We start from the raw sequence: 57671 nt of genomic DNA, 5'->3' as shown, positions 1-57671 counted from the left end.
ACGGAAGCCATTCGCGCGGTATTAGAGCCTCTACCGGCCAATGCGCCAGCCATTCTGATTACCCAGCATATGCCCGGCGGGTTTACGCGTTCTTTTGCTGAACGTTTGGATCGGCTGTGCCGAATGACAGTAAAAGAAGCGACCGACGGTGAGCGTGTGCTTCCAGGTCACGCCTATATCGCCCCAGGCGACCAGCATTTAAAACTCGTGCGTAGCGGGGCGAACTATGTTGCCCGCCTGGATAGTGGACCGCCGGTTAACCGTCACCGCCCTTCGGTGGATGTACTGTTTCGCTCAGCAGCTGAACATGCTGGGCGTAATGCTATCGGCGTGATCTTAACGGGGATGGGAAAAGACGGTGCCGCTGGGCTTTTGGAAATGCGTCAGGCCGGTGCACCTACCATTGCGCAAAATGAGGCGACCTGCGTGGTTTTTGGGATGCCGCGTGAAGCCATTGCCGTAGGTGGCGCGGTGGAGGTTGCTGCACTCGATGACATTCCCGCCCGGCTGATGGCGATAGTGGCCGCCTCTGGGCGAGCCCAGCGGGTATAAAATTTCTTACATAACAATGCTGGCTTAAGGGAATGAACTAATGACACGTTTACTTCGCAATATGAGTATCCATATGGCCGTTGTGGCGGCCCTGGTCTGTTTTGCAACGCTTATTATAGTGACGGCAGGTATCGGCTTTGTATCGGATCGCAATGCACAAGAGAATCTCGCTATCTATAGCCGGATTAGTGGTGACCAGCTTAACGAGATTAATCGGGCGGACTCGCTGCTTAACCAAGCCATGCTGTCCATGGAAGTCGCATCGAATTACATAATGGTCGGCCAAATGCGCCAGGCCAACGAACAACTAGCGATCGCGGAGAATCGAATCGGGCGGGCCGAAGTGCGTTTTGAAAAATTTGTTTCAACGCCGCGTACATCACAAGGTGAGGTCTTGGGCGCTGAACTGATTGACAGTTTTCGGGAGGTGGTAGCGCTGGTTAAACAGCAGCACGAAAGTTTTGAACAGTTGGATATCAATACCTATAACGATTTGCGCGACGCCCTTGTCGATCCTCTCGCGAGCTTGGCGGCAAGCACCACCGCGTTCACCGATTATGGCTTTGCGCGCACCGATACCATTCGTCTTAACGCCCAAGAGCAAGGTCGCCTCTTTACGCTGATCAGCGCCACTGCGGTAGGCATTGCATTGTTTATTACGTTACTGATTTATATCGGTCTGCGAAAAACGGTAACCGCACCGCTCAATGACGCGGTCAGACGCCTGGATAAAATTGCCGAGGCAGATTTGACCCAGCCGGTACCTGACGCAGGCAATAATGAGATCGGCCGGCTGTTTGCCGCCATGGCCACCATGCAGCAAAACCTGACCGCGATCGTGACGCGGGTTCGCGAGGGCAGCTCTGAAATTCACTACGGCACGCGAGAAATCGCCAGCGGCAACGCGGACCTTTCCTCGCGCACTGAACAGCAAGCGGCCGCCATTGAAGAAACCGCGGCCAGCATGGAAGAAATGACCGCCACCGTGAAGCAAAACGCGGATAATTCTCGCCAGGCCAGCACGCTGGCTGCGGACGCTTCGTCAACGGCTGAACACGGTGGTGAGGTGGTGAATCAGGTGGTTCAAACGATGCACGGCATATCGAGCAGCTCGCAAAAAGTGGCTGATATTACCAGCGTGATTGACTCGATTGCTTTTCAAACCAACATCCTTGCTCTCAACGCCTCGGTAGAAGCGGCGCGCGCTGGTGAGCAGGGCCGAGGATTTGCGGTAGTTGCCGGTGAGGTCCGTAACCTCGCCAGCCGCAGTGCTGATGCAGCCAAGGAAATCAGAACGTTGATTGACGCCTCGGTGAGCCAGATCAAGCAAGGCTCGACATTAGTCGAGCAGGCAGGTTCTACCATGGCCGATGTCGTGACGGCCGTGCGCCGGGTTACCGATATCATGGATGAGATATCGGCTGCCTCGCAGGAACAAAGCGATGGCATTGAGCAGGTAAGCCATGCGGTCGGCCAGATGGATCAGGTAACGCAGCAAAACGCTGCGCTGGTACAAGAGGCTTCAGCCGCCGCTGCATCGCTTGAAGAACAGGCCAATCATCTGGAAGAGGCCGTTGCCGTCTTCAAGCTATTGGGGTCGCACGCCCCTCAGCGTACTTCGTTACCGGCGCAAGCCACCTCAACCCTTTCTCACCCTGCGAAAAAAGTCGTACCGGCTGTCCCCGCGACACGTCCAGCACCAAGCCATAGCGATCATGCAGAGTGGGAAGCTTTTTAACCCTGACTAAGTAACCCGTCATCAGATGACGTGTATTGATAAGAGGATGAACAATGGCCGATAAAAACATGAGCTTTCTGGTTATCGACGACTTTCCTACGATGCGTCGGATTGTGCGTAGCCTGCTTAAAGAGCTGGGTTTTACCAACGTTGATGAAGCCGAAGATGGCCAGGATGCGCTAAATAAACTGCGTGCAGGCAATTTTGAATTTGTCGTTTCCGACTGGAATATGCCTAACCTGGATGGCCTGGAAATGCTCAAGGAGATCCGTCAGGATGAGGCCTTGAAACATTTGCCGGTGTTGATGGTGACGGCAGAAGCCAAGAAAGAAAACATTATCGCGGCCGCACAGGCGGGTGCCAACGGCTATGTCGTCAAGCCGTTTACCGCCGCTACCCTCGAAGAAAAGCTGAATAAAATCTTCGACAAAATGGGTAAATAAAGCGATTGGGCCGAAGGGCCTGGTTCGCGAGGAGAAATGTAATGAGTCAGAATGAGCAGATCGACTCTGCCCAGCTGTCCGAGGAAGGCGCTGAAGAATTAATTCATCGCATCGGTAAGCTGACCCGCATGTTGCGCGATAATATGCGCGAGCTGGGTTTGGATAAAGAGATCGAGAAAGCGGCTGAAGCTATCCCTGATGCACGCGACCGGTTGCACTATGTTGCCACCATGACCGAGCAGGCCGCTGATCGTGCGTTAAACGCCATTGATCGTGCGCAGCCGCTTCAGGATGAGCTGGCTGAACGAGCTGAAGGGCTTGATAAGCAGTGGGCCGACTGGTTTGAGGCACCCAAAGAGCTAGAGGATGCCAAGACGCTCGTTAAGGAAACACGCACCTACCTAAGCGATGTGCCGGCGATTACGGCCGCCACGAACAAAGAGCTTCTCGAAATCATGATGGCCCAGGACTTTCAGGATCTGACCGGCCAGGTGATCAAGAAGATGATGGACGTGATCCGTGAGATCGAGCATCAGCTGGTGCAAGTGTTGATCGATAACGTTCCCGGCGCGCAGGCCCGTGAATCGATGCAGCGTAAAGCCGAAGATCAATGGAAGAGCGAGTCTGCACGGCGTAAAGAAGAGCTGTTGAACGGCCCGCAAATAAAGGAAAATGCGCCTGATATCGTAACCGGCCAGGATCAAGTTGACGATTTATTGGACGAATTGGGCTTTTAATGCGGTGTTATTAGGGCATTGTAAAAAGCCTCATCTGGCAAAATAGGCGTTTTGTTCAGCCGTCCCCTGGGGCGGCTGAATTTATGGTGAGCCGCGCACGACGAGCCGGATGGCAGCATGGCAGATAACGATAGCGATCAGGAAAAGACCGAAGAGGCCACGCCCAGGCGCATGGAGAAGGCGCGCGAAGAAGGGCAGGTGCCGCGTTCTCGCGAACTAACCACGTTTCTACTTTTGCTGGGTGGCGTCATTGGCTTATGGAGCATGGGGATGATGCTCTATGACCAATTAGGCATGGTCATGGAGCAGGCGCTGCTCTTTGACCGCAGGCAAGCCATGGAAGAGATGCCGATGCTGGTCAATGCGCTGGATCTGGGGCAGAGGACGCTGTTTGCCATGATACCGCTTTTTTTACTGCTTACCGTGATTGCACTGGTTGCGCCTGCGCTGCTTGGCGGCTGGCTTGTCTCAGCGAAGTCCATGCAGCCCAAGCTTTCCAAGCTGAATCCTGTTGCCGGTGTTAAGCGCATCTTTTCTACACAAGCGCTTATTGAACTTGCCAAGGCCATTGCCAAGTCGGTACTGATCGGAAGCGTGGTTTCGGCTTTTTTATACTTCAATATCGGCAAGTTTTTAGCGTTGATGGACCAGCCTGTGCAGCAGGCGCTGGCCAGCGCGCTTAACATGGCGGCCCAAGCCGCCGGGCTGATGGTGTTTTCGCTGATCGTGGTGATTCTGATGGATGTACCCTTTCAGCTGTGGAGCAACGCCAAAAAACTCCGTATGAGTAAGGAAGAGGTGAAGCGCGAGCATAAGGAGTCAGAAGGCGATCCTCTTGTCAAAGGGCGTATTCGTCAGCAGCAGCAGGCAATGGCACGGGGCCGGATGATGAGCAAGGTGCCTGAAGCCGACGTGATTATTACCAACCCCACTCACTATGCCGTCGCCTTGAGTTACCAGGAGGGCAGCATGGGCGCGCCGCGCCTAGTTGCCAAAGGGGCGGATGCTGTTGCCGCAAGAATACGTGAGTTGGGTGCCGAGGCTGGCGTTCCTCGCCTTGAGGCCGCACCGCTGGCGCGGGCTCTCTACCACCACGTGGATTTAGAGGCCGAAGTGCCGGCTGAACTTTATACCGCAGTGGCCGAAGTGATGGCCTGGGCTTACCGCCTGAAGCATGTTGCACAACAAGGAGGCGAGGTGCCCCCAACTCCCGATAACCTGCCGGTACCCCCGGAAATGCAAACCCCCGGTGGTCGTGCCGGTGACAATGAGGCGCAGTCATGAAAGGTTTGAACCAGCTGGTCACCCACCGCGATTGGATGGGCGATGTGCGCATGAAGCTGCTCGCCGGGCCGCTGCTGATTCTAATGATTTTGGGCATGATGATCCTGCCCCTGCCGCCGTTTGCGCTGGATCTACTGTTCACCTTTAACATTGCCCTGGCCATCATGGTGCTGCTGGTCAGCATGTTTGCAGAAAAACCGCTGGATTTTGCCGCCTTCCCGGCGGTTCTGCTGTTCACCACGCTATTGCGTCTATCGCTTAACGTTGCCTCGACCCGCGTCGTTTTGATGGAAGGCCATGCGGGTGGTGCGTCTGCCGGTAAGGTTATTGAAGCGTTTGGTACCTTCCTGGTAGGCGGTAATTTTGCCGTGGGTCTGGTGGTCTTCTTAATCTTGGTCATTATCAACTTCATGGTTATCACCAAGGGCGCCGGGCGGATCGCCGAAGTGGGCGCACGTTTCATGCTTGATGCCATGCCCGGTAAGCAGATGGCCATCGACGCTGATTTAAATGCAGGGCTGATTGGCGAAGAAGATGCCAAAAAGCGGCGTGCCGAAGTCGCTCAGGAAGCCGATTTTTATGGTTCGATGGACGGCGCCAGTAAATTCGTGCGCGGCGATGCCATGGCTGGCCTTGTGATCATGGTGGTAAATATTATCGGTGGCCTGCTGATCGGCATGCTGCAGCATGATATGAGCTTTGCAGACGCCGGACGCACTTACACGCTGTTGACCATTGGCGATGGCCTTGTGGCACAGATCCCGGCGTTGGTTATTTCCACGGCCGCCGGTGTGACGGTATCCCGGGTTAATACCGACCAGGACGTTGGTCAGCAGATGATCAGCCAGCTGTTTGTGAACCCCCAGGTCATGATTCTGGCGGCGATGGTCATGGGGTTATTAGGCCTGGTGCCGGGTATGCCCAATCTGGTCTTTTTGATTTTTACGGCACTCCTAAGCGGGTTAGCCTGGTTCTTGATTCGTAACAAGCAGAAAGCCCAGGTGCAGGAAGAAATTACCGCGGAGCCGCCCGCCTTGCAGGAAACACCGGAAGCCAGCTGGGAAGATGTCCAACTGGTCGATACCTTGGGCCTGGAGGTAGGGCACCGCTTGATCCCGCTGGTGGATGCCCGCCAGAAAGGCGAGCTGTTAGGGCGTATTAAAAGCGTGCGTAAAAAGTTTGCCCAGGAAGTCGGCTTCCTGCCCCCGGTTGTGCATATTCGCGATAACCTGGAGCTTCCGCCCAATACCTACGTGCTTTCCATGAAAGGCGCTGAAATTGGCCGCGCTGAAGCGCAGCCAGGTAAATGGCTGGCAATCGACCCAGGCCAAGTGTCTGGAGAACTACAGGGAACGGCTACCCAAGATCCAGCCTTTGGCCTGCCGGCGGTATGGATTGACACCAATCAGCGTGAGCACGCTCAGGTCTATGGTTACACCGTGGTAGATGCAAGCACCGTGATTGCCACCCATTTGAACCATCTTCTGCATCGCCACTCGCCTGAAATGCTGGGCCGCCAAGAGGTTCAGAAACTGCTCGATAAACTGGGCGATGATCAGAAATCACTAGTAGAAGAAGTCGTGCCTAAGGCGATTTCACTCACTATCCTGCAGCGTATTTTGCAAAACCTGCTGGAAGAGGATGTTTCTATTCGTGATATGCGCACTATTTTAGACACCCTGGCGGAGTACGCCGGTCAGCAAAAAGATCCTACTGAGCTTACCGCGCTGGTGCGTATTGGGTTAGGTCGCGCTATCACCCAGCAATGGTTCGCCGGGCAGGAGATGCTCAATGTAATGGGGCTTGATGCCCAGCTTGAGCAGGTGCTGATACAGGCAATGAACGGCAATGGTGCGATGGAGCCGGGTCTGGCTGAAACCCTGATGAATCAGGCGCAGCAGGCGCTGGAACAGCATGAGGGCAGTGGTGAAGCGCCGGTGCTGGTGGTACAGCATTCGCTGCGCGGCGTGCTGTCGCGTTTCTTGCGCCGCCGCTTGCGTCACCTTGTCGTTATGTCCCAGGCTGAGATACCCGATGACCGCACGCTGCGCGTGACCACGACAGTGGGTGGCCGCTAAGCATGGTAGTCGGCAATCAACGCATCGGTTTCTTGTACACATATAAGGTAAGGCATGAGCGTTAGGCGTTTTATTGGAGCAAACAGTCGTGATGTCATGCGCCAGGTACGTGAAACACTTGGCGATGATGCCCTTATTCTGGCCAACCGACGCACCGACGATGGCATTGAAATTCTAGCGATGGCTGACGATGCCGTCGAGTCTGTCGAGGCTGCTCCAGAGCCGGTTGCGAGCCCGCTAGCGCCGCCTGTCGAGGCGCAGGATCCTCTTCAGACCATGAGTGAACGGCTGCTGCGCGAAATGCAGGATATGCGCGCTCTGATTACCCGCCAACAGGCGTCCCGCCCTATTGAACCTCCCCAGACAGTGGGTACACGAGAGCGGCTATATCAGCTGCTGGGCCGCGTGGGGTTTAGCGCCGAGCTTAGCGATGAGTTGCTTGAGGGGTTGCCTGAATCACTGCAAGCGCTTGATGCACATAGTGATCAGCCGCTAGTTTGGCTGCGTCACCAGCTGGCCAGCAGGCTCAATGTGCTGGACGAAGAAGCCAGCTTTTTCGATCAAACCGGTATTGTTGCTCTGGTCGGGCCTACCGGGGTGGGCAAGACCACGACCACGGCGAAGCTTGCCGCCCGCTTTGTGATGCGTCATGGCACGCGCCCCGTGGCCTTGGTAACCACGGATAGCTTTCGTATTGGCGCCCATGAGCAGTTAAGAATCTACGCTCGCCTGTTGGATACGCCCATGTATGCGTTAGACGCTGAGCAGCCGGTTGATGATCTGCTGGGGCGTCTGCAGGGCAAGCAGTGGGTCATGATCGATACTGTCGGCATGAGCCAGCGTGATCAGCGGGTAATAGAGCAGATTGCGCATCTGCAGGGAGGCCAGTCTACCGTTCGTCTGGTGCTTCTGCTGAACGCGGCCAGCCAGCCAGAAACCCTTGAGGAAGTCGTGCTGCGCTATCGTCAGGCCGCGCGTGCGGCGGGCGCTCAGCTTGATGACTGTATTATCACTAAGCAGGACGAAGCCGGTCGGCTAGCACCGGTATTGGATATCGTCATACGCCATGGAATGCGCGTGCTGTTCAGCTCGCATGGCCAGCAGGTGCCTGAGGATATGAGCGTGGCACTGCCTGAGTCGCTGATTGATCAGGCGCTGGAAACGCAGGTAGCTATGAATACGCGCGCCATACTGCCAGCACCTGTCAGCATGCCCCGCTGGTCGCGGGATGTGCTGGGCCAAGGTCGGCGGTTGTCATCGCTACTTACCCGCTTGCGTCAACGCATGGCAGGCTTCAGCGCTCTTGAAGCCGTATGGGATATTGGTGCGTTACCGGGCGGGTTACAAGATGCCCAGCTTGACCGGCAGCTTGCCCATTCTTCACCTGCTCAAGGGATAGTCTGGGCTGCGCGGCGCAATGAACGTGGCTGTGACTGGGCCATGCCGGATATCGGCTTTAATGAGCAGAACGCCTGGCTTGCCTTGCCCAGGCTTCAGCATCGCCAGCCGGCGGGCTGGCAGGCGCGTCTGGAAAATCTAAAAGAAACGGCTGGAACGTGTACGCATGTATTGCCCGTCTTACCCGTGCCGGAAACCGTGCGCTGGTTAAATGAGCAGCAACTGACCTGGATCAGCCTGGTTACCTCGGCACAGCGAGTATACTTTCACGGCGAGCGTTATGCGCTGCGCTTACTGTTTAATGAAAGCACGCTCAGCCATCATGTTGGCGTGCGCTTTCGCGGCCAGTACATGCAGCTATGGACCGCCTATGCTGAAGTAAACGATGAGGCTGGCAACGCATTGCTGGCATGGTATGGCGAGATTCGTGACCCCGAAAGCGCCAAGGTGGTTACCCGGCGTTACTGGCTCACGCCAGCCCACTTAGGTAGCGAGATCCTATCGCTGCTACTGATACAGCTACAGGGGGAAGGGCTCGCGGCGCTCACGAAGCGGGCTTGGCAGCAGTTGAAAGAGGCAGATAGCGGAGACCTGAGCTCCGAAGTGCGTTTATTGATGGCCAGCGGCATGGCCGCTGTGGTTGGTCACCTGGATAGCGCCGAGGATGACGCGGCCTCGACCCTGCGCACTGACCTTTTGAGCTTGCTGGGCGCGCGCCGCAAACGGCGCGATACGGCCATGTTGGACGCGCTGGTGTATGCCTTTATGGCACGTGACGCTATTCGCCAACTGGGCAGTATTAGTCAGGAGGTGAATGTATGAGCCAGGATCAGGCGGCGGGTCTGCGCCAATGGGCAGATACCCAACGCTTGAAACAGACGCAAGCTACTCCTAATGCGTCTTTAGAGGAAGAGGCGGATGCGGAAACTCAAGTAACGGAAACTGAAGCTGAAAAGGCCAGTGAGGCGCTTGAACAAAGTGTCTTCACACCCCCGCTCAGCATGCCCGAGTTACCCGAACGCCCGCTGATAAGGCCTAAAAAAACGCTATTTATCGTTGGTTTACCTGGCCATGGCGTGTCGTCAATCAATCAGGTGAAACGCCGGCTGGCGCAGTGGGCTGAATTGGGACGCCACTGGGCGGGTGATCCTGATGATTGGGCTATTCATGTGGTCAAGGCAGATGCGTCTGAACTGTCTCAGCTAAGCGCTGAAAATACCCGCTGGGCGCTGTGGGTTAACAGCGAGGCTGATGCGTTTGCGCAAATGTACCGCGTCTTACGCCAGGCACGTGAAAACGGCGGGCCACGCCAGCTTTTGGCGCTGCACGAGCCGCATTTGCCGCGCCAAGGACTGCTGAGTAATTTGCGTGAAGCCGCTGCGCATTATCTAGCCACTGATTTGTTGTTACTGGCGCGCTGAAAGCGACATATAGGCGCTTCTATGTAAGGCTTATGCCAAGTACCGTTGAGTTGGGGAAATGCCAAGTATGCTAAGCGGATGGTTAAAGGTAGTCGGCGTTGTGGGCGGGTTTCTGAGCATTATCGGTGCTGCTCAGGCAGCGGGTAGCTGGAGTGCGTCGGTACCCAGCGTGATGGTGGCAATGAGTGATCGTGAAAGTCGCAGTCAGCCGATAGCGCCACCCAATGGCGCACCGGTGCCTGACGGTATGCTTGACCGTATACACTGGCGGCTTGAAGCGCCTCCAGGGGCGGCCATCAACGCTTGGCTATGTCATCCAGAGCAGTGCGTTGCACTGAGTGGCGGGCGCGGTACCATTACCCAGCTAGCGGGCAGGCAAGCGGATGCGCCACTGCAGTTTCGCTTTGCATTGAGGCCAGGCCAGCGCCCGGTACGCGTGCAGGGGCTAAATGTAATCGTGAACTACCAGTAAAAGTTGTATAGCCGCGAGGCAATAAGATGTACACAGCAAAAGGCAGAATCAAACAAGGTGAGCTGTTAGCGCAGTACATGCCACTAGTAAGACGTCACGCCTTAACGCTGCAGGTCAGATTACCGGCAAGCATTGAACTTGATGATCTTATCCAGGCAGGCACCGTAGGGCTTTTAGAGGCACTAGGCCGTTTTGACGCCGCTCAAGGGGCTAGTTTTGCGACCTTTGCAAGCCAGCGTATCCGTGGGGCGATGGTGGATGAGCTGCGCACACGCGACTGGATGCCACGCAGCGTACGGCGGGCTGCTCGCGCCATGGATGACACGGTTCGCCGGTTGGAGCAGCAGCTGGGGCGCCCACCGGAAGAGAAGGAAATTGCGCTTGAGCTTGATATGCCGCTTGATGAATATCAGCAGCTGCTTAACGACACCAATAGTGGCCAGTTACTGCCGTTTGAAGAGCTTGTCGCCGATGGCGGCGAGCCAGCAAGCTTTGATGTCAGCAATCTACCGTTTGAAAAGCTGCTGGATGAGCAGCAGCGGCAAACGTTAATTGCCGCCATTGAGGCGCTGCCCGATCGGGAAAAGCTGCTGATGGCGCTTTATTACCAGGAAGAGCTGAACCTCAAAGAAGTGGGAGCTGTGCTCGGAGTAACGGAGTCACGTGTGTCGCAGCTGCATAGCCAGGCGATAAGCCGCCTGCGGGCCCGCTTACACGATTCTGCTTGAACCGCTTCTATCTACACAATAACCGGCAAGGAACCGTTGATGAACCCGTCTACGCTGATAGGTATATTCGCCAGTATGCTACTGCTGGTGAGCGTTCTGTTTTTTACTGCAGAGTCTCCGGAAAGCTTTATCAACCTGCCCGGTTTAGCGATCGTGGTGACCGGCACGTTGGCAGCCACGTTTATCAGCTACCCGCTAAAGGAAGTGTTGCGTGTGGTGCGTCTGGTGGGCCTCGTCTTTCGGCGTGAAAACACCTATGCACGTGACGATATCAATGAACTGGTTGCTATGTCCCGGCTATGGTTTAAAGGCGATGTGCGGGCGGTGGAAAAAGAGCTCGTGCATACACGTAACCCGTTTTTACGTACCGGCATTCAGCTGGTAATCGCCAATACCAAAGAAGACGAAATTTTCGATATGCTGCGCTGGCGCATCGCCCGTTTAAAAGCCCGTGAACATGCAGAAGCGCAAATTTTTCGCACCATGGCCACCTATGCGCCAGCGTTTGGCATGATCGGTATGCTCGTCGGGCTGGTGAATATGCTTGAAGTAATGGATGCAGGCGACCTGGATGTGATCGGTCCACGCATGGCGGTAGCGCTATTGACGACGTTTTACGGTATTTTGCTGGCCAACTTGGTATTCAAACCGATTGCCGTCAAGCTTGAGCGGCGCACGGAGGAACGCCTTATCACCATGAATATGGTGCTGGAGGGCATTTCCCTGATTACCAAACGGCGTCTGCCTTCATTTATTGAAGAGACGCTGAATTCGTTTATCGCCAATTATAATGACGAAATTCGTGATGCCAGCATAAAACCGCGACCTGATCCATCAAGTGCGGCGGCAAAAGGCTGACAAGATGCTGGATCGTGATACTCGCCATGCGCTGGAAATGCCCGCAGGGCAGAGCGAAAGCGATGAGAGCTGGCTAACCAGCTACTTGGACGTACTCACCCTGCTGATTACGCTATTTGTACTGCTGCTTGCTCTGTCGCCTCCAGGTGGCAGTGAGGTGGATGAGGGCGGTGGCGTGAGCACCAGCATGGAAGAATCGCTACCGTCCGCCACACTTGCTAGCGGAATGTACCCGCAGCACAGTGGATTGCAGCCGAAAATGGCAGCCTTGAATATTCCGGGTGTTAGCGTATCGCAAGGCCAGGGGGGCGTTACGCTGCGCATTGATGACAACCTTTTGTTTCCCAGCGGTGAGGCAGTGCTAACCGCTCAGGGGCAAGGTGTGATAGAAAGCCTTATAGAAGCGTTGGCAATCTTTGACGGGCAAATTTCAGTTGAAGGGCACACTGACAACCTTCCTATCGCGACTCCCCGATTCCCCTCCAATTGGGAGCTGTCTGCTGGACGCGCGATTGCTGTAATGCGCCATCTAGAGCGTCAAGGGGTGGCTATTTCTCGTATGCGGGCCGTTGGCTATGCCGACACCCAACCCATGGAGAGTAACGCAACGCCTGCTGGACGAGCCGCTAACCGGCGCGTTGAGCTATTGTTGCGTCAACCGTCAGAGGGGTGAATCAATTTACTGAAGGCCGGGTTTGTGTCTAAGCATCACCCTTTACTGCAGTCATTTGGTGCCTTGCTGGTGCTTGATGCCGATAGTCGGCATATCCAGGCCACCAGCACTAACCTTGAAGCGCTGGTCGGTGTTAGCGCCTCTCCAGCGCAGAAGGTAACGTTAAATCAGCTGCTGGGTAAGCGCATGGCCCAGCGTGTTCGGCGTGAACTGCAGGGCCAGCAGCGGCTGGCGGCACCGCTGGTATTCAGCCATGGCTTAGATAAGCAGGCCCGCCTTCAGCTGCGTGCTTACCGAAGCGGTGAGCACGTCATCATGGAGATTGAGCCGCTTGTCATTGTGGGCCAGCGGCGTCTATTAGGGGCGATCAACGAGCAATTGATCAAGCTCACAGAGGCGGCCAACCAGGAAGAACTGCTTACCTATCTGGTCAACGAGGTCCGCCAGTTAACGGGCTTCGAGCGTGTGACCATCTGTCATTTTGATCCCGATTGGCATAGCCACATTGTGGCCGAGGCTAAAGATGCCCAGCTGCCCGCTTATGTGGGGCAGCGGATGGCGGCCAGCGACACTCCACTCGCGCTTCGGCGTGCCTATGCGCGCCATCCGGTACGCTTTATTGAAGATGCCAAAGCGTCATTCGAACCCCTCATGCCTAACGACTTTCCGGTTAATCTAGGCGCGAGCGTACTGCGCGCGCCAGCCCCGGAGCGGCAATGCTATATGCAGCGCCTGGGTGTGCGCGCCATGCTATGCGTGGCGATGCAGCGTGACACTGGCCTTTGGGGGCTGCTTTCGTGCTTCTCGGCGACGCCGCACCCGGTACCAGCCTCGGTTCGGGATGCAGTACATATCCTGGTACAAATGGCTACCGAGCGGTTGGCCCTGCTGCGCGCTCGTCAGGAGGCACGTTATCTAAAGCGTGTTCAGGATAGCCTGATGCCTGCCACCAGTGCGCATCAAGAACCTCAAAGCCCGCAACAACTGCTGTTTAATCATGCCAATACGTGGATGACGCTGTTCCGTGCTCACGGTATTGCACTGTGGGTTGCAGGCGGCATCTATCAGGTTGGAAAGACGCCCACGCCTGAGGTGATAAGCCAGTTTGTGATTCGCTTGGGCACCGCCCATACGCATAGCGGCCCATGGTGCACGCGCCATATAGCCAAAGAGCCCTTGACCAGCTCGCTTGCCATGCCAGAGCAGTCGGGTGTGCTGGCCGTACCGCTGCCCATGAATCCGGCGCAGCGTGCGTGGCTATGCTTTTTTCGACCCGAGCAGGTGGAAGCGCTTTACTGGTCCATGCAGCCGACCAGCCAAGTCACGCCGTCAGTATGCAATTCGCCGCCAGCTGCCTGGTATGAGGACATTATCGCCAGCAGCGAAGCGTGGCAGCGTGTTGAGCGTCTGGCAGCTGTAAAGTTAGGCGAAGATTTAACACTTGCCATTTCACGTTACGAAATCGGCATGTTGAACATGCACTTGGAGAATGAGCGTAAGGCGCTAGCCGCTGCCAATCAACGCCTTGAACAGCTTGCCCATTTTGATCCGTTGACCCAGGTATGGAACCGCTATCGCATTGAACAGGCGATCGACACAGAGCTTGTCGCGGCGAAACGCTATGGAGCAGGTTTTGCACTGCTGCTTTTCGATGTCGATCATTTTAAAATGATCAATGATACCCATGGGCATAGCCTGGGCGACGACGTTTTGGTAGCACTGGCACGGCTGGTGGAAAATTCGCTGCGTGGCTGCGACTATTTTGGTCGTTGGGGTGGGGAGGAATTTGTGGTGCTTGCTACACACTCTGATCTGCAGGCCGCGCTAGGTTTAGCCGAGCGCTTACGTACACTGCTCACGACGCTTCACGTCGCAGGGCTTAACCAATTGGTCACCGTGAGTATCGGTATTGCGGTTTGGCAGCCTGGGGATAGCTGCAAAACGTTAATCGCCCGCGCCGATCAGGCCATGTACCGCGCCAAACGCGACGGGCGAGACCGCGTTGAAATAGCTGGCGGTGAGATAGCCTAAGCTGCTAAAAAAACGCTATTTTGATTGTTAGCCTTCAGCGCGCCGCCTCGCAAAGGGCCTGCATGCGTTCAATAGCCTCGTTGGCTCCTTCAAGCTGGAATGTCATATACCAGGGTGCTTGTTCGCCTTGATCAAAGCCTAGAAACAGCTGTTCGCCTTGACGCATCTGAGTCATTAATGTCTGCATGTCGCCAAGGTAGAAGTGCACATAAAAACCGTCATCGCCGCGCTCAGTGATAAATTCTGCCATGGTATCCACCACGGGGTGTTCATCAATGCGTAGCCGCGTGGGGACTAGGTTGACGGTTTTACTCTCACCTTGCTGTTGCTCCAGCGTGACACGCATTTCAAGCCAGGGTAAATCGCACACATTTTGTGTCGCGTTCAGGCTGAGCGTGGCGTCTGAGTAACTGTGTGTCTCAACGGCGCGAAAGTGATGCTCATTACCCAGCGTAAGCGCCATTGACTGCCAATGGCCATGCGTTTGCACATCCTGCATGTTAAACGTCGCAGCCGATACTATAGGTGCGCTAAAAAGTAAGGCGCTGGCCAGGGCAGTTGGTAAAGGTTTCATGGTTAGTCGTCAACGTTAGGTAATAAAAGCCTACAGGCTGTGTTGAGCTAAGCCCAGCGTAAAAAACTGCGTGCCTTGGCACGCAGCAGGATTAGGCAGAGAGATCAAAAAGCGGTCTAACGTCATCGTGAAGATAGCAGTCATCAAACTCACCTGCTTCGGCCAGTGCTTTCAGGTCGGGGATAGTCAGGTTGTGCCGGTCACGAAAAACAAGGCCCTCCTCACTCAGCGAGCTAAAGGTACGGCTGACGTGGACAGGGCTTAAGCCCAGAATGTCGGCAAGCTGCTCTTGAGATAAGGGAAGTCGAAACTGCCCATCAATATGGCTATTGGTCTGGCGTAGCCTTAGGTACATCTCGTAAAGAAAATGCGCCGTTTTCTGACGTGCACTTCGTCTGGCAAGGTTTACCAAACGCTCTGTGAGCAGCGCCTGATGGCGACTGGCGATGGCAAACACCACCGAGGTGAGCGATATGGACTGGCGAAATATTTCGAGAAGACGCTTATGCGGAAAATGACACACAACGCCATCGGTAATCATGCGTACATTTTCTAATCGCTGGGAAAAAGCGAATTCACGCAAACCGATAATATCGCCAGGTAAAAAAACCTCTAAAATCTGTCGGTTGCCGTTCTCAAGGTGGCGATAGGAGAACGCCCAGCCGCTTTTTAATGTACAAAATTCGCTTGCCGGATCGCCCATTTCCCAGAGTAGTGAGCCTGCTTTGATATCGGTAGGACTTTCTTCCAATGATACCAATAGCTCTTTTTCTTCCTTGCTTAGAGAGCAGTAATGACTGAAATGATGGAGGATGCAGCTTTGGTCTTGGCTCACAAGGGTTCTCCATGAGCATTGCTTAACAAATGTTAATAATTTGTCTAATAACTCTAAGCAATACAATTACATACTAGGCGGCTTAGCCACCCTGTTACAGGCATTATCGGTTAAATTATTACATAAAATCTACAACAGGGTAGGTAAATACCCACCCTGTTGTAATCGTTATGCAGGTTTGTGTTTTTTGCGCTTAAGTAAAGGCGATAAAAAACGCCCGGTATGCGAAATGCTCTGTTTGGCAATCTGCTCAGGGGTGCCCTCGGCGATAATCTGGCCACCCCCCGAGCCGCCTTCAGGGCCTAGGTCAACGATCCAGTCGGCGGTCTTGATCACATCCAGATTGTGTTCAATCACCACAATGGTATTGCCATGGTCACGCAGGCGGTGCAAAACGGTTAGCAGCTGGCGAATATCCTCGAAATGAAGCCCGGTGGTAGGCTCATCCAGAATGTAGAGCGTCTTGCCGGTGTCGCGCTTGGCGAGCTCACGGGCAAGTTTAACGCGTTGAGCTTCGCCCCCAGAGAGGGTGGTAGCACTTTGGCCAAGCCGAATATACGAGAGCCCAACATCCAGCAAGGTCTGTAAGCGGCGAGCAATGGCCGGAACCGGGCTGAAAAACTCAAGCGCGTCCTCGACCGTCATCTCCAGCACTTCGTGGATGGTTTTGCCTTTGTAGTGGATATCCAGGGTTTCGCGGTTATAGCGTTTGCCTTTACAAACGTCACACGGCACATAGATATCCGGCAAGAAGTGCATCTCGACCTTGATCATGCCTTCGCCCTGACAGGCCTCGCAGCGCCCCCCCTTGACGTTAAAGCTGAAGCGTCCCGGTTTGTAGCCGCGCGAGCGCGCCTCCTGGGTACCGGCAAACAGCTCACGGATAGGCGTAAATATGCCGGTATAGGTCGCCGGGTTAGAGCGCGGCGTACGGCCAATCGGGCTTTGGTCAATATCGATGACTTTATCGAGCTGATCTAGCCCTTCAATTTTCTCGTAGGGCGCGGCCGTCAGCGTGGTCGCACGGTTAAGCTCCCGGGCCGCGATGGGCATTAGCGTGCCGTTGATCAGTGTCGATTTACCCGAGCCCGACACGCCGGTAATCGCAATAAACAGACCCAGCGGCAGGCTGAGCGTCACGTTCTGCAGGTTGTTACCGGTTGCGCCGCGTAACACCAGATGCTTTTCCGGGTTACCGGGGATGCGATAAGGCGGAACGCTGATTTCGCGTGTGCCCGAAAGGTACTGGCCGGTTAACGAGGCGGGATTATCCATCACCTGCTGCGGCGTGCCTTGGGCCACAATCTCACCGCCGTGAACGCCCGCACCCGGGCCTATGTCCAGCACATGGTCTGCCGCGCGAATGGCGTCCTCGTCATGCTCGACCACGATGACGGTATTGCCCAGGTCGCGCAGCCGCTCAAGGGTTTTTAGCAAGCGATCATTGTCACGCTGGTGCAGGCCAATCGAAGGCTCGTCCAGAATATACATGACCCCCACCAGGCCTGCGCCAATCTGGCTTGCCAATCGAATTCGCTGGGCTTCACCACCGGAAAGTGTATCGGCACTGCGCTCGAGGTTCAGATAGTCAAGCCCGACATTAACCAGAAACTCCAGGCGAGCGTGGATCTCGTTAACTATTTTGTCGGCAATTTCACCTTTACGGCCGGGCAGGCTTAACTCGGCAAAATAGCGCCACGCTTCACCGATCGGAATGCGTACTACATCGGCGATGTTGCGATCGTCGACATATACATGGCGCGACTCTCTGCGTAAGCGCGTGCCATGGCAGGTGGCGCAGGGCTGCATGGCAATGTACTTCGCCAGATCATCGCGCACCATGTTGGACTCGGTTTCCCGGTAGCGGCGCTGCATGTTAGGCAGTACGCCCTCAAACACATGCTCGCGCGTTACCTTGCGTCCCCGGTCGCCAACATAGGCAAAGGGGATTTGCTCGTCGCCGCTACCGTTAAGAATTACATCCCGCTCGTGACGGGCGAGATCCTTCCAGGGCGTTTCCAGTTCGAACTGGTAGTGTTTGGCAAGCGCCTGCAGCTGGGTGAAATAATAGATATTGCGGCGATCCCAGCCTTTGATAACGCCTTCCGCTAATGAAAGCTCAGGGTGGCTAATCAGCTTTTCAGGATCAAAATACTGCTGTATGCCCAGGCCGTCGCAGGTAGGGCAGGCACCGGCTGGGTTATTAAACGAGAACATGCGCGGTTCAAGTTCGGCAAGTGAATAGCCGCAGACCGGGCAGGCAAAGCGTGAGGAGAACGCCAGGTCTTCCTGCTCGCCATCCATAAAGTGGATCATGGCGGTGCCGTCGGTGAGATTAACCGCGGTCTCAAACGATTCGGCAAGCCGCTGGGCAATATCGTCGCGCACCTTGAAACGGTCAACGACCACGCTAATGTCGTGCTTTTTGCGCTTGTCGAGCGGCGCAATATCGTCAAGCTCCAGCACTTGGCCATCGATCAACGCGCGAACAAACCCCTGCGCGCGAAGCTCGGCCAAAAGCTGTAAGTGCTCCCCCTTGCGTCCTTTGACCACAGGGGCCAATAACATCAGTTTCGTGCCTTCAGCCAGGTTCATTACCTGGTCGACCATCTGCGAAATGGTCTGAGCCTCAAGCTCCTCGCCGTGTTCGGGGCAGCGTGGAGTACCGGCGCGTGCAAACAGCAGGCGCAGGTAGTCATAAATTTCGGTGATGGTCCCCACGGTTGAGCGTGGGTTGTGGGAGGTGGATTTCTGCTCAATGGAAATGGCGGGCGATAACCCTTCGATGTGATCCACATCGGGTTTTTCCATCATTGACAGAAATTGACGCGCATAGGTAGAGAGCGACTCTACGTAGCGCCGCTGCCCTTCGGCATAGAGCGTATCAAATGCCAGCGACGATTTACCCGAACCTGACAGGCCGGTAATCACGATTAACTTGTCGCGGGGCAGTTCCACATCGATCTGCTTGAGGTTGTGGGTGCGTGCACCCCTGACCAGAATGCTGTCCATCAACACCTCGACTCGCGCGGCAAAAGAGTAATTATACGTTTGCCATCCCCTTCCCGGCAAAAACGCTTTTATAGCTTAACGCAGGACAGCGTTTCCAGCGTGGATGCAAACCGCTAGAATGGGGGGTTATTCGAGGGTTTTGGCCTCATACACCATATACAAGGGCATTATGCGCAAGGTTTCTGCACTGCTAATGGCCTCTGAGCGTCGTGCAATCAGCGGCCTGGCCGGGCTTTATGCGTCCCGGATGTTGGGACTTTTCATGGTCCTGCCGGTGCTGGCGCTGTATGCCGACGCGCTTGAAGGGGCGACCCCTTTGCTGGTGGGCTTTGCATTAGGCGTTTACGGGCTTACCCAGGCCATACTGCAAATTCCGTTTGGTCTGCTGTCAGACCGTATCGGACGCAAACGGGTTATCGCATTTGGGCTGATTATTTTTATCCTGGGAAGCGTCGTGGCTGCGCTGGCGGACTCCATCGGCGGAATTATTATTGGGCGAGCGTTGCAGGGCGGCGGAGCGGTGGCGGCGGCTATCATGGCGCTGCTTGCCGACCAGACGCGCGAGCAGGTGCGGACAGCGGCGATGGCAACCATAGGGCTATCGATAGGCGTTTCGTTTGGTATTGCCATGGTTGTGGGTCCCTGGCTTGCCTCATGGGCGGGGCTTTCCGGCGTGTTTTGGTTTACGGCGCTGCTAACGCTTTTAGGGCTAGTAGTTCTGTGGCGCTGGGTACCGCCTGCTCCCCGGCGGCTGCACCACCGTGATGTGGGGCTGGATCGCCAGCAGTTTAAGAGCGTGATTACGCGCCCTGATTTGTGGCGCCTGGATCTGTCGATTTTTACACTGCACCTGGTGCTGATGGCTATTTTTGTCGCGGTGCCTTTTCGGCTGCAGGAAGCCGGCATACCGCTGGCGCATCACGGTTTAGCCTACCTGGGCATTATGGGTCTTTCATTTGTGGCTATGGTGCCGCTCATGATCGTGGCTGAAAAAAAACAGCAGATCAAAGTGGTATGCCTGTTGGCGATTGGCGCCATTACGGTGAGTTTGGGCGGGCTTGGATCATCGCTCTCCCATGGCCATTGGCTGTTCGTAGGGCTATTTGTTTTTTTTACTGGTTTTAATCTGCTGGAAGCCACGCTGCCCTCAATGCTCAGCAAACTTGCCCCGGCGGGAGCCAAAGGCACCGCCATGGGCGTGTACTCTACAAGTCAGTTTTTAGGCGCTTTTCTGGGTGGCACGCTGGGAGGCTTGTTGGCTAATGTGTGGGGCCTTGACGCCGTTTTTATCGGCTGTGCGGTACTGGCTCTGCTATGGTGGCTTGCGATGTGGAAAATGCCTTCGCCGCCGCCGCTATCCAGCGAAGTGGTGGCCCTGCATGATACGCCCCCGGATACATTGGATTTATTGATGGAGCGGCTGGCCGACGTTGTAGGTGTCGAAGACGTCATGGTGGTACCCGAAGAGCATCTGGTCTATTTAAAGGTAAATCGTCAGCAGCTTGATAGGGCCGCACTGGCCAGACTGATTCCCCCAAAAACCTAGCGCGGCTGCCGTAGCCGTGGCAATAATCAGTGATATCGGCAAGTTATGTATGAGCGTGCCGATATCTATCTATACGCAACACAATGGAAGGAGCGCCTTATGGCTCGCGGTATCAACAAAGTGATTCTGATCGGTAATCTCGGGCAGGATCCTGAGGTACGCTTTACGCCCAGCGGAACGGCAGTGGCTAATTTGAATCTAGCTACCTCTGACACCTGGATGGATCGTCAAAGCGGCCAGCGCCAGGAGCGCACTGAGTGGCACCGGATCGTGCTGTTTAATAAAACGGCTGAAATTGCCCAGCAGTATCTGAAAAAAGGCTCCAAGGTCTATATCGAAGGTCGCCTGCAAACACGCAAATGGCAGGACCAAAACGGTCAAGACCGCTACAGCACCGAGATCGTGGCCAACGATATGCAGATGCTGGATGGCCGTAGCGGCGATTTCCAGGGCGGTAACGCGCCGCAGGGCAGCTACGCTCCGAGTAATCAGAGTAATGACGCTGCACCTCAAGGCGGGTATCCCCAGCAGGGTGGTGCGCCACAAGGCAATAACTTTGGTGGACAGAGTTACGGTGGTCAGAACTATGGTGGTCAAAACCAGGCTGGCCAAAACCAGAGTGGTCAGAATCAGGGCGGTCAACCGGCTCAGCGTCCGCAGCCAGCGCCACAGCAGGGCCAGCCTGCACGCCAGGGCAATGCTGCGCCCCAGCAGCAACAGGGCCAGCAGAACAATAACTATGGCGCGCCGGACCCGGGTAGCTTTGACGATTTCGACGATGAAATTCCGTTCTGATCATCCTTGCTGGATAAACGGTTAAGCTCGTTGCGCATGTTCGTTGGCTACGTTCGTTGATGGGAGAAGGTCTGTCTTGAAGCTGCTGATACTGGATGCAGGGCACTGCTTAAGCTTGGCATTGGCCCGGGAAGCAAGCCGTCGCGCGGATACGGAGCTGGTGATTGAGCAGAACATCGCCATCACCGCGGCGCAGTTGCAGGAGATCGCCCCGGACGCGGTGATTATCCCGCCGCTGGCGCAGCCGTTAAGCATGACGCCAGCGGCCGTCGGCGCACATGCCGATGCGGTCGACTGCTGCCTGGATGCGTGTATTGCTCAGGAGGTGCCGCTGGTGTGGTGCGTCTCTGACCAGCTCTATGAAGACGGCTTCGATGAGCCTATCGACGAGCATGTGGTACCCACGCCGCGCGATGAGTGTTTACGTCGGCTGGTCATGACAGGGGACCGTATCCGCGCGGAGTATCATCGCCATCTGATTGTGCGCCTTGGCCCTCTGTTTGCGCTTGAAGGCAGTCAGGCCTGGCTAAATGAGATTATCGACAGTCTGGTGGTCGGGCAGAGCGTGCGGGCCGCAGAAGACGTCGTGTGCTGCCCAACATCGGTGGACGCGGTAGCCATGGCGTTGATTGGTATGCTCCAACAGCAGGCAAGCGGCGCTAATGCCTGGGGCGCCTATCATCTGGCAGGTACAGAGCCCGTCAGCGCCTTCACGTTTACGTCCATGGTGCGTACCCAATTGGCAACGCACTTGGAAGGCCGTGGCGAGCAGGTTGCACTTGGTGACGTCACCGCGCTGAATCACCATCACGATGCCAAGCTACGGCGTGTTTTAAATTGCCGTCGAGTGCTGGATGTCTTTGGTGTGCATCAAAAGCCATGGCGGTTGGAAGTGGGGCGCATGTTGGATGCATGGTGCTTAACGCGCGATGATCTATCTGACGCCAGTACAGGAGAGTCCGTTTGATCAATGTGGTTCGTAGCCTGGTGTTCTATGCCGGGTATTTCTTCGCCATGCTGATTTCTGGCGTACTTTTTCTACCGATTGCTCCTTTTTTACCGCTGTCAGGTCGCTACCGGCTGCTGAATCTGTATAACCATTTCTTGATGATCTGGTTTCGAGTGGCCTGTGGGGTTCGTTACGATATTCAGGGGCGTCATCTTATTCCGGATGGCCCCTGTGTTATTCAGGCCAACCATCAGTGCGAATGGGAAACAGTCTTCCTGCAGGTAATGAAGCCGCCGGTATGCACCGTGCTGAAAAAAGAGCTGCTGCGTATTCCTATTTTTGGTTGGGCGTTGCGCCTGCTGCGTCCTATCAGCCTTGATCGCTCGAAACCGGCACGGGCCTTGAAACAGGTGCTGACTCAGGGCGTTGCGCGGCTGGGCACAGGGCTTTCCGTGCTGATCTTTCCTGAGGGAACGCGGGTCGACCCGGGCGTGCGCAAACGTTACAACAAGAGCGGCAGCGTGGTTGCCTGCCGGGCCGGTGTACCGGTGCTGCCGGTTGCCCATAACGCAGGTGAGCGTTGGCCGGGCCGCCATTGGGTCAAGCAGCCGGGCGTTTTACGGGTGCGGATTGGCGCGCCTATTGAAACCCACGGGCGTACGCCTGATGAAGTTGTTGCCGAGGTGGAAGACTGGATTGAAGCTCAGCTACAGGAAATTTCTGAGGTGCCACGCCCGCTTAAGCGTTAGTGGTCTGGACAGATATCTCGGTTGATCTACACAACATTGAGCTACAAAAACGGCGCCTTATTTATAAGGCGCCGTTTTTACAACATGACTGCCGTCAGGTCTTAGCCGTTAAAACGCTGGAATACCAAGCAGGCGTTAGTACCGCCAAAACCGAAGCTATTGGACAATACACGCTCGAGCGTTACGCCGTCACGCCGCTCTGTCACGATATCAAAACCGTCCGCCTGCTCGTCGAGATGCTCGACATTGGCAGAGGCCGCGACAAAGTTGTGTTGCATCATCAGCAGTGAATAAATGGCTTCCTGAACGCCGGTCGCACCCAGAGAGTGGCCCGTGAGGGACTTCGTGGAGCTCATGGCAGGCGTTGAGTTACCAAACACGGCACGTACTGCCTTTAGTTCAGCAACATCGCCAACCGGCGTTGAGGTGCCGTGGGTATTGATATAATCAATATCGCCATTCACGGTGGCCATTGCCTGGTGCATGCAGCGTACAGCGCCTTCCCCGGAAGGTGCCACCATGTCATGACCGTCAGACGTGGCGCCATAGCCGACTAGCTCGCCGTAAATCTTGGCGCCGCGCGCTTTGGCGTGCTCGAGTTCTTCAAGCACCAGCATGCCGCCGCCGCCAGCAATCACAAAGCCATCACGTGCCTGATCATACGGGCGCGAAGCTTTTTCTGGTGCGTCGTTATACTGTGTGGAGAGTGCTCCCATGGCGTCGAACAGGCACGAGAGTGTCCAGTGTTCTTCTTCACCGCCACCGGCAAATACCACGTCCTGCTTACCCAGCTGAATCTGCTCCATCGCGCTGCCAATACAGTGTGCTGAGGTCGCACAGGCAGACGAAATAGAGTAGTTCACGCCTTTAATCTTGAAGGGGGTAGCAAGGCAGGCTGATACCGTGCTGCCCATGGTACGGGTCACGCGGTAAGGGCCAACGCGACGCAAGCCTTTTTCGCGCATGACGTCGGCAGCCTCTACCTGGTTGGCGCTTGACGCGCCACCAGAACCTGCGATGAGCCCGGTGCGTTCGTTGGAAATATCTTCGGCAGACAGCCCAGAGTCTTCAATGGCTTGCGCCATGGAAACATAGGCATAGGCTGCCGCATCACCCATAAAACGGCGTAGTTTACGGTCGATAAGGGCATCAAGGTCAATATCGATGCTGCCCGCTACGTGGCTTCGAAAGCCGCGTTCAGCGTACTCTTCCTTAAAACGAATACCGCTGCGCCCATTTTTGAGCGCTTCAAGGACTTGTTGTTGGTCGTTGCCTAGGCAAGACACAATGCCAAGGCCGGTGACTACCACTCGTCGCATGGAAGCCTCCTGTTAGAAATTCGCGGTGGAGGTAAATAGGCCAACGCGTAAATCATTAGCCTGATAAATATCACGTCCGTCGACGGATACGGTACCGTCAGCGATACCCAAAATAAGTCGACGGGTAATAATACGCTTTATATTAATACGATAAGTTACTTTTTTCGCGTCAGGCATAATCTGGCCGCTGAATTTCACTTCACCGCAGCCAAGCGCACGCCCACGTCCAGGGTGGCCTAGCCAGCCCAGATAGAAGCCCACCAACTGCCACATGGCGTCAAGGCCAAGGCATCCGGGCATGACCGGGTCGCCTGGGAAATGGCAATCAAAGAACCACAGGTCAGGAGAGATATCCAGCTCAGCGATTAACTCGCCTTTGCCGTGCTCACCGCCTTCTTCATGAATATGCGCAATACGATCAAGCATTAGCATATTGGGAGCCGGAAGCTGTGCATTTCCGGGGCCAAATAGCTCGCCGCGGGAGCAGGCCAGCAGTTCTTCGCGATCAAAGGAATGTTGCTTGGTCACTGAATCGTTCCGAGTTCAAAATGGTTGTTGGCCGCGTGCGGCACCTACAGCCGAGGCATAGCGCCGGGGGCTAATAGTAACGTCTAGCACCGAGGCACGGCCCGCGAGGCCTAGCCTAGTCTACTTCCCGAAACCGCTGAATGCACGCAAGTCGCTATTGATTGCTTATAACTAACGTTTTTTATTAATCAGTGATGACTGAAGGCAGGCTTTTTATACCGCTTGTCGTCAGTGAATATATCCACTTAAACGGCCTATTAACGTAATATGCGGTTATTCAAGCTTTTGGTACGGCAGCATGATACGTATATTGCTTAGCATTATATTTATTTAATGTCAGTTTTCAGTGATAGGACGTAGCGAATCGCCATGTGGCTACCAGTTTCTCTTAATCGCCCGCTGGTTTGGGTAGCTTTAATGGCACTACCTGCCTGTGTTTGGCTGCCCGATGCCATGTTGCGCCTGGTGGCCGCTAGCCTCGTCATTTGCGGGCTGTGGGATGCCTGGCATCAAGTACGCCAACAACGCCTGCGCTATCGTTTGTCCCAGAGCGCTATTAGCCTGGCAAGCGATGCAATTGTGATTAGTGATGCTCAAAACCGGGTCATGGCGGTGAATCCTGCGTTCACAGAAATTACCGGCTATGAAAGCCATGAAGTAATCGGCCTTAAGCTGGAAACGCTGGCTGCTCCACGCCACGATAAGGCCTTTTACCAAACGTTTTGGAGCACGTTAAAAGCCACGGGTCGCTGGGAAGGTGAAATGTGGAATCGGCGCAAGCATGGCGATGAGTATCCCGAATGGCTAAAGATGCGTGCCGTTACCGATAAGCAGGGCAATATCACACATTTTATTAGTCTATTTACGGATATTTCGGCGCAAAAAGCGCGTGAACATGACTTGCGGCGTATCGGTTTTGAAGACCCTCTGACCGGCTTGCCCAATCGTCGCCGTTTGCACGATTTAATGGCATCTCGCTTACGCCATTTGCGTGCAGGAGAAAGCCTGGACATTGCCTTGGTTGATATTGATGGCTTGAAGTTCGTTAACGATAGCCTGGGGGTGGAGCAGGGCGACCGACTGTTAGCACGTTTTGCTCAACGGCTTGCAGGCTATGTCGCGGGTAGCGTGGTCGGGCGTTTGGGGGGGGACGAATTCATGGTGATTCGCACCACTACGTTTGATGATCACGAGGCGTGGATTGCATCACTGCGTGAGCATATGGGGCGGCCCTTTGAAATTAGTGATCAGCTTCTTCGCCTGGGTCTCACTATTGGCAGCTGCCGCGCGCCCGAAGATGGGCGTGATTCGGGCGTTCTGTTTCAGCGCCTGGAATCCGCTCTGTATAGCGCCAAAAGATTAGGCCGAAACCATAGCCTGCGTTTTCGCCCGGCCCTGGATAAGCAGGATAACCCACAGCTGGCACTGGTCAGTGATCTGCGCGCCGCACTGATATCCGGCGACCAGCTGGAGCTACATTATCAAACTCAGCATCACCCCAGCACCGGCGATTTGTTGGGCATGGAGGCGCTTTTACGCTGGCGGCATCCTCACAATGGAATGATCTCACCCGGCGATTTTATTCCTCTGGCTGAGCGGCACGGGCTGATGGCGGAGCTGGGCAGCTGGGTGATTGAAAAGGCCTGTGCCCAGCAGGCTCACTGGCAAAACAGTGGCATGCCTAAGCTGACCATCTGGGTCAATATTTCAGCTCTTCAGCTTTTTCAGGGCGACCTGGAAGCTCAGTTGGCCACGTGTTTAAAACGTTATCAGCTAAAACCTTCGCAGATTGGCCTGGAGCTGACGGAGTCGGTATTGATTGATGAGCGTGCAGGCGATATGGGGCCTCGCTTAAAAGCTCTCAGTGAGCAGGGTTACGCTATTGCCATTGATGACTTTGGAACCGGCTATTCATCGCTTGGTTATCTTAAGCGACTACCGGTCGATAAAATAAAGTTGGATCGCGCTTTTATCAAAGAGCTGCCGGGTAGCAAGGCAGACGCCGCGATTGTCAAAGCCGTTTTGGAAATGGCTGAAGGAATGGGGCTTGATGTGGTGGCCGAAGGGGTGGAAACCCAGGAGCAGTGCCAGTTCCTGGTGAATGCAGGCTGCTCCATTGTGCAGGGTTTCTATTTCGCAAGGCCCCTGCCTGCGGCTGAATTGGAGCAGCGCTGGGCGCTGCCCCTCGCTTCGGGAGCTTAAACGGCTCTCACGCGGTTAACGTGAAAGGGCTTTAAACGCCTCCAAGGCGCGCAGGCGAGCTGCTTTATGGTCAACGATCGGGGTTGGATAATCCAACTGAGTGAGCATATCCTGCGGCGGGGCATGGCGAGCCTTGGCCGGCAGCTCGCTAAGTTCCGGTAGCCATCTAGCGATAAATTCGCCATCCGAATCAAAACGCTTTGATTGGGTGGTGGGGTTAAAAATGCGAAAATAGGGCGCGGAATCGGTGCCTGTTGATGCGGCCCACTGCCAGCCACCATTGTTGGCACAAAACTCCCCATCCACCAGATGGCGCATAAAGAATTCTTCACCACGGCGCCAATCAATCAGCAGATGTTTGCTTAAAAACATCGCAGTGACCATGCGTAACCGGTTATGCATCCACCCCGTTGCCACCATCTGGCGCATTGCCGCGTCCACCAGCGGATAGCCTGTGCGCCCTTCACACCATGCCTGAAAGCCTTCGTCATCATCCCGCCAGGCAAGCTGCTTGGTATGCTCCTGAAACGGCTGGTAGCGGCATACTTCAGGAAACCCCATCGCGACGTGCTGGTAAAATTCGCGCCAGATAAGCTCGTTCACCCACGTGGTTAGCCCTACATCGCCATCGGCCAAGTGACCGCCGTTCTCGCTCATTACCGCTTGCATGCACTGACGGTAAGAAATCATGCCCAGTGCTAAATAGGGTGAAAGCTCGCTGGTGCCGCGTACGCTGGGGATATCGCGCTGCTGGTGGTAGTGGCGGCTTCGAAAACGTAAAAAACGCGCCAGATGATCGCCCGCCGTCTCTTCACCGGCAGGCCATTCACGGCTACTAACCGGTTGACTATCGAGTTTAGGTAGCTTGGGTAGCTTATCGCTTTTGATCGATAACGGCTTTTGTGGCTCAGGCGTATCGCGTAGCGCCAGCTGCTCGACGCTGACCTGCTTATGCCAGGCTTTGGCAAACGGTGTAAACACCCCGTAGTAATCGCCTTTACCGGTCAAGAGCGTCCCCGGCGCGAAGGCGACGGCGTCGTGGTAGCCATGAGCGGCAATATCCGCTTCTTTAAAGGCTTGAATGACAGCTTTATCGCGACGCTGCTCATTGAGAGGATACTGATAATTAAAGTGCAGCTGCTGAACAGAGTGCTCGCGGGCAATCGCCAACAGTGCCTTAGGCGCCTCGCTATAATGCTCAATATCGCGGTGTAAAAGAGGAATGTTAAGCCCATTAAGCGCTTCTTGAACGGCCTTAACGCCGCGTCCCCAAAAGTCGATCTTGTTCGCCCCATGACCGTGGGATTGCCACTGGGAAACAGTGCGCAGAAAGACCGCTATCACCGGCCCCTTCGCCGCTGCAGCGGCCAACGCGGTATTGTCGTGAATCCGCAGGTCATTTCGCAACCAAACTAGCTGAACGTCCATGTTTTCTCCGGCGCAATAAACAACTAAGGCCGCCATATTACATAGCGGCCATTAGCCCAACGGGGTGTTAATACTCGGTCTTGAGCTAAAAACGCTACAGCACACCCGACTCGCGCAGTAGCGGGCGTAGCCTCGCAATCGCTTGGGGTAGATCACTGCCTAGCGTGTGTACGGGCCCACTACGCAGTTCATTATCGCGTAGTCGGGCAACTTCACCACAAACGCCCAGCGGTACGCTCAATCCTTCAGCGGCATTAGGCAGCTCCGTATGGATATAGCTGTCGCTTTCGCGCTGGCCGCTTGCCAGCAGCACCATTGATGAGTGCAGTCGTGCAACAGCTTGGGGCAGGTCTTCCAGAGGCAGCGAATGATCGAGCATCTGGATACGGTAGCCCTGTTCGCTGGCCATAAGCGCTGCCATCAGCACCCATAGTGGGCCAGGGTCATCGGGCATCGCGTTAAGCAGGATCAAAGGGCCACGCGTTGACTGGTTAGCGTAATGCAGCCGCGTACCTACCTGGCTGCGTAAAAAAGCTTCCAGAGTCCGGCGTACCAAATTATCGGGTTGAATCGCCCATTTGGCTTCCAGCGCCAAGATAACCGGTTGCCATAACTCGTTAATCGCAATGCTCAGCGGGTAAAGAGCAAGACTCTGGTGATAAAGCGTTTCCAGTTTGGGTAAATCGAGCGCTTCTATCGTTGCCTGCAGCTGCTGTCGCTGGCTGATCCAGTCACCAGCATCCGGCGCAGGCGCTTCTACCGTTTCAGGCTGGTCAAGCAGATCAACTACTTGGCTTACGGGGACGCCACGGTTAAGCCACTGCAAGATACGTTCAATGCGTGCTATATCGTCCTGAGCGTAAAGGCGGTGGCCTTTAGGCGTGCGTTTGGGACGAATTAAACCGTAGCGACGCTCCCATGCGCGCAGGGTGACCGAGTTCACACCCGTTAAACGGGATACTTCCCGAATCGGATAGAGCGGGGTATCGGGTGGGTGGGTCGCCTTGGTGTTCATGGGCGCCTTTGCCTCTTGGTTGTCTGAAGCTCCAGGACATAAACGGCTATTCGTATTCGCTGGGGCAAAAATGATCCACAGTCCATGTAGTGTCGCTTGAAAGAAAATAGTAGGTGTTGCGCACTATCGTAGCTCTCTTTGTACAACTTGTCGCTATCGGGTACAACCTTTGCATTTAATTCGGTTGTTAACAGAAATATAAAGTTGAGCTAAGTACGTGATGTTATTAGACCGGCTGGCCTATTAGGGTTCTATAACCTATGTTTATGAAATCATCAACTTCTACACAGCCATTACCAAAGCTATTTTTAGAAAAACGCATGCGCTATTAGTGTATAGGTAGTGCATGCAGTACTACATTATTGGGAACGTAACCAGCGGTGAGGGTTAGATCGCTAACAACATCTGCCTGTCATAGCATTAATGCTTAGTCATTAATTGACGACAGATTCTCGTGGCGTGATTAACAGGAGTGACACCATGCGTGTATTAGTGACCGGAGGCAGTGGGTTTGTCGGCCAGCGTCTTTGCGAAAAATTGCTGTCAAACGGGCATGCGGTACAGGTGGTGTCCCGGCATCCGCGTCAAGCTGGCGGAAAGCTACCTGATGAATGCGATATTCGTGATAGCGCGCTTGGATTTATGGAAACGCCGCCGGACGCTATCATCAACCTGGCCGGTGAGCCAATCGCAGCCAAGCGCTGGAGCGAAGCGCAAAAAGCCAAGCTTGTTCAGTCGCGTATCAAAGCTACCCACCAGCTGGTTACCTTGTGCGAGCAGCTGCAGGCTAACGGCCAGCCGGTACCCAAGGTCATGATCAGCGGCTCAGCGATGGGCTATTACGGCGATCAGGGAAGCCGAATGGTGACCGAGGAAACGCCACCGCACGATGAGTTTGCCCATCAGCTGTGCGTTAAATGGGAGGCCGCGACAAAACCTGTTGAAGCATTGGGCGTGCGTCTGGCTATTTTACGCACGGGCCTTGTGCTGGACGCGGGTGGCGGGGCGCTACAGAAAATGCTGCCGCCATTCAAGCTGGGCCTAGGCGGGCGTTTTGGTAGCGGTGAGCAGTATATGCCCTGGATCCATCGTGAGGATTTAGTCAGTGCGATTGTGTTCCTGCTGGAAAAAGAGGGCCTTAATGGCGCCTTTAACGGAAGTGCGCCGCACCCGGCAACCAATGCCGAGTTTTCCAAAACGCTGGCCAAACGGCTTAACCGTCCGGCTATATTTCCAGTGCCTGCCTTTGTGTTAAAAGCAGGCTTGGGTGAGATGTCACGACTGCTGCTCACCGGGGCGGATATGCGCCCGGCGCGCCTTACCGAGGCAGGGTTTGAGTTTCAGTACCCCACGCTCGATAAGGCGCTTGCAGAGATTTTAAAGCGAGATTGAGCTTTAAGCGTTCGGGTCGACCGTAATCACGACCCGAACGGAGTCCAGCCGCAGGCGGGTATTTTCGATGGCCTCGCTCAACGCCTGACGCTCCTGCTTCAAGGCATCCAGCTCTTCGGCACGGACCGAAGGATTATGCTCGGCAAGCGCCGTCAGACGGGCCAGCTCGGCATCCAGCTGAGCACGCATGCGTGTTTCAGCCGCTTCTACAATGCTGGGCAGCTCGCGTTCCGCCTCACCTTCACCTTGGGTAAGCAGTTCGCGTAGCTGGTCATGGCGGCTCTTGATTAAATCCCGCGCCAGCGATTTATTGACCTTTTGCAGGTTTTTACCCAGGCCCGTGAACGAGATTTTGCTGGTCAGGTTGGCACCTGATTCATCCAGCAACACGCGTATGGCGGTCGGCGGCAGGAAGCGGTTAAGGTGCAGCGACTTCGGTGCCGGGCAATGGGTGCGGAAAATAAGCTCCGCCATGAGGCGCCCGCTGGGAATGGCCGTGTGACGCAGTAGGGCCAGGGCGGTATTACCCATGGTGCCGTCTAAAATACGCTCCATCATTTCGCGCAGCAGCGGGTGCTCCCAGGAAAGGCGCTGAATGTCGTCCCTGGCCAGCGCTTGAGCGCGGCTGTACGTAGCGGTAAAGCCCTCTTCACCTTTCACCAGGCCGGGCAGCCCGTCCAGCATATGCTGGCTGGGCTGCAAATGAAGTAGGCCCTTACCGATCTCCTGGCTGTCCACGCCGAACACATCCAGCGCGCGCTCAACGTAGCGCGGCAGCGCCACATCCTCATCAAGCTCGCGGACGGCGGCAATGACCTCTTGGGCACGTGCCGGCCGACAGGCATTAAGCTCCAGCAGACGGTTGCGGCCCGCATCACGTTCAGCAAGCTTGGCGGTAAACATTTCCCGCGTTTCAGCGATGATTTCGTCCAGCGTTTCATCATCGAGAAGCGCATCGGCAAGCGCATCACCAAAGGCTTCGTATAGGTCGCTGCCGATGCCGTGGGGCGCGCTGAACGCGTCCATGCCTTCGTGGTACCAGCGCAGCAGGCGCTCGCCGGGGCTGCCAATAAAACTGGGAACATGTAGCTCGATGGCATGTTTCTGGCCGATACGGTCCAGGCGTCCAATGCGCTGCTCCAACTGGTCAGGATGCTGGGGCATATCAAACATCACCAGATGGCGGCAGAACTGGAAGTTGCGTCCCTCTGAGCCAATTTCCGAGCAGACGAGTACCTGTACGCCCTCTTCTTCATCGGCAAAGGCGGCGGCGGCGCGGTCACGCTCGACCAGTGACAGCCCTTCATGGAAGACCGGTGCCTGGTAGCCGCCCAATACGCGCAGTCCTTCGGCCAGCCCTTCAGCGGTTTCCCGGTGGTGGGCGATGACCAACACTTTATCGTTGGCAAAACCTGATTCGCTATCGTCGCTGAGTTTATCCAGCAGCCAGTTAACCCGTGGGTCGATATGCCACCAGGCTTCACCGTTGAGCGGATCATTGCGCAGTTCCCGGTACATGGCATCCGGGTAGATCAATACATCCGGGTGATCCATGCCGGTTTCGATCAGCAGCTCGTCCAGGTAGTCGTCATCGCGCTCCAGGCGGCGCAGCACGCGGCGATACGCGGAGGGCAGCTCAAGCGAAGAGAGGTGCAGGCGTCGCTCAGGAAAGCCTCCAACGTGACGGCGGCTATTGCGGAACATCACCCGCCCCGTGCCGTGACGATCAAGCAAGGCGTCACGCAGCTGATGACGCGCTGCGTCCTGTTGCTCTGTGCTGGCTTCAGCGTTGCACAGCGTTGCCAATAGCGCTTGGCTGTCGCGGTCGTCGGCCACGGCGTCTACCCGGGCACGGGCGTTCGGCGTGGCGGGCAGTTCATCTAAAGCGTCAATGGCGCTGGCGACAGCGCTGTAGTGGCGCTCTTCGTCTTTGAAGCGTTCCAGATCGTGGTAGCGTTCGGCGTCCAGCAGGCGCAGGCGGGCAAAGTGACTTTCAATGCCCATCTGCTCAGGCGTGGCGGTTAGCAGCAGCAAGCCGGGGATTTCGGCGGCGAGCTGTTCTACGCATTGATAGCCTGGGCCGCTACCCTCGGCGCTCCAATCCAGGTGGTGGGCTTCGTCGACAACCAGCAGGTCAAACCGGCTGGCCAGCGCCTGATCCTGGCGATGGATATTGGCAAACAGCCAGCCCTGGCTTGCCAGCACCAGCTGGGCGCTCTCAAACGGATTGGCGCTGCCGTGGGCCTGACTCTGGTGCTCATCGAGCAGGCTAACGTTCAAGGAGAAGCGGCGCAGTAGTTCCACCAGCCACTGGTGCGTCAGGCTGTCAGGCACCAAAATCAGTGCCCGCTCAATACGGCCCGTCAATAGCAGGCGGTGCAGAATCAGCCCGGCTTCAATGGTCTTTCCTAGACCCACTTCATCGGCAAGCAGAACCCGAGGCGCGTGACGGTTAGCCACTTCATCAGCGATATACAGCTGGTGCGGAATCAAATCGATGCGCGGCCCGGCAAATCCCAGCGCGCTATGCTGTTCGATGCGCTGAAAGTGATGCAGTGTGCGAAAGCGCAGATCAAACCAGTCGTTGCGGTCTACTTGGCCTGTCAGCAGGCGGTCGCGGGCCTGATCAAACTGCATGGTGTCGGCAAGCTTGGCTTCAGGCAGCTCGCGAAGCGCGCCTTCACTATCCTCGCCGATATAGGTAATCAGACCGTGGGACTCTTTACTGTCATCAACGATCATCTGCCAGCCATCGGCTGAGAGCACCCGGTCGCCGCTGCCGAACATCACGCGGGTCAGAGGCGCTTGGCGCGTGTTATACGTACGGGTTTCCTGGCTGGCACTGAACAAAATGGTAACGCTACGGGCGTCGCAGTTAAGCACGGTGCCGAGCCCAAGCTCAGCTTCGCCGTCGCTAATCCAGCGCTGGCCGGGAGAAAAATCGCTCATGATGCCTCGGGGAAGTCTACAAAAACGGGTCATACGCTGCCGAGGGCGCGCCATCGACAGCAGTAGGGCGGGGGATTCTAACGCAAAGGCGCCGGGGGATTAAGGTGTATTGGCGTCAATCTTCCAGCCAGCGTTCAAGGTGGGCACGAGTAAGTTCGCCAACGTGGATGTCCAGCGTATTGCCCTGGCCGTCAAAAAGCACCGTAGTGGGCAGGCCGGGCGCTTCAAACAAGGTCATTAGCGTTTGGCCGGGGTCGCGTAACGCATAGGTGAAATTCAGCGACTGTGCGTCCAAATAACGCACGATGGGCAATAAATCCTCGCCCTGGTTAACCACCGCCACGTTAACCCCCTCGCGCTGAGCGGCTTCTTCGAGTAATGGCATCTCGCGTCGGCAAGGCGGGCACCAGGTGGCCCATAAATTAACGATGATGCGGTCACTGCCGTCTGCCAGCGACGGCAGATAAACGTCCTCGCCGTCAACGTTTTCCAGGCTGACCTCGGGTAATCGACTTACCCCAGATGAGCTACCCAAAGGAGATAGGGATACCAGAATCAGCCACAGGCCAGAGGCGCCGAGAAGAATGGCGGTGCCGCCGAGTAGCGCTGATAGCCGCTTACGGAGCGTCCAGGCCGTCCATAGCAGGCCGGCTAATAACCCGCCAATGCCGTGGTACCCCGGTTGCCAGACTTTAAGCGCATCAAGCGGGTCGGCGCTGTAGCTTTCCAGGTGAAGCGTAATATGCGCGATACGCGCCCCGATCAACCAGGCAAAGATCAGCCCGGTGAACCAGCGCTGCAAGAGCGGCGGTGGCAAGCGCAGTAAGTAACGCGCGGCCAGCAATACCAGCAGTGCGCAGCCAATGGCGTATAGCCTGGGTAATGAAATCAATAGTGGCCCAAGGGCAATGGCGTTCATGGTCTTCCCGATAAGCAGGTACACTACGTGACCATATCACGTGAGCTTTCAATTACGGAGTTTGTCTATGCCTCAACCAGCCTTTGATATGCTGCGCGCGCTGGCTATTGGTTCTCAGGCGTTGGGCCTGATCGCTATTATCACGTTGGAAACCCTGCTGGGTGACGCAGCGCGCCCATGGCAGGGGCTAACGCTTGGCTTAATGCTGGCCACTGCCTTAGCGATTGCCCTGGTGCGTGTGTATCGCCGTAACCGTTTGCGCAAACAGCGCGCAGAGCGGCTGGGCGATAACGACCATGGGTAAACGATGGCTGGCCTCGATTGTTCTGTGCATGCTGCTCGCTGGCTGTGCTCAGGCGGTGGTACGTGAACACCATAGCGCGCTGGCGCTGGATGAAGCCCGGCAAACCTGGCTCGGTGGGCAGGCACAGCAGGCCCTGGCTGAGCAAACCGATCCCGATGGCTTTGGATTACTGGCCAACGGTCAGGAAGCGTTTGGAGTGCGGGCCGGGCTGATCAAGCAGGCTCAGCGAGAACTGGATATTCAAACCTACCTGCTGGGCGAAGGACAGACCACCAACCTGGTTTTCTCGCGCCTGTTAACGGCGGCGGAAGAGGGCGTGCGCGTCAGGCTGCTGGTAGATGATATGGGCGCGGTGGGCCAGGGCGAACGCCTGGCGGCCCTGGCGAGTCATCCAGGAATTTATGTGCGAGTCTATAACCCGGTGTCGGTGGGTAGGGGGCACTTGGTAACGCGCGTTTTAGCCTCGGTGGCCAACCCGGCGCAGCAGCACCGGCGCATGCATAACAAACTTTGGATCGCTGACAACAGCGTGGCGATTGTCGGCGGACGCAATCTGGGCGATGAGTATTTTGACGCCAACGATTCACGTAATTTCGCCGACCTTGATCTGGTGGCGATTGGCGAGGTTGTACCGACGCTATCGCAAAGCTTTGACCTTTACTGGAATCATGGATTGGCCCAGCCCGTCGAGCGCTATCATCAGGTGGCGGCGAATGCCTGGCAGGCGCTGCAGGCCGAACTCAACGCGTGGCTGGATGATAACGCCGACTCGGCGTACTTCTCTGAGCTGCGCCAGCAGTCGTACAATACGCCGCCCTGGGAGGAGCTACACTGGGGCGAAGGGCTGGCGCTGTGGGATGCACCGGGCAAACTTACCCAAAGCGGCGCCCCTGATTGGAAAGACACACTCCTTGGCGATCTAACGGCTAACACCCAGCTTAAAGAACGGCTAATCCTGATCTCCGCCTATTTTGTACCCACGGAGCGTGGCGTTGCGCGATTAACGGCGCTGGCAGACCAAGGCGTTCAGGTAGAGATCATTACCAATTCGCTGGAATCCACCGATGCGGCGGTTGTGCATGGCGCTTACGCTCCCTGGCGGCAGACGCTGCTGGAACATGGCGTAACGCTGTATGAATTGCGCCCTGAACAGGAAGCAAGTGACACCGCCGATGATAGCGAAATGCGCGTTCCCGGTGCCTCGGCCTCCGCGCTGCACATCAAGGCCATCAGTTTTGATGACCAGCTGTTTGTCGGCTCTTTCAATGTCGACCCCCGGTCAGTGCTGTGGAATACCGAAGTGGGCGTACTGGTGAGCAGCGATAGCTTGATGGCGGCTTTCGATACGCTGGTGGACGTAGGCCGTGATCCGGCGATTAGCTATCAAGTAGTGCTGGATGAAAGTAATAACCTGAACTGGGCGCTTGAGCATCGCGGCGACCCTCAGGTGCTTGCCGAAGAGCCCGGCAGTACATGGCGCCATTTCAATGCCTGGCTGAGCCATACGTTGCGATTGGAGCGTTGGCTGTAACCTTGCATCAAAGAAACGTTAGAAAGCGGTGCTTGTGTTTTTTGCGCGGTGGTTCCAGATTAAGGGAAGTTTTCGTGCCTTAGCGCGGAAATGTTTACCTTACTGGGAGCGACGAACAATATGATCAATAAACGCGCACTAGCCACCGCCGTGGCGGCCTCTTCACTTGCTTTGACAGGGATGGCTCAGGCACAGGAGGTCAAAATTGGCTTCTTGGGTGGTTTTACCGGGGGAATTGAAAGTCTTACGCCGCCTATTTTTGAAGGCGCGAAGCTTGCCGTTCAACAAGTAAACGAGCAGGGCGGCATCCTGGATGGGCAAACGCTGGTGATGCCTTCAGGCGACACCACCTGCTCCGACGCCTCGGCAGCCTCCAACGCTGCTGACCGCATGGTTAACTCCGAACAGGTGACCGCAATTGTCGGCGCGCTGTGCACCGGGGCGACTATCGCCGCGGCCAACAATGCCGCTATCCCAGGCGGCGTAGTCATGGTCTCGCCTGCTTCCACAGCGCCGGCAGTTACCGAGCTTGATGACAACGATCTGGTATTTCGTACCGTACCCTCGGATGCTTTCCAGGGGGAAATACTCGCCAAGCTGCTGCTGGACAAGGGAATTGATGCTGTCGTCGTGACCTTCGTCAATAACGATTACGGTCGCGGCCTTTCCGAAGCCTTCAGCGCGGCCTTTGAAGCGGGCGGCGGCGAAGTTGCCGAAAATCTTGCCCATGAAGATAACCGCGCCGATTACCGCTCCGAGCTGGGTTCGCTCTCAGCAAGCGGTGTCGATACGCTGGTAGTGCTCGCCTATGCCGATACGTCTGGCCAGACGGTACTCCGTCAGGCCTATGAAAGCGGCATGTTTACCCAGTATGTGGGCGCCGACGGCATGGTAGGCGACAGCCTGATCGAAGCGATCGGGGCTGATGTGCTCGATGGCATGATCGCGACCCGCCCAGGCAGCCCGGATCTTCCCGGCACGCCGATTTTCAACGATGCCGCTGAAGCCGCAGGCTTTGACCCAAGCGCAGTCTTCGCCGCCCAGGCGTATGACGCCGCCTTCCTGCTGGCGCTGGCTATTGAACAGAACGGCAGCGCCGAGCGTGAAGGCCTGGTCGATGCGCTGCGCAGCGTTTCCAGCGCCCCAGGCGAGGTGATCCTGCCCGGCGAGTGGGAGAAAGCGGTCGAGCTGATTGCCGCTGGCACCGAGATCAACTACGAAGGCGCCTCCGGCTCTCACGATTTTGATGAAAATGGCGATGTGCCCGGTGTGGTTGTAGAAATGGCGGTCGAAAACGGCACCTTTACCAGCAAGGGGCAGGTTGATCTGTAGGAATTGCCTGACGTAAAACGCTTATCTAAACCTGAAAGCCCCGATCATTGATCGGGGCTTTTGTTTGCAAAGACACTAACGTGCGACGCGCGAGATCACTTAATCAACCGTGATGGGCGATCTTTTCCGGCAGTAGCCCCTTGGGCGCAAAGCGCAGCACCAGTGTGATCAGCATGCCGATGACCAGTACCCGTGCCTGAAGCGCTCGGCTGTCCATGTTGTTGGGGGCGTCCCAGCCGAATGCTCCTTCACCAAAGCTTACGGCCAGCTGCATTAAAAATAGCGCCAACGGCTCCGACATGATCCAGATGATATACACCGCCACGGCGCCAAAGATGGTGCCCAGGTTATTACCGGGGCCGCCCAGAATTACCATGACCAGTACCAGGAAAGTATGGTTAAGCGGCAGATAGCCTTGAGGGTCAAACAGACTGTTAAAGGTGCCCAGCATGCCGCCGCCCAGGCCCATCAGAATACAGCCGAGCACGAAGATCTCCAGGCGGCGCTTGTTGATGTCCTTACCCATGGCCGCGGCGGATATTTCGTTGTCGCGGATCGCCCGGATCATCCGCCCCCAGGGTGCGTGATAGGCGCGGTGCAGCAGAAAGAAGATCACCGCAATTACCACCGCCGTGATCGAAAGATATACCGCGCGGGAAAGGGTAAAGCCAAGCTCCGCCGGGCCGGGTGTTGGCCAGGGTAGCGGCGACACGGTGGCGGTACCACGGGTCAGCCAGTCGGAGTTTTTCAAGAACGCCTTGATGATTTCGGCGATACCCAGCGTGGCAATCGCTAGATAGTCGCTGCGTAGCCCCAGACATACGTGGCCGATAAAATAGCCCACCCCGCCGGCCAGCGCCCCGCCAACAATCCAACCCACCCAGGCGGGCAGGCCAAAACCGCCCACAAACCCGGCCTGGGACTGAATCTGGCTGGTTACCTCGCGCAGCTGGCTGATAATCACCAGATACAGCACAAGCGCCAGCACTATGGTAATCAGAGTGCGCAGCTTTTTGGGCACGCCCAGACGGTCAAGCCGGCTGGCGCCTACCACTAAAAAGATGGCAGCCACGCCGTAGAGCAGCACGCGGCCAAGCTCACCGGGAAGCTCAGTGCCCCAGAAGGCATCGTTGACCGGCACGCTGAACAGCATGGCGCAAAAGCCGCCGAGGGCCACAAAGCCCATCACCCCGGCATTGAACTGCCCGGCGTAACCCCATTGAATGGTCAGGCCCAGCGCCAGAATGGCGTAGCAAGCTGCTTCTACCAGCATGCGTGTGCTGTAGGCCGCACCCATCAGGGCATAAACCGCCAGAATGGCGCCCAAGAGCGCACCAAAGAGTACGACCTCGCGCACGGGAAAGCGCCGTGCAGGCGTGGCGTCACGCGGCGTATAGGTCGGGTCGCGGGTTTCTGTTGAATTGCTCATTAGATCACCTTGCCTTTAAAGAGGCCGGTAGGACGCCACACCAGAATGGCCACCAGAATGAAAAACGGCACCACAATCTTGTACTCGGTACCCACGAAGGCCAAATTGGAGGGAAGCTCCAGCCAAGCGGGCAGGCTATCGCGGAAGGGGCGCAGCAATACGTTCCAGTTAAACACCGCCAGGGTTTCGGCAAAGCCCACCACAAAGCCACCCGCGATAGCGCCGTAGGGATGACCGACCCCGCCGACGATCGCCGCGGCAAAGATCGGCAGCAGCAGGAAGAAGCTCAGGTCGGGCTTGAAGGTCACATCCAGCGAGAGCAGCGTGCCCGCAATCGCGGCTAAACCGCCCGCAATCACCCAGGTGACCGCTACGATGGTGTTGGTGTTGATACCCGAGGCCTGGGCAAGCTCGGGGTTATCCGACATCGCCCGCATGGCTTTGCCCAGCCGCGAGCGGTTAAGAAATATATGCAGTGCCACCACGGCGACCAGCGTGATCACGAAAAGATACAGCTGCGGTTCGGTAATCACGATCGGCGCACGAACCCCTTCAAAGGGCAGCGCCAGGCGGAAGATTTCCTTACGGTCATCCACATACAGACTCTGGCCGCCGGTGCCTGAAAACAGCCGGATAAGCCCTTGCAGCATCAGGGTGACCCCTAATGAGCCAATCACCAGCACGATGGGCTTAACGCCATGCGCGCGTAGCGGTTTGTAAAACGCCTTATCGATCCCCACCGCCAGTGCGGCGGTTAGCACCATCGCTAGAGGGAGCATGATAAGCGCGGTAGGTACACCGATGCTCGCCCCGGCGGCGGGGAAGAGCGTGGTCAGCAGCAGCACCATAAACGCGCCGAAGGTCATCATGTCGGCATGGGCAAAATGGGCAAAGCGCATAATGCTGAAAATCAACGTTACGCCGATGGCGCCAATGGCATAAATCGAGCCGGTAACGCTGCCGGCAATAACCACGTTATTGATAAAAAAGACCAGTTCGTTCATGTTTTCCCCCGGGCTAGCCGCCCAAAAAGCTTTTGGCGACATCGGGGTCGGCAAGCAGCGCTGCCCCCGTATCAGTGAAGCGGTTTTGACCCGCGGCCAGTACAAAGCCTTTATCGGCAATGGCCAGCGCCTGTTTGGCGTTCTGCTCGACCATTAAAATCCCCACCCCAGCGGCATTGATTTGCTTAACACGATCAAAAATCTCGTTCATGTAAAGCGGCGATAGCCCGGCGGTAGGCTCATCAAGCAGCAAAAGGCTTGGCTCGGCCATTAGCGCCCGGCCCATGGCCACCATTTGACGCTGGCCGCCGGAGAGCTCGCCCGCTGGCTGATGGCGCTTTTCCACCAACGGTGGGAAAAAGGCGTACACCTGCTCAAGCATGCGCTTAACGTTTTGGGGCTTGAGATAGGCACCCATTTCCAGGTTTTCTTTTACCGTAAGACTTGGGAAGACGTTTTTTTCCTGGGGTACAAAGCCCATGCCCCGTTCCACCAGCTTGTTGGGCGGCAGGTTATGGATCGGCTGGCCGTTCAACAGGATCTCGCCCTGGTTAACGTGCAGTAGCCCAAACACGGCTTTTAGCATAGTGGACTTGCCGGCTCCGTTAGGGCCAACAATTACCCCCACTTGGTTGGCGTTAAGCGTCATGTTCACCCCGTTAAGAATGTTCATGCTGCCATACCCACCGTGCACGTCGCGCGCTTCGAGCAGGGGCGTTGGTGATGTAGCTAATGACATAAAAAAGAGTCTCGCAGCGTCGCTTTTAAGCGACATGTTGTCGTAGTTCTTGCTTGCAAGGCGCCTGGCTAGGCAGCATCAGTGCCAAAGTAGGCTTCGATTACCTCGGGGTTATTTTGAATATCTTCAATATGGCCCTCGACCATCACGCTGCCCTGGGCCAGCACGATGACGGGGTCGCAAAGACGGGCGATCATCTCCATGTCGTGCTCGATAACCAGGAAGGTGTAGCCCATCTCCCGATTCAAGCGTTCGATATTGCCAATCAAGTCGCCCAGCAGGGTGCGGTTAACGCCTGCGGCGATTTCATCCAGCAGGACCACTTTGGCTTCGGTCATCATGGTGCGGCCAAGCTCTAAAAGCTTTTTCTGACCGCCGGAAAGGTTGCCGGCAAGCTCATTGCGCACATGGTGAAGACCGACGAATTCGATCACCTCAAGGGCGCGTCTTCGTACCTCGGCTTCCTGCTCACGCACCTGGCCTGGCTTGAACCACGTGCTGAAGAGGCTTTCGCCCGCCTGACGGGGCGGCACCATCATCAGATTTTCCAGCGCGCTCATCTGGCTGAATTCATGCGCGATCTGGAACGTGCGTAAAAGCCCTTTGTGGAATCGTTGATCGGCACTCAGAGCGGTAATATCTTCACCGTCGAGCAAAACGCGGCCACTGTCCGGGGTCAGCGCTCCGGCAATGAGGTTAAAAAGTGTCGATTTGCCCGCACCGTTGGGGCCAATCATGCCGGTGATTGAGCCTTTTTCGACGCTAATTGAGCAGTCGTTGATAACGTGCAGGCCACCAAAGGCTTTATTGACGTGTTGAACTTCAATAAGGGGTGTCATCGCATCCTCGCGCTAAAGGCAGCTGATACTGCCAAGGCTTATCTGTTGTTATGTGAGTGGGCGACGCTTGGCTTTCCATCGCTGGTTTGCGGCAAACAGGCCGACGATCAGCAGTGCGCCGACCGCTGGGAGCAGATAACCATCCATAAAGGGAAGGCTGCGCAATAGCACATACGCTACCGCCGCCGGGCTAATAAAGCGCACCAGAAACCGCCACATGGCGAACCACATCGCAGTGGTGTCGAGTTCCTTTTTAACTTCCGTTTGGGTGAGCGCCCAGCCAGCAAAGAGGGCAATCATAAGCCCACCCAAGGGCATAAGGACATTGGTCAAAAGCTCAATAAGCTCAAACGCGCTACGTCCCCAAAGTGCATGGAAGAACGTGCCTTCCGCCCAGATATTAAAGCTCACCACGGTAAGCAGGCCCACGGCCCAGGCAGCTACCACCAGGATGGCCACGGCCTGTGGCCGGGTCATATCAAAGCGCTCAACCAAGTAAGCGGCCACCGGCTCAATCAGCGATATCGACGAGCTGATCGCCGCGCCTAAAACCAGAATAAAGAACACCCCGCCAACCAGCGCGCCCATAGGCATCTCGGCAAAAGCCAGCGGCAGCGTGACAAACATCAACCCCGGCCCTTGAGCGATATCCAGGCCGGCGCCAAACACGAGAGCAAAGATCGCAAGCCCAGCTACCATGGCCACCAGGGTGTCGATAACCGCAATGGCAATCGCGGTGCGGGTGAGGGATACCTCGCTGGTCATATACGCGCCGTAAGCCATGATGGCGCCCATACCCAGGCTAAGCGTAAAAAACGATTGGCCCATGGCCTGCAGCCAGCCTTCGATACTTAAGCTGGCAAGATTGAAGGTAAGCAAAAAGTCTGCGGCAGCCGCAATATCACCGTGAATCACGCTATAAGCCAGCACGACCAATAAAATGATAAACAGAGCGGGCATCATGATGCGTAGTCCCGATTCGATGCCGGTATGAATACCCAGGGCTACAATCAGCCCCGAGACGACGATAAACAGCGTGTGATAAACGGTCATCAAGCCTGGCGAACTCAGCAGAAAGGCAAAGCCGTCGCTAATGGTTTGTGCGTCGGCGTCCACCAGGGAGCCGGTCAGCATTAGCCAAGTGTAATGAATCGCCCAGCCAGCAATCACCGAATAGAAGCTTAGGATTAAAAAGGCGGCTAGGGCGCCCAGCCAGCCAATCGATTCCCAGGCGCGCGATGTATGGTGTGTCTTGGTCAAATGCCGCATGCCCATGATCGGGCTTTGGCGGCTGGTGCGGCCCAGCATGATTTCGGCAATTAAAATCGGTATGCCTACCGCAAAGATGGTCAGCGCATAGACCAGAATAAATGCCCCGCCGCCGTATTCACCCACTAGATAGGGAAAGCGCCAAAGGTTGCCCAAACCCACCGCAGAGCCTACCGCTGCTAGTAAAAAAGTACCCTTATGCGTCCATACGTTGTGACCGCTCATGTAAGAGTGTCCCTATGCGGGTGACTGGACGGGGGTAAATATCCAAACACCTGTATGAATTATAGGCTGCCAGTAGGCCGTGGCCGCGCCGAGATTAATGCTACTTTGCGATAGAACGCGTCGGCTTTCCAGTATGCTAGCGTTTAGGCTGCGTTTATCGAAGCACTTGGCGGCGCTATGAAAACCAAGTGAAGGGCAGGGCTAAGACAAAATGAGCGGAATAACACACAGGTGAACGCAAAAGCGCATGGCTCACTCACAATAAAGCCCGCACGAGGCGGGCTTTAGGGGCTTGCTTAAGAGCTGGCTTCAAGAGCCGGTCTTGAGAGCTTACTTCTTGCCAGCGCGCTTGCGCTCGTTCTCGGTCAGATGCTTCTTACGCAGGCGGATATGGCTCGGCGTCACTTCAACCAGCTCATCGGAATCCAGGAATTCGATGGCCTGTTCCAGGGTGAACTTGATGGGTGGCGTCAGAACGATGTTTTCATCGTTACCGGTTGAGCGCATGTTATCGAGTTTTTTACCCTTGGTCGGGTTAACTACCATGTCGTTGGCACGGTTGTTAATACCAATCAGCATGCCTTCGTAGACTTCGGTGGCGTGATCGATGATCAGCTTACCGCGCTCCTGCAGAGCGTACAGGGCATAGGCCAGGGCCTTGCCACCAACCATGGAGACCAGTACGCCGTTACGACGCTCGATAGATGCATCGGGCTTCAGCGGGCCGTAGTGATCAAAGCGGCTGGTCAGGATGCCGGTGCCGGACGTCAGGGTCAGGAACTGACCACGGAAGCCGATCAAACCACGCGCAGGAATAATGAAGTCCAGACGAACACGGCCTTTACCATCCGGGTTCATGTTGGAAAGCTCACCCTTACGGTAGCCAAGCTCTTCCATGATCGAGCCCTGGTGCTGCTCTTCACAGTCGATGATGACTTCTTCGTAGGGCTCCTGCTTCTCGCCGTCGATCTCTTTGATGATAACTTCGGGACGGCCAACGGCCAGCTCAAAGCCTTCACGACGCATGGTTTCGATCAGTACCGACAGGTGAAGCTCGCCACGGCCAGAAACCTTGAATTTCTCCGGCGTTTCGCCTTCTTCAACGCGCAGTGCCACGTTGTGGATCAGCTCTTGTTCCAGGCGATCTTTAATATTACGGCTGGTAACGTACTTGCCGTCTTTACCTGCGAACGGGGAGTCATTGACCTGGAACGTCATCGAAACGGTCGGTTCGTCAACGGATAGCGGCGGCAGCGCCTCGACCGTGTTGACGTCACATAGCGTGTCGGAAATCGCCAGCTTATCGATGCCGGTAACGCAAACGATGTCGCCTGCAGTAGCTTCGTTGGTTTGTACGCGCTCAAGACCCATGTGAGTCATGACCTGGCCGATCTTGCCCTTGCGCGTCTCACCTTCTTTAGTGATAACGCTGATCTGCTGGCCCGGCTTAACGCTACCGCGTTTGATACGGCCAAGACCGATAACACCTACGTAGCTGTTGTAGTCCAGTGCGGAAATCTGCATCTGGAAAGGACCATCGATTTCGACTTTCGGCGGCTCAACGATATCAACGATGGCCTGGAACATCGGGTCCATGTTGTCGGCAAGCTCTTCAGGGTCCATGCCGGCAATGCCGTTGAGCGCTGAACAGTAGATGATCGGGAAATCAAGCTGCTCGTCGGTGGCGCCCAGGTTGTCAAACAGATCAAAAATCTGGTCGATAACCCAGTCAGGACGTGCGCCGGGACGGTCGATCTTGTTAACGACGACGATCGGCTTAAGGCCCTGGGAGAAGGCTTTCTGGGTAACAAAGCGGGTTTGCGGCATCGGGCCGTCAACCGCATCGACCAGCAGCAGAACCGAATCGACCATGGACATTACGCGCTCAACTTCACCACCGAAGTCAGCGTGCCCAGGGGTGTCAACGATATTGATGTGGTAGCCCGTACCATTGCCATCTTGCCACTGAATGGCCGTGTTTTTGGCCAGGATAGTAATACCGCGCTCTTTCTCCTGGTCATTAGAGTCCATAATCCGCTCTTGGCCTTCGGCCTTGCGGTCTAGTGTGCCTGATTGACTTAACAGCTTGTCTACCAAGGTAGTTTTGCCGTGGTCAACGTGGGCGATGATGGCAATGTTACGAAGATTCTCGATCACGACGCGATCCTGCTGGGAAAATAGGGCGGCATTATAGGGTCTCGGTGTGGTCGACTACCAGCCTTGTCTCAAATAAAGCGTCAAGTCAATAACCCAAACGCGGCAGTTTTCGCCTCTGCGGTGCATCCGTTAAGATAGGCGTTTTCCCAGTTGGGGCAGGCACATGACCATCGGTAACCTGATGCGTTTGTTGAGCGATGGCAACGTTCACTCTGGTGAGCAATTAGGTGAAGCGCTAGGCGTTTCACGGGCTGCCGTATGGAAACAGCTGAAAAAATTGGATGCGCTTGGCGTGGATGTAGTGGCAGTGAAGGGTAAGGGCTACCGCTTGGCCACTCGGTTGGAACCGCTGGAGGGCGCCAAAATCGTCGAGCGGCTGCCCGCTCAAGCGCGCCATTTGCTGACGCGGCTGTTTGTTGAGGACCAGCTACCCTCAAGCAACGAGTATTTACGGCAGCGGTTTAATCAGGGCGCGGGTCACGGCGAAGTATGTCTGGTTGAACTGCAAACCGCCGGACGTGGGCGGCGTGGGCGGGTGTGGACAACGCCTTGGGGACAAAGCCTAATGCTCTCGCTGGGTTGGCGCTTCGACGCAGGCGTGGCGTCTCTGGAAGGGCTAAGTCTCGCGGTTGGTGTGGTGGTATCCCAAGTGCTTGAGCAACTGGGTAGTGCGCCAAAGCTTAAGTGGCCCAACGATATTTTGCTGGCTGAAAAAGGTGATGAGCTGGGCAAGTTGGCGGGTATTTTGATTGAAGTGACCGGTGATGCCGCAGGCCCTTGTGAAGTGGTCATTGGCATGGGTATGAACCTCTCACTCTCCGAATCCCAGCGCGCAGCCATTGACCAGCCGGTAGCTGCACTGTTTGATATGCACGCGGGGCTTTCGCGTAACCAGCTAGCTTCGGACGTCGTCGCTGGGCTTTTAAGCATGCTGGCAGACTTCGAGCAGGTTGGTTTTGGCGCCTGGCGTGATGAGTGGAACAAGCGGCACGCCTATGCGGGAATGCCCGTACGTATTATTCAAGGGGAGCGCGCAAGCGATGCGATCGCAGGCGACGTAGATGAGAGCGGTAACTTATGGGTTACTGAAAATGGTCACTCGCGGCGCTTGGTAGGCGGTGAGATCAGCGTACGCAGGCGCTTATGATTCTGGATTTGGATATCGGTAACACCTTGTCGAAATGGCGACTCAAGGATGCCGAAAGTAGTGAAATACGCTCGCGGGGGGCGGTATGGACCCGCGAGGAGTGGCGTCCTGGGGCGGATATTCCTGATCTCGATGTCGTCGAGGCGGTACGTATATCAAGCGTTGCCCGCGCTGCGGTACTCGATGAAACGGTCACCTTGCTGCGCCGTCAGGTGCGCCACGTATTTGTGGCCCGCTCCTTGCCGGAAGCCCTGGGCGTGGTTAACGGGTACGACGAGCCTGGTCGTTTAGGGGTGGATCGTTGGATGGGGGCGCTGGCCGGATATCAGTTGGCCGGTGGCTGCTGTGCGGTAGATTGCGGTAGCGCAATCACCATCGATTTCGTATTGCCCGGAGGTGTGCACCTGGGGGGCTTCATTATCCCCGGGCTGCGCCTGATGAAAGAAAGCTTGAAGCTGGGCACGCGAAACGTAGCCATCGACCCGGAAAGCGAGGCGGATGCTTTGCTGGAGCCTGGGCGGCGCACGGTGGATGCGGTCAATCACGGTATTTTTATGGCAGCTGTCAGCGCCATCAACCGTATTTACAGCGAGGTGTGCGACCAGCAGGGCATATCACTGCCCATGCTGCTTACCGGGGGGGACGCTCGAGTGGTATCGCGAGGCGTGCAGGTGCCACACGCGGTGTGGCCCGATATGGTATATGGCGGGCTTGAAGCCTGTTACCCGCTAACGTTTGCCGAGCGCGCGGGCAAAATGTCCGGGGCGCCGAAAGTCCCTGAGCCGGTATCATTAGAAAAAATTCGCGCAGGACTTGCATTCTCAATGCTGCTTTGACAGAATGCAGCGCGTTCCAAGGCAGCAAACAGATGCGCAAGCATCGCAAGCTACGATAAATTAAGTAATATCTAGCTTGACAGTGTTTTGGAGGCTGGCATAATGTGCCGCCAAAGCTGGAGAGATTCCCGAGTGGCCAAAGGGAGCAGACTGTAAATCTGCCGCGTAAGCTTCGAAGGTTCGAATCCTTCTCTCTCCACCAGATTTAAGCAGCAGCGATTTTGGTCGGTGTTGTAGGATGAAAGCCGGTAGTGGGCATTGTCTATCGTTCGGCGTGCGGCGGCTTGTAATCCTGGCAGCAGTTACGCGGGCGTAGTTCAACGGTAGAACCTCAGCCTTCCAAGCTGATGGTGCGGGTTCGATTCCCGCCGCCCGCTCCAGTTGATGTGTTTTGGCTCATGTAGCTCAGGGGTAGAGCACACCCTTGGTAAGGGTGAGGTCGACGGTTCAATTCCGTCCATGAGCTCCATATTGCGAGAAAAGCGAGCGAAGCTCGCTTTTTTTGTCTCTACATTTATGTCTTCGGGCTTGGTGTAGAGGAAAGGGTTGTCAGGTGGGTTTATTTCCGCTACCATGGCGCCCGCTGTTGTGTAGGTGGTAGTGAGTGCCTATGCGCAGGATGATACAGGCCAGTGGCTCAATTGGCAGAGCAGCGGTCTCCAAAACCGCAGGTTGGGGGTTCGAGTCCCTCCTGGCCTGCCAACCTTCCCCAGGTTGGCATGTGATTTTCCAGAATTCCTTTATTGTAGCCGCACCCTAAGGAGTCTCGTTTTATGAAGCCTGGTTCTGTAAAGCACGGTACCGAGGTGCAACAGGCGCGCCATGACGGGCTCAAGTGGGCGGCGGTTATAGCGCTGCTTGTCGTTGCTGTCGTTGGTAATACCTATTTCGCCGATACTGGTCTGCTCTACCGCGTGTTGGGTGTAGTGGTTTTATGTGCGCTTGCTGGTTTGATCGCACTTACCACTGCCAAAGGTCGCGACCTGACAGAGCTTGCCGTTAGCGCCAAGAAAGAGATTCAGCGCGTTGTATGGCCGACCCGCCCCGAAACAATTCAAACCACCGCGATTGTCTTGGTGGCTGTTGTTGTGGTGGGTTTGATGCTGTGGTTGATCGATACTCTTCTTGGCTGGGCAATGTCCGGCGTCATTGGTTAGGAGTTTTCATGTCCAAACGTTGGTACGTCGTCCACGCCTATTCCGGTTTTGAAAAGCATGTTATGCGCTCGCTGATCGAGCGTGTGAAAATGCACGGTATGGAAGATCGTTTTGGCGAGATTCTGGTGCCGACGGAAGAAGTCGTTGAGATGCGCGACGGTAAACGCCGCAAGAGTGAGCGTAAATTCTATCCTGGCTATGTACTGGTCGAGATGGAGATGGTCGACGAAACATGGCACCTCGTTAATGAAACCCCGCGTGTAATGGGCTTCATTGGCGGAACTAAAGAAAAACCGGCTGCGATCACGACCCGTGAAGCGGACGCTATTTTGCGCCGCGTTAAAGACGGAACCGACAAGCCGCGGCCCAAAACAATGTTTGAGCCGGGTCAGTCGGTGCGTGTTATCGATGGTCCGTTCGCTGACTTCAACGGTGTGGTTGAGGAAGTCAACTACGATAAGAGCCGTTTGCAGGTCAGCGTATTGATCTTTGGGCGTGCCACGCCTGTCGAGCTAGAGTTTTCTCAGGTTGAAAAAGAGTAAACTCGCAAATTAAGAGTAGGGCGCTAATGGCGCCGTATATTCGCAAGAGGCAGCCTATGGCTGTCTCGTTAGTCCCGGGGAGCCGCAAGGCGCTATTACCCAATTGGAGTATTTACCATGGCCAAGAAAGTCCAGGCTTACATCAAACTGCAGGTAGCTGCAGGTAAAGCCAATCCAAGTCCGCCCGTAGGCCCCGCGCTGGGTCAGCACGGCGTGAACATCATGGAATTCTGTAAGGCGTTCAACGCCGCGACTCAAGAAATTGAGCCGGGCCTGCCGACGCCTGTCGTGATCACTGTCTACTCTGACCGTAGCTTCACGTTCGTTACCAAAACTCCGCCTGCTGCCGTGCTGCTGAAAAAAGCCGCTGGTATCAAGTCGGGTTCTGGCGAGCCGAACAAGAAGAAGGTCGGCACCGTGACTCGCGAGCAGCTTGAAGAGATCGCCAAGACTAAAGAGCCGGATCTGACGGCTTCTGATCTCGATGCCGCCGTACGTACTATTGCAGGCAGCGCTCGTAGCATGGGCCTTAACGTGGAGGGTCTCTGATCATGGCTAAACTGTCTAAGCGCGCGAAGGTAATTCGCGAGAAAGTAGATGCCAACAAGGCTTACTCTCTGGAAGAAGCGGTTGCACTGCTTGCTGAGCTGTCTACCGTTAAATTCAACGAGTCTGTTGACGTTGCGATCAACCTGGGTGTTGATCCGCGTAAATCTGACCAGGTTGTACGTGGCGCTACCGTCATGCCTAACGGCACCGGTAAAGACGTACGCGTAGCGGTCTTCACTCAAGGTGCTAACGCCGATGCTGCTAAAGAAGCAGGCGCTGACATCGTGGGTATGGAAGATCTGGCTGAGCAAGTGAAGAAGGGCGTGATGGACTTTGACGTCGTTATCGCTTCTCCGGATGCTATGCGCGTTGTCGGTCAGCTGGGCCAGATTCTGGGTCCGCGTGGCCTGATGCCTAACCCGAAAGTCGGCACCGTAACGCCTGACGTTGCAACTGCTGTCAAAAACGCCAAAGCTGGTCAGGTACGCTTCCGTACTGACAAAAACGGCATTATCCACACTACGCTGGGTAAAGTGACGTTTGATGCGGCCGCCGTTCAGGGTAACCTGGAAGCGCTGGTTGCTGACCTTAAGAGGCTCAAGCCGAGCTCCTCTAAAGGTATTTACTTTAAGAAAGTCACCCTGTCCACTACCATGGGCCCAGGTCTGACTATCGACCACTCTGCGCTGGTATAAGCAGGTCGTCGACAGGTTTTAAGTAAGAACCGAGCAAGAACTTTGCGGTCCTCTGGTTAGGTAAACCTGCCAGAGCACCGTCAAAGACCGCAGGTGCCGCGCTGGATGTCTCATCTCAACGCGGCTTAATTGCCTAAAGCGCCTGCGCAGATGGTGTGGCCGCCAGTTGGTTGTAGCTTTTTTAGCGACTTCGCTTTCTGGTGAGCACCATCCCCTAAGGCTTCCAGCGCTGGTTATATCAGGCCTGGAAGAGATGGTAACCTCCGAAGCCTTGAAAAGGTTTCGGCACGAAGGAGTGATCACTGTGCCACTAGCACTTGAAGGCAAGAAAGCGATTGTTGCCGAGGTCAGTGAAGCGGCCAAGGGCGCACTCTCCGTCGTAGTTGCCGATTCTCGCGGTGTAACGGTCGGTAAAATGACCGATCTGCGTAAGCAGGCACGTGAGAATGGTGTAGAGCTGCGCGTTGTTCGCAACACGCTGGCTCGCCGCGCCCTCGAGGGCACTCAGTGGGAGTGTCTGAACGAGAGCTTTGTTGGTCCGACTCTGTTGGCTTTCTCTACTGATCATCCGGGCGCTGCCGCTCGCTTGTTCAAAGAGTTTGCTAAAACTGAGCAGAACTTCGAAGTGAAGGCGTTGGCCTACGAAGGCGAACTGATCCCGGCTGCTGACATCGACCGTCTGGCAACCCTACCGACTTACAACGAAGCAATTGCCAAGTTGATGTCGGTAATGAAAGAAGCCTCCGCTGGCAAGCTGGTTCGTACCCTGGCCGCTCTGCGCGATCAGAAGCAAGAAGAAGCTGCGTAAGCAGACCTTTTTGCAGGCGGCGTGAACGCTATGTCGATTGCGTTGCCTGAACCGAGCAATGAATCCTGAGTCCTCGGCCGACCGAGACTCCCGCAAAGTTAGGAATGAAAAATGGCACTGTCTAAAGACGATATCATCAATGCTGTAGCCGACATGTCCGTAATGGAAGTTGTTGAGCTGATCGAAGCAATGGAAGAGAAATTCGGCGTATCAGCTGCTGCAGCTGTTATGGCTGGCCCGGCTGGTGGCGGCGAAGCTGCTGCAGAAGAGCAAACCGAGTTTGACCTGGTTCTGACCTCTGCTGGTGACAAGAAAGTTAACGTCATCAAAGCCGTTCGTGAAATCACTGGTCTTGGCCTGAAAGAAGCTAAAGGCGCTGTTGACGGCGCTCCGGCAACTATCAAAGAAGCCATGTCCAAAGACGACGCAGAAGCAGCAAAAGCGAAGCTGGAAGAAGCGGGCGCAAGCGTCGAGCTCAAGTAATCCTTGTGCTGACGGCTTTACGCGCTGCGTAAGCTTCCACGGCTGGCGGCGGGTTTTCCCGCTGCCGGCCTTTTTCTGTTGCAACTTATAGGTTGTTACAGAAACACAGTAATACCGTTGTTGTAATACTGTTATCGATCAAGATTTTCGACGGCGAGCTACCGATTTAGGAGCTTGCTGTCTGCGTCTGACACGCCCGCGCAGGGCAGCGATGACCACGCATCGGTCACCCATGGTGAACAAGCTGGGGAATACAGATGGCTTACTCATATACTGAGAAAAAACGCATCCGCAAGGATTTCGGCAAACTGCCCCAAGTGATGGATGTGCCTTACTTGCTGGCCATCCAGCTTGATTCCTATTACGACTTTCTCCAGCAAGATCGTTCGCCTGACGAGCGTCACGAAGTTGGCCTGCATGCGGCGTTCAAGTCCGTGTTTCCGATTGAGAGTTTCTCGGGTAACGCAGCACTTGAGTACGTTAGCTACCGTTTTGGCACGCCGGCGTTCGATGTTAAGGAGTGTCAGCTGCGCGGCGTGACGTATTCCGCCCCGCTGCGCGTCAAGGTTCGCTTGATCATTTATGATCGCGATTCCTCGAACAAGGCAATCAAGGATATTAAAGAGCAAGAAGTCTACATGGGGGAAATCCCCCTGATGACTGAGAACGGTACCTTTGTGATCAACGGTACTGAGCGGGTTATCGTTTCCCAGCTCCACCGCTCGCCCGGTGTGTTCTTCGATCACGACAAAGGTAAGAGCCACTCCTCAGGCAAGTTGCTCTACTCTGCCCGCGTAATTCCTTACCGTGGCTCCTGGTTGGACTTTGAGTTCGACCCGAAAGACAACGTATTCGTGCGTATTGACCGTCGCCGTAAACTGCCGGCTTCGGTACTGATGCGTGCGCTGGGCATGAGCACTGAAGAGATCCTTAGTGAATTCTTCGACACTAGCGTGTTCCACATCGAGAAATCCGGTTTCTCTGTGGAGCTGGTGCCGTCGCGCCTGCGCGGTGAAACCGCCACCTTTGACATTAAAGATGGCAACGGTGAGCTGATTGTTGAAGAAGGTCGTCGGATCACCCAGAAGCACATTCGTCAGCTTGAAAAAGCTGGCCTTGAGCGTCTGGACGTGCCGATGGAGTACCTGTTCGGCAAAACGCTGGCCCACGATCAAGTGGATACCAAGACTGGCGAGCTGATCTGCCCGTGTAATACTGAAATTACCCCTGAAGTGCTTGAGCGTATGGCTCAGGGCGGTATCACGCGCATTGAAACGCTTTATACCAACGACCTGGATTGCGGCTCGTTCATTTCCGACACCTTGAAGTTGGATACGACCGGATCGGCGTTGGAAGCGCTGGTTGAAATTTACCGCATGATGCGTCCCGGCGAGCCGCCCACTAAAGAGTCGGCTGAAACGCTGTTCCACAACCTGTTCTTTACTGAAGATCGCTACGATCTTTCAGGTGTGGGCCGCATGAAGTTCAACCGTCGTCTGCGTCGCGAAGCCGACACGGGTTCCGGCGTGCTGGACCGCAAAGACATTCTCGACGTACTGCGCGAGCTGATCAATATTCGTAACGGCTTTGGTGACGTTGACGATATCGATCACCTGGGCAACCGTCGTATTCGCTGTGTAGGCGAAATGGCCGAAAACCAGTTCCGTGTAGGTCTGGTGCGTGTTGAGCGTGCGGTCAAAGAGCGTCTTTCCATGGCGGAAAGCGAAGGCCTGATGCCGCAAGATCTGATCAACGCCAAGCCAGTGGCGGCGGCGGTGAAAGAGTTCTTCGGTTCAAGCCAGCTGTCCCAGTTTATGGACCAGAACAACCCGCTTTCGGAAGTTACCCACAAGCGTCGTGTGTCTGCACTCGGCCCGGGTGGTTTGACCCGTGAGCGCGCTGGCTTTGAGGTGCGCGACGTACACGCCACGCACTACGGCCGTCTGTGCCCCATCGAGACACCTGAAGGCCCGAACATCGGTCTGATCAACTCGCTGGCCACTTACAGTCACACCAACAGCTACGGCTTCCTTGAAACGCCGTACCGTAAGGTTAATGCCGGTCAGGTAACTGACGATATCGTTCACCTGTCAGCGATCGAAGAGGGCGACTTTGTTATCGCCCAGGCATCTGCTGCTGTGGATGAGTCCAACAAGCTTTCTGACGACCTGGTTCAGGTACGTCACCGTGGTGAAACCACCTTCATGCGTCCTGAGCAAGTGACGCTGATGGACGTTTCTCCGCGTCAGGTTGTATCGGTGGCGGCTGCCCTGATTCCGTTCCTGGAGCACGATGATGCTAACCGCGCCTTGATGGGTGCGAACATGCAGCGTCAGGCCGTTCCTACTCTGCGTGCTGACAAGCCGCTTGTGGGTACCGGCATGGAGCGTTTCGTGGCACGTGACTCCGGCGTATGTGCCGTGGCGCGTCGTGGCGGTGTTATCGACTCGGTAGATGCACGTCGTGTGGTAGTACGGGTTAGCGAAGATGAGATCATCGGCGGTGAAGCCGGCGTTGATATCTACAACCTGACCAAGTACACCCGTTCGAACCAAAACACCTGTATGAACCAGCGCCCCATCGTGCGTCCTGGTGACAGCGTTGCGCGTGGCGATATTCTCGCCGACGGCCCGTCTGTCGATATGGGTGATCTGGCACTCGGTCAGAACATGCGCATCGCGTTCATGCCTTGGAACGGCTACAACTTCGAGGACTCCATCCTGCTGTCTGAGCGGGTGGTTCAAGAAGACCGTTTCACCACGATCCACATCCAGGAACTGACCTGTGTGTCTCGCGACACCAAGCTGGGGCCGGAAGAGATCACCTCTGATATTCCCAATGTCGGTGAATCCGCACTGGGCAAATTGGACGAGGCGGGCGTTGTTTACATCGGTGCTGAAGTTGGCCCGGGCGACATTCTGGTCGGCAAGGTAACGCCGAAGGGCGAAACCCAGCTGACGCCAGAAGAGAAGCTGCTGCGTGCGATCTTCGGTGAGAAGGCGTCTGATGTTAAAGATACCTCCCTGCGTGCTCCTACGGGCATGAAAGGTACGGTTATCGACGTTCAGGTGTTCACTCGCGACGGCGTGGAAAAAGATTCACGTGCGCTCTCCATCGAGCAAATGCAGCTGGATGAAGTGCGTAAGGACCTGCAGGAAACCTACCGTATTGCTGAAGATGCAACGTTTGAGCGTCTGCAGCGTACGCTGGATGGCCAAGCCGTTAACGGCGGCCCGAACCTCAAGAAAGGCGACGTGCTGGACGAGGCTTACCTCGACGAGCTGCCGCGTCAGCAGTGGTTCAAACTGCGCATGCAGGATGAGTCCTACAATGAGCTTCTGGCCCAGGCCGACGAGCAGCTGGAAAACCGTCGTAAAGAGATGGATGAGCGTTTCGAAGACAAGAAACGCAAGTTGACCCAGGGCGATGATCTGGCGCCTGGCGTTCTCAAAATCGTCAAGGTTTACATGGCGGTCAAGCGTCGCATCCAGCCAGGCGACAAGATGGCCGGTCGTCACGGTAACAAAGGTGTTATCTCCGCGATCATGCCGATCGAAGACATGCCGTTCGACGAGAAGGGCGAGCCGGTCGACGTGGTACTTAACCCGCTGGGTGTACCGTCGCGTATGAACGTGGGTCAGATTCTGGAAACCCACCTGGGTATGGCGGCACGTGGTCTGGGTGTCAAGATTGACGCTATGCTGCGCGATGCACGTGGCCAGCAGGTTGCCGAGATTCGTGACTTCCTGGGTCAGGTGTACAACACGCCGGGTGCTCGCGCTGAAGATCTGGACTCGCTCAGTGATGACGAAGTCATTGCGCTGGCCAAGAACCTTAAAGGCGGTGTGCCCATGGCCACGCCGGTATTTGATGGTGCCAAAGAGCACGAAATCAAACACCTGCTGAAGCTTGCGGACATTCCTGAGTCAGGTCAGATGAAACTGCACGATGGCCGTACCGGTGATGCGTTTGATCGCCCGGTGACCGTCGGCTACATGTACATGCTGAAACTGAACCACCTGGTAGACGACAAGATGCACGCTCGTTCTACCGGCTCTTACTCGCTGGTTACCCAGCAGCCCTTGGGTGGTAAAGCACAGTTCGGTGGTCAGCGCTTTGGTGAGATGGAAGTGTGGGCGCTGGAAGCCTATGGCGCGGCCTACACCCTGCAAGAGATGCTCACCGTCAAATCGGACGACGTCGAAGGCCGCACCAAGATGTATAAAAACATCGTGGATGGCGACCACACCATGCAGGCAGGCATGCCGGAATCCTTCAATGTACTCGTGAAGGAAATCCGCTCGCTGGGCATCGATATCGAGTTAGAGAGCTAGGAGCCGTGCTATGAAAGATTTGGTGAAAGTACTCAAATCGCAATCTCAGTCCGAAGAGTTTGACGCGATCAAGATTACTCTGGCGTCGCCGGACATGATTCGCTCCTGGTCGTTTGGCGAGGTGAAGAAGCCTGAGACCATCAACTACCGTACCTTTAAACCGGAGCGGGACGGTCTGTTCTGCGCCAAGATTTTTGGCCCGGTAAAGGATTACGAGTGCTTGTGCGGTAAGTACAAGCGCATGAAGCACCGCGGCATCATTTGTGAAAAGTGTGGCGTTGAAGTCACCAAGGCAGCCGTGCGCCGTGAGCGCATGGGTCACATTGAGCTGGCCTCGCCGGTTGCCCACATCTGGTTTCTGAAATCATTGCCGTCGCGTATCGGCATGTTCCTCGATATGACCCTGCGTGATATCGAACGCGTGCTGTACTTTGAGAGCTTCGTGGTTATCGATCCAGGCATGACCACGCTTGAGCGTGGTCAGCTCCTGAACGATGAGCAGTACTTCGAAGCCCTTGAAGAGTTCGGCGACGACTTTGATGCCCGCATGGGCGCCGAAGCGGTGCAGGAATTGCTCAAAGATATCGATCTTGAAGAAGAGATTAATACCCTGCGTGAAGAAATTCCGCAGACCAACTCTGAAACCAAGATCAAGAAGCTTTCCAAGCGTTTGAAGCTGCTTGAAGCGTTTTACCACTCCGGCAATGCGCCGGCGTGGATGGTCATGGAAGTGCTGCCTGTCCTGCCGCCGGATTTACGTCCGCTGGTACCGCTGGACGGCGGCCGCTTCGCGACCTCCGATCTTAACGACCTTTACCGTCGTGTGATCAACCGTAACAACCGCCTGAAGCGTCTGCTCGACCTTAATGCGCCGGACATTATCGTGCGCAACGAGAAGCGTATGCTTCAGGAAGCGGTCGATGCACTGCTTGACAACGGTCGTCGTGGCCGCGCGATCACGGGCTCCAACAAGCGCCCGCTGAAATCGCTCGCCGACATGATCAAAGGTAAGCAGGGTCGTTTCCGTCAGAACTTGTTGGGTAAGCGCGTCGATTACTCGGGCCGTTCGGTGATTACCGTGGGTCCAACCCTGCGCCTGCACCAGTGTGGTCTGCCGAAGAAAATGGCGCTGGAGCTATTCAAGCCGTTTATCTACTCCAAGCTTCAGTCGCTGGGCTTCGCCTCAACGATTAAAGCCGCGAAGAAAATGGTTGAGCGGGAGCTTCCGGAAGTGTGGGACATCCTGGCTGATGTTATCCGCGAACACCCGGTACTGCTTAACCGTGCACCGACGCTTCACCGTCTGGGTATCCAGGCGTTTGAGCCGCTGCTGATCGAAGGTAAGGCGATCCAGCTGCACCCGCTGGTGTGTGCGGCCTACAACGCCGACTTCGACGGTGACCAGATGGCGGTACACGTACCGCTGACCCTGGAAGCCCAGCTTGAAGCCCGTGCGCTGATGATGGCGACCAACAACGTGCTGTCGCCCGCTAACGGCGAGCCGATCATCGTACCGTCGCAGGACGTTGTTCTGGGTCTTTACTACATGACCCGCGAAAAGATCAACGCCAAAGGCGAAGGCATGGTGTTCTCTGACCTCAATGAGGTTGAGCGCGCCTTCGGAACTCAGTCTGTATCGCTTCATGCCCGCATTACCGTGCGTCTG

46 protein-coding genes, 4 tRNA genes and 1 pseudogene (2 of these 51 only partly in view) are annotated in these 57671 nt (G+C 55.9%); 36 read left to right on the top strand and 15 right to left on the bottom strand.

From position 1 onward, the window contains the following. The 13 genes from D467_RS0112115 to D467_RS0112055 all read left to right on the top strand — a co-directional run. A protein-coding gene (locus tag D467_RS0112115; protein WP_018917785.1) for a protein-glutamate methylesterase/protein-glutamine glutaminase crosses the window boundary here: on the top strand, positions 1-552 show its 3' portion. Its footprint begins 510 nt before the window's first position; 552 of the gene's 1062 nt are visible here — the last part of the coding sequence; its start codon lies off the left edge, out of view; its stop codon occupies positions 550-552. A 40-nt stretch (positions 553-592) separates the two neighbouring features. After that, positions 593-2290 (top strand): methyl-accepting chemotaxis protein, encoded by a 1698-nt coding sequence (locus D467_RS0112110; protein ID WP_018917784.1) that lies wholly within the window; start codon positions 593-595, stop codon positions 2288-2290. A gap of 53 nt (positions 2291-2343) precedes the next feature. Continuing rightward, the gene (gene cheY, locus D467_RS0112105; RefSeq protein ID WP_018917783.1) at positions 2344-2733 is read left to right on the top strand and encodes a chemotaxis response regulator CheY; all 390 of its coding nucleotides are present in this window, start codon (positions 2344-2346) and stop codon (positions 2731-2733) included. A 41-nt stretch (positions 2734-2774) separates the two neighbouring features. After that, complete coding sequence (gene cheZ, locus D467_RS0112100) at positions 2775-3470, top strand: protein phosphatase CheZ (RefSeq protein ID WP_018917782.1); 696 nt, start codon at positions 2775-2777, stop codon at positions 3468-3470. Between the two features lie 117 nt (positions 3471-3587). Then, positions 3588-4754 carry a flagellar biosynthesis protein FlhB gene (flhB, locus tag D467_RS0112095; protein WP_018917781.1) on the top strand — a complete coding sequence of 389 codons (1167 nt, stop codon included), beginning with the start codon at positions 3588-3590 and terminating at the stop codon, positions 4752-4754. Then, positions 4751-6832: a flagellar biosynthesis protein FlhA gene (flhA, locus tag D467_RS0112090; RefSeq protein ID WP_018917780.1), complete on the top strand. Its 2082-nt coding sequence runs from the start codon at positions 4751-4753 to the stop codon at positions 6830-6832. Before flhB ends, flhA begins: the two co-directional genes overlap by 4 nt. 54 nt (positions 6833-6886) lie before the next feature. Then, the gene (gene flhF / locus D467_RS0112085; RefSeq protein WP_026285742.1) at positions 6887-9052 is read left to right on the top strand and encodes a flagellar biosynthesis GTPase FlhF; all 2166 of its coding nucleotides are present in this window, start codon (positions 6887-6889) and stop codon (positions 9050-9052) included. Beyond that, the gene (locus tag D467_RS0112080) at positions 9049-9651 is read left to right on the top strand and encodes a hypothetical protein (protein ID WP_018917778.1); all 603 of its coding nucleotides are present in this window, start codon (positions 9049-9051) and stop codon (positions 9649-9651) included. The genes flhF and D467_RS0112080 overlap by 4 nt, the downstream gene beginning before the upstream one ends. Positions 9652-9709: 58 nt before the next feature. After that, positions 9710-10123, top strand: coding sequence for a flagellar protein FlhE (locus D467_RS0112075; protein ID WP_026285741.1), 414 nt, complete (start codon positions 9710-9712; stop codon positions 10121-10123). 26 nt (positions 10124-10149) lie between these two features. Continuing rightward, positions 10150-10851, top strand: coding sequence for an RNA polymerase sigma factor FliA (locus D467_RS0112070; RefSeq protein ID WP_018917776.1), 702 nt, complete (start codon positions 10150-10152; stop codon positions 10849-10851). Between the two features lie 39 nt (positions 10852-10890). Beyond that, positions 10891-11709: a motility protein A gene (locus tag D467_RS0112065; RefSeq protein WP_018917775.1), complete on the top strand. Its 819-nt coding sequence runs from the start codon at positions 10891-10893 to the stop codon at positions 11707-11709. Positions 11710-11713: 4 nt separating this feature from the next. Further along, positions 11714-12382 (top strand): OmpA/MotB family protein, encoded by a 669-nt coding sequence (locus tag D467_RS0112060; RefSeq protein WP_018917774.1) that lies wholly within the window; start codon positions 11714-11716, stop codon positions 12380-12382. Positions 12383-12406: 24 nt separating this feature from the next. Further along, positions 12407-14413 (top strand): sensor domain-containing diguanylate cyclase, encoded by a 2007-nt coding sequence (locus D467_RS0112055; RefSeq protein WP_018917773.1) that lies wholly within the window; start codon positions 12407-12409, stop codon positions 14411-14413. Between the two features lie 34 nt (positions 14414-14447). On the opposite strand, the gene D467_RS0112050 is transcribed toward D467_RS0112055, so the two are convergent. The 3 genes from D467_RS0112050 to uvrA form a co-directional block, all read right to left on the bottom strand. Further along, the gene (locus D467_RS0112050; RefSeq protein ID WP_018917772.1) at positions 14448-14987 is read right to left on the bottom strand and encodes a hypothetical protein; all 540 of its coding nucleotides are present in this window, start codon (positions 14985-14987) and stop codon (positions 14448-14450) included. A 91-nt stretch (positions 14988-15078) separates the two neighbouring features. Next, the gene (locus tag D467_RS0112045; protein ID WP_018917771.1) at positions 15079-15822 is read right to left on the bottom strand and encodes a Crp/Fnr family transcriptional regulator; all 744 of its coding nucleotides are present in this window, start codon (positions 15820-15822) and stop codon (positions 15079-15081) included. 168 nt (positions 15823-15990) lie between these two features. Then, positions 15991-18834 carry an excinuclease ABC subunit UvrA gene (gene uvrA, locus D467_RS0112040; protein ID WP_018917770.1) on the bottom strand — a complete coding sequence of 948 codons (2844 nt, stop codon included), beginning with the start codon at positions 18832-18834 and terminating at the stop codon, positions 15991-15993. A 169-nt stretch (positions 18835-19003) separates the two neighbouring features. Here uvrA and D467_RS0112035 point away from each other — a divergent pair, with 169 nt between their 5' ends. The 4 genes from D467_RS0112035 to D467_RS0112020 all read left to right on the top strand — a co-directional run bounded on the left by D467_RS0112035 (position 19004) and on the right by D467_RS0112020 (position 22873). Beyond that, complete coding sequence (locus D467_RS0112035) at positions 19004-20380, top strand: MFS transporter (RefSeq protein ID WP_018917769.1); 1377 nt, start codon at positions 19004-19006, stop codon at positions 20378-20380. A gap of 99 nt (positions 20381-20479) precedes the next feature. Next, entirely contained in the window at positions 20480-21175 is a 696-nt protein-coding gene (locus tag D467_RS0112030; RefSeq protein ID WP_018917768.1) for a single-stranded DNA-binding protein, read from the top strand. 76 nt (positions 21176-21251) lie between these two features. Further along, entirely contained in the window at positions 21252-22142 is an 891-nt protein-coding gene (locus tag D467_RS0112025; protein ID WP_018917767.1) for a sugar nucleotide-binding protein, read from the top strand. Next, on the top strand, positions 22139-22873 hold the full coding sequence (locus tag D467_RS0112020; protein ID WP_018917766.1) for a lysophospholipid acyltransferase family protein: 735 nt from the start codon (positions 22139-22141) through the stop codon (positions 22871-22873). The genes D467_RS0112025 and D467_RS0112020 overlap by 4 nt, the downstream gene beginning before the upstream one ends. A 101-nt stretch (positions 22874-22974) precedes the next feature. On the opposite strand, the gene fabB is transcribed toward D467_RS0112020, so the two are convergent. Together fabB and fabA are read right to left on the bottom strand one after the other, a co-directional pair. After that, complete coding sequence (gene fabB / locus D467_RS0112015) at positions 22975-24192, bottom strand: beta-ketoacyl-ACP synthase I (protein ID WP_018917765.1); 1218 nt, start codon at positions 24190-24192, stop codon at positions 22975-22977. Between the two features lie 12 nt (positions 24193-24204). Beyond that, entirely contained in the window at positions 24205-24720 is a 516-nt protein-coding gene (gene fabA, locus D467_RS0112010) for a 3-hydroxyacyl-[acyl-carrier-protein] dehydratase FabA (RefSeq protein WP_018917764.1), read from the bottom strand. Between the two features lie 369 nt (positions 24721-25089). Between fabA and D467_RS0112005 the strand changes: the two genes are divergently transcribed. Continuing rightward, on the top strand, positions 25090-26922 hold the full coding sequence (locus tag D467_RS0112005; protein WP_018917763.1) for a putative bifunctional diguanylate cyclase/phosphodiesterase: 1833 nt from the start codon (positions 25090-25092) through the stop codon (positions 26920-26922). A 15-nt stretch (positions 26923-26937) separates the two neighbouring features. Here D467_RS0112005 and phrB read toward each other — a convergent pair whose 3' ends face one another. Together phrB and D467_RS0111995 are read right to left on the bottom strand one after the other, a co-directional pair. Continuing rightward, positions 26938-28350: a deoxyribodipyrimidine photo-lyase gene (gene phrB / locus D467_RS0112000; RefSeq protein ID WP_018917762.1), complete on the bottom strand. Its 1413-nt coding sequence runs from the start codon at positions 28348-28350 to the stop codon at positions 26938-26940. 94 nt (positions 28351-28444) lie between these two features. Continuing rightward, positions 28445-29365 (bottom strand): MerR family transcriptional regulator, encoded by a 921-nt coding sequence (locus D467_RS0111995; protein WP_018917761.1) that lies wholly within the window; start codon positions 29363-29365, stop codon positions 28445-28447. Between the two features lie 480 nt (positions 29366-29845). Here D467_RS0111995 and D467_RS0111990 point away from each other — a divergent pair. Next, positions 29846-30745 (top strand): annotated as a pseudogene (locus D467_RS0111990) (TIGR01777 family oxidoreductase); the annotation flags it as partial. A gap of 15 nt (positions 30746-30760) precedes the next feature. On the opposite strand, the gene rapA reads toward D467_RS0111990, so the two are convergent. Continuing rightward, positions 30761-33706, bottom strand: coding sequence for an RNA polymerase-associated protein RapA (gene rapA / locus D467_RS0111985; protein WP_018917759.1), 2946 nt, complete (start codon positions 33704-33706; stop codon positions 30761-30763). Positions 33707-33821: 115 nt separating this feature from the next. Beyond that, a complete protein-coding gene (locus D467_RS0111980; RefSeq protein WP_018917758.1) occupies positions 33822-34625 on the bottom strand; it encodes a TlpA family protein disulfide reductase in 804 nt (267 codons plus the stop codon). Between the two features lie 67 nt (positions 34626-34692). Here D467_RS0111980 and D467_RS0111975 point away from each other — a divergent pair, with 67 nt between their 5' ends. From D467_RS0111975 to D467_RS0111965, 3 genes are all read left to right on the top strand, one after another. Next, positions 34693-34929: a hypothetical protein gene (locus D467_RS0111975; RefSeq protein WP_018917757.1), complete on the top strand. Its 237-nt coding sequence runs from the start codon at positions 34693-34695 to the stop codon at positions 34927-34929. Continuing rightward, the gene (locus tag D467_RS0111970) at positions 34922-36460 is read left to right on the top strand and encodes a phospholipase D family protein (protein WP_018917756.1); all 1539 of its coding nucleotides are present in this window, start codon (positions 34922-34924) and stop codon (positions 36458-36460) included. Before D467_RS0111975 ends, D467_RS0111970 begins: the two co-directional genes overlap by 8 nt. Positions 36461-36580: 120 nt before the next feature. Further along, the gene (locus D467_RS0111965) at positions 36581-37792 is read left to right on the top strand and encodes an ABC transporter substrate-binding protein (RefSeq protein WP_026285739.1); all 1212 of its coding nucleotides are present in this window, start codon (positions 36581-36583) and stop codon (positions 37790-37792) included. 103 nt (positions 37793-37895) lie between these two features. Here D467_RS0111965 and D467_RS0111960 read toward each other — a convergent pair whose 3' ends face one another. From D467_RS0111960 to typA, 6 genes are all read right to left on the bottom strand, one after another. Then, on the bottom strand, positions 37896-39221 hold the full coding sequence (locus tag D467_RS0111960; RefSeq protein ID WP_018917754.1) for a branched-chain amino acid ABC transporter permease: 1326 nt from the start codon (positions 39219-39221) through the stop codon (positions 37896-37898). Further along, on the bottom strand, positions 39221-40225 hold the full coding sequence (locus D467_RS0111955; RefSeq protein ID WP_018917753.1) for a branched-chain amino acid ABC transporter permease: 1005 nt from the start codon (positions 40223-40225) through the stop codon (positions 39221-39223). The genes D467_RS0111960 and D467_RS0111955 overlap by 1 nt, the downstream gene beginning before the upstream one ends. A gap of 13 nt (positions 40226-40238) precedes the next feature. Then, on the bottom strand, positions 40239-40964 hold the full coding sequence (locus D467_RS0111950; protein WP_026285738.1) for an ABC transporter ATP-binding protein: 726 nt from the start codon (positions 40962-40964) through the stop codon (positions 40239-40241). Positions 40965-41032: 68 nt separating this feature from the next. Beyond that, entirely contained in the window at positions 41033-41803 is a 771-nt protein-coding gene (locus tag D467_RS0111945; protein WP_018917751.1) for an ABC transporter ATP-binding protein, read from the bottom strand. A 48-nt stretch (positions 41804-41851) separates the two neighbouring features. Next, positions 41852-43297, bottom strand: coding sequence for a sodium-dependent transporter (locus D467_RS0111940; protein ID WP_018917750.1), 1446 nt, complete (start codon positions 43295-43297; stop codon positions 41852-41854). Between the two features lie 330 nt (positions 43298-43627). Further along, complete coding sequence (gene typA, locus D467_RS0111935; RefSeq protein ID WP_018917749.1) at positions 43628-45454, bottom strand: translational GTPase TypA; 1827 nt, start codon at positions 45452-45454, stop codon at positions 43628-43630. 163 nt (positions 45455-45617) lie between these two features. Here typA and D467_RS0111930 point away from each other — a divergent pair, with 163 nt between their 5' ends. The 14 genes from D467_RS0111930 to rpoC form a co-directional block, all read left to right on the top strand. Beyond that, on the top strand, positions 45618-46601 hold the full coding sequence (locus D467_RS0111930; protein ID WP_018917748.1) for a biotin--[acetyl-CoA-carboxylase] ligase: 984 nt from the start codon (positions 45618-45620) through the stop codon (positions 46599-46601). Beyond that, a complete protein-coding gene (locus D467_RS0111925; RefSeq protein ID WP_018917747.1) occupies positions 46598-47437 on the top strand; it encodes a type III pantothenate kinase in 840 nt (279 codons plus the stop codon). The genes D467_RS0111930 and D467_RS0111925 overlap by 4 nt, the downstream gene beginning before the upstream one ends. A gap of 118 nt (positions 47438-47555) precedes the next feature. Next, a tRNA-Tyr gene (locus D467_RS0111920) sits at positions 47556-47639 on the top strand. 104 nt (positions 47640-47743) lie between these two features. Then, positions 47744-47817, top strand: a tRNA-Gly gene (locus D467_RS0111915). Between the two features lie 14 nt (positions 47818-47831). Next, a tRNA-Thr gene (locus tag D467_RS0111910) sits at positions 47832-47906 on the top strand. Between the two features lie 157 nt (positions 47907-48063). Then, positions 48064-48139, top strand: a tRNA-Trp gene (locus D467_RS0111905). 71 nt (positions 48140-48210) lie between these two features. Then, a complete protein-coding gene (gene secE, locus D467_RS0111900) occupies positions 48211-48594 on the top strand; it encodes a preprotein translocase subunit SecE (protein WP_018917746.1) in 384 nt (127 codons plus the stop codon). Positions 48595-48602: 8 nt separating this feature from the next. Beyond that, entirely contained in the window at positions 48603-49136 is a 534-nt protein-coding gene (nusG, locus tag D467_RS0111895) for a transcription termination/antitermination protein NusG (protein WP_018917745.1), read from the top strand. A 117-nt stretch (positions 49137-49253) separates the two neighbouring features. After that, entirely contained in the window at positions 49254-49685 is a 432-nt protein-coding gene (gene rplK / locus D467_RS0111890) for a 50S ribosomal protein L11 (RefSeq protein WP_018917744.1), read from the top strand. Between the two features lie 2 nt (positions 49686-49687). Further along, complete coding sequence (gene rplA, locus D467_RS0111885) at positions 49688-50380, top strand: 50S ribosomal protein L1 (protein WP_018917743.1); 693 nt, start codon at positions 49688-49690, stop codon at positions 50378-50380. Positions 50381-50684: 304 nt separating this feature from the next. After that, entirely contained in the window at positions 50685-51188 is a 504-nt protein-coding gene (gene rplJ / locus D467_RS0111880; protein ID WP_018917742.1) for a 50S ribosomal protein L10, read from the top strand. Between the two features lie 111 nt (positions 51189-51299). After that, entirely contained in the window at positions 51300-51671 is a 372-nt protein-coding gene (gene rplL / locus D467_RS0111875) for a 50S ribosomal protein L7/L12 (protein ID WP_018917741.1), read from the top strand. A 257-nt stretch (positions 51672-51928) separates the two neighbouring features. Then, positions 51929-56005, top strand: a complete 4077-nt coding sequence (gene rpoB / locus D467_RS0111870) for a DNA-directed RNA polymerase subunit beta (RefSeq protein ID WP_018917740.1) — start codon at positions 51929-51931, stop codon at positions 56003-56005. A 10-nt stretch (positions 56006-56015) separates the two neighbouring features. Further along, positions 56016-57671: the beginning of a DNA-directed RNA polymerase subunit beta' gene (gene rpoC / locus D467_RS0111865; RefSeq protein WP_018917739.1), read on the top strand. Its footprint extends 2559 nt past the window's final position; the window shows 1656 of its 4215 coding nt (coding positions 1-1656); the start codon lies at positions 56016-56018; its stop codon lies beyond the right edge, outside the window.

This window comes from Vreelandella zhanjiangensis DSM 21076, from assembly GCF_000377665.1.
In the GTDB taxonomy this organism is placed as follows: Bacteria; Pseudomonadota; Gammaproteobacteria; order Pseudomonadales; family Halomonadaceae; genus Vreelandella; species Vreelandella zhanjiangensis.
Note: the sequence above shows the minus strand (reverse complement) of the source record. Positions and strands in the feature narration are given on the sequence as shown.

Bases quoted from the DNA above. Each gene is read 5' to 3' on its own strand.
- flhF (WP_026285742.1), top strand. From the start codon at position 6,887: ATGAGCGTTAGGCGTTTTATTGGAGCAAACAGTCGTGATGTCATGCGC.
- D467_RS0111970 (WP_018917756.1), top strand. From the start codon at position 34,922: ATGGGTAAACGATGGCTGGCCTCGATTGTTCTGTGCATGCTGCTCGCT.
- rpoB (WP_018917740.1), top strand. From the start codon at position 51,929: ATGGCTTACTCATATACTGAGAAAAAACGCATCCGCAAGGATTTCGGC.
- D467_RS0112110 (WP_018917784.1), top strand. From the start codon at position 593: ATGACACGTTTACTTCGCAATATGAGTATCCATATGGCCGTTGTGGCG.
- cheZ (WP_018917782.1), top strand. From the start codon at position 2,775: ATGAGTCAGAATGAGCAGATCGACTCTGCCCAGCTGTCCGAGGAAGGC.
- D467_RS0112075 (WP_026285741.1), top strand. From the start codon at position 9,710: ATGCCAAGTATGCTAAGCGGATGGTTAAAGGTAGTCGGCGTTGTGGGC.
- D467_RS0112080 (WP_018917778.1), top strand. From the start codon at position 9,049: ATGAGCCAGGATCAGGCGGCGGGTCTGCGCCAATGGGCAGATACCCAA.
- rplA (WP_018917743.1), top strand. From the start codon at position 49,688: ATGGCTAAACTGTCTAAGCGCGCGAAGGTAATTCGCGAGAAAGTAGAT.
- rapA (WP_018917759.1), bottom strand. From the start codon at position 33,706: ATGAGCGATTTTTCTCCCGGCCAGCGCTGGATTAGCGACGGCGAAGCT.
- D467_RS0112065 (WP_018917775.1), top strand. From the start codon at position 10,891: ATGAACCCGTCTACGCTGATAGGTATATTCGCCAGTATGCTACTGCTG.
- D467_RS0111980 (WP_018917758.1), bottom strand. From the start codon at position 34,625: ATGAACGCCATTGCCCTTGGGCCACTATTGATTTCATTACCCAGGCTA.
- D467_RS0111925 (WP_018917747.1), top strand. From the start codon at position 46,598: ATGATTCTGGATTTGGATATCGGTAACACCTTGTCGAAATGGCGACTC.
- D467_RS0111950 (WP_026285738.1), bottom strand. From the start codon at position 40,964: ATGTCATTAGCTACATCACCAACGCCCCTGCTCGAAGCGCGCGACGTG.
- D467_RS0112050 (WP_018917772.1), bottom strand. From the start codon at position 14,987: ATGAAACCTTTACCAACTGCCCTGGCCAGCGCCTTACTTTTTAGCGCA.
- D467_RS0111995 (WP_018917761.1), bottom strand. From the start codon at position 29,365: ATGAACACCAAGGCGACCCACCCACCCGATACCCCGCTCTATCCGATT.
- D467_RS0111965 (WP_026285739.1), top strand. From the start codon at position 36,581: ATGATCAATAAACGCGCACTAGCCACCGCCGTGGCGGCCTCTTCACTT.
- flhA (WP_018917780.1), top strand. From the start codon at position 4,751: ATGAAAGGTTTGAACCAGCTGGTCACCCACCGCGATTGGATGGGCGAT.
- phrB (WP_018917762.1), bottom strand. From the start codon at position 28,350: ATGGACGTTCAGCTAGTTTGGTTGCGAAATGACCTGCGGATTCACGAC.
- D467_RS0111945 (WP_018917751.1), bottom strand. From the start codon at position 41,803: ATGACACCCCTTATTGAAGTTCAACACGTCAATAAAGCCTTTGGTGGC.
- cheY (WP_018917783.1), top strand. From the start codon at position 2,344: ATGGCCGATAAAAACATGAGCTTTCTGGTTATCGACGACTTTCCTACG.
- fabB (WP_018917765.1), bottom strand. From the start codon at position 24,192: ATGCGACGAGTGGTAGTCACCGGCCTTGGCATTGTGTCTTGCCTAGGC.
- D467_RS0112035 (WP_018917769.1), top strand. From the start codon at position 19,004: ATGCGCAAGGTTTCTGCACTGCTAATGGCCTCTGAGCGTCGTGCAATC.
- nusG (WP_018917745.1), top strand. From the start codon at position 48,603: ATGTCCAAACGTTGGTACGTCGTCCACGCCTATTCCGGTTTTGAAAAG.
- D467_RS0111975 (WP_018917757.1), top strand. From the start codon at position 34,693: ATGCCTCAACCAGCCTTTGATATGCTGCGCGCGCTGGCTATTGGTTCT.
- rplL (WP_018917741.1), top strand. From the start codon at position 51,300: ATGGCACTGTCTAAAGACGATATCATCAATGCTGTAGCCGACATGTCC.
- secE (WP_018917746.1), top strand. From the start codon at position 48,211: ATGAAGCCTGGTTCTGTAAAGCACGGTACCGAGGTGCAACAGGCGCGC.
- flhB (WP_018917781.1), top strand. From the start codon at position 3,588: ATGGCAGATAACGATAGCGATCAGGAAAAGACCGAAGAGGCCACGCCC.
- D467_RS0112070 (WP_018917776.1), top strand. From the start codon at position 10,150: ATGTACACAGCAAAAGGCAGAATCAAACAAGGTGAGCTGTTAGCGCAG.
- rplK (WP_018917744.1), top strand. From the start codon at position 49,254: ATGGCCAAGAAAGTCCAGGCTTACATCAAACTGCAGGTAGCTGCAGGT.
- D467_RS0112060 (WP_018917774.1), top strand. From the start codon at position 11,714: ATGCTGGATCGTGATACTCGCCATGCGCTGGAAATGCCCGCAGGGCAG.
- D467_RS0111930 (WP_018917748.1), top strand. From the start codon at position 45,618: ATGACCATCGGTAACCTGATGCGTTTGTTGAGCGATGGCAACGTTCAC.
- D467_RS0112005 (WP_018917763.1), top strand. From the start codon at position 25,090: ATGTGGCTACCAGTTTCTCTTAATCGCCCGCTGGTTTGGGTAGCTTTA.
- D467_RS0112030 (WP_018917768.1), top strand. From the start codon at position 20,480: ATGGCTCGCGGTATCAACAAAGTGATTCTGATCGGTAATCTCGGGCAG.
- uvrA (WP_018917770.1), bottom strand. From the start codon at position 18,834: ATGGACAGCATTCTGGTCAGGGGTGCACGCACCCACAACCTCAAGCAG.
- D467_RS0111940 (WP_018917750.1), bottom strand. From the start codon at position 43,297: ATGAGCGGTCACAACGTATGGACGCATAAGGGTACTTTTTTACTAGCA.
- D467_RS0111960 (WP_018917754.1), bottom strand. From the start codon at position 39,221: ATGAGCAATTCAACAGAAACCCGCGACCCGACCTATACGCCGCGTGAC.
- D467_RS0111955 (WP_018917753.1), bottom strand. From the start codon at position 40,225: ATGAACGAACTGGTCTTTTTTATCAATAACGTGGTTATTGCCGGCAGC.